Below are 56,309 nucleotides of genomic sequence, written 5' to 3'. Positions count from 1 at the left end.
CCGCGAACAGCAGCCAGCTGCCGATGGCCCACACCGACACCCACCAGCCGTCGCCGAAATGCTGGTGCAGACCCACCGGCAGCAGCGCGATCACCGCGGCCGTCGGCGCCGGCACGCCGACGAAGTAGTCCTTGGTGTACTGCGGTGCCGAATCGTCGTCGAGCAGGGTGTTGAATCGGGCCAGGCGGATGATGATCGCGGTGCAGTAGACCAGGACGAGGACCCAGCCGAAGTCCTGCGCGGAATCGCTCGCCGTGCCCCGGATGAGACTCCAGTAGAGGATCAGCGCGGGAGCGACGCCGAAGTTGACGGCGTCGGCCAGGGAGTCGATCTCCGCACCGATCCTGGTGGTCGCGTCCATCATGCGCGCCACGCGCCCGTCGAGACCGTCGAAGACCGCGGCGAGGACCAGCAGCCCCATCGCCATGTCGATCTGCCCGGCGTCGGCCGACCGGACCGCGGTGAGGCCTGCGCAGATCGCCAGGATCGTCAGCGTCGACGGGACGATCATCCGTCCCGCCCGCGCCGAGCGTCGCGCGGCGCTGTCGGGGCGGCGGCGCGGAGCCGGGGGCGCCAGCCGCCGCAACGACCGCGTGGTCGGATTGCGGTGCGGCCGGTTGCGCGCCATCAGGGGAGCCTCGCCAACACCGTCTCGGCACCGACGGCGCGCTGGCCGAGGGTCACGCGCACATCGCTGCCCGCAGGCAGGTAGAGGTCCACGCGGGACCCGAAGCGGATCAGGCCGTAGGTGTCCCCGAGCGACAACCGGTCGCCGACGACCGGGTCGGTCACGATGCGCCGGGCCAGCAGGCCCGCGATCTGGACCACGCCGATGCGCGGACCGGCTCCGTCGGCACCGGTGGCCAGCGTCATCGCCGTCCGCTCGTTCTCGCTGCTCGCCGCGGGCAGATCGGCCGACAGGAAGGCGCCGGGAGTGTGGGTCACCGACTCGACGCGGCCGGTGATCGGCACACGCTGAACATGGACGTCGAAGACCGACAGGAAGGTGGCGATCCGCTGCATCGGCTCATCGCCGAGACCGAGCTCGGGCAGCGGGACGGCCTCGTCGACGAGGGCGATGGTGCCGTCTGCCGGCGCGACGACGACGCCGTCGTCGGTCGGCGGGACGCGGGAGGGGTGCCGGAAGAACAGCGCCGATGCGCCGGCGAGCGCCCACGCGGGGCGGGCGATCCACGGGTGGCGCCTGCCGAGCAGTGCGGCGGCGGCGGGCGCCGCGACGAACGGGACCCCCGCCGGATGCAGCGGGGGCACCGTCTCGCGGATCAGATCGATGACGTGGCCGAGACCGGCACGGTCGTCGGGGCGGGCGGGACGTCGAGCCACCGGTTCTGCACTCCTAGATCACGCTCGTCCGCGCGCGCGGAGCCCGGACGAAGCTGTCGAATGACTACAGCTTAAACGCCCGACGTGCACGGTGATGACGGGCAGGGCTCAGGAGCCCTGCGCGGCCTGCTTGATCTTGCCGAGGGTCTCGCGGATGCCGACGGCCAGTTCGTCCTCGAAGTTCTTCTCGCCGCCCATGAACTTGTCGACGAGCGTCGAGGACACCTTGGTGGTGGCGCCGCCTGCGGCCGTGCGGCTCTCGGTGAGTCGGACGCCGGTGGCGGTCGGCTCGATCCGGAACGACCACACGGTGCGGTTCTCGGCGATGCGGAAGGCGATCTCGCGGTCGGGTTCGAAGGAGACGACCTTCGACCGCGTCGGCCACACCAGCGGTCCGCGCCGGTTGATGTTGAGAGTGCTGGTCCCGAGCTTCACGTCGCCGCCGAACACGATCATCTTCTTGCACTGCGGGCTCCACTCGCCCATGCGGCGCAGATCGCTGACGATCGCCCACACCTTCTCGGGTGTGGCATCGATCTCGATGGAGTCTTCGATCAGGGGTTCGGCCATGCCTGCTCCGTTCGCTCGCCGGCCGCCGGGGTGCGGCGCGTGTTGCCGGTCACCCTAGTACACGCCCGCGGCGCCGCCGAGGGCCGCGGCGGTGAACAGACCGATGGCGACGAAGACCACGGCGTTGAGCCACGCGGCCCGCGAGTGGTCGGTTTCGGCGTCGAGCAGGATCGCGCCGAGACGGCCCGGGGTCAGCCAGTCGATGAGGACGAACGAGAACACCTGAAGGGCGATGGTGACCACGCCGTAACCGGCGGTGAACAGCACTCCGCGCCACAGATCGAACGCCGTCGACGCGCCGATCGCGGCCGCGAGGGCGACGGTCAGTCCCGACGCCTGGGCCACCGCGAGGATCACCGCCGACCGGTTGTGCTCCACCCACGCCTTGGTCCGCAGACTGCCCGGCGTGATCGCGTCGAGGGCGGCGAAACCCGCGATCAGCACCGCCACGGACAGCAGGCCGTACGAGGTGATGTCGGCCAGGCCGTCACGGAACGTCTCGAGGGGATTCATGCGATCAGCCGACCGTCAGCATGTCGTGGTCGCCGACGACGTCCGCGAGTCGCCGCAGGTGCGCGTCCGCGCCGCCGAGCAGGTGGGTGATGGCCGTCAGCCGACTCAGATAGTGGCCGACCGGGTACTCGGCGGTCATGCCGATCCCGCCGTGCATCTGCACCGCCTCCTGTCCGATGTGCCTGCCCGAGCGGCAGATCTGCAGCGCCGTGCGTGACGCCTGCAGCGGGTCGACGCGCCCCTCGGCCAGCGCCGCGGTGAGGTACAGGCTCATGCTCGACGCGAGTTCGGCCGACACGTACATGTCGGCGGCCCGGTGCGTGAGCGCCTGGAACGTCGACAGCGTGACGCCGAACTGCCTGCGGGTGGTGAGATAGCCGGTGGTGAGGGAGAGCGCGGCCCGCATCGCGCCGACCGCCTCGGCGCACAGGGCGGCCTGCCAGATGACCTCCACCTCCGCGATCACGTCGCGGGCGTCGCCGGATCCGAGGCGCTCGGCGGGGGCGCCCTCGAACACGATCGTCGCACCGCGCCGCCGGTCGTGGGTGCGGTAGCCGGTCCGTGTGACGCCGTCGGCCGCCGCGTCCACCAGATACAGGCCGACCGTGCCCGCGGTGTCACGAGCCGAGACGATCAGAGTGTCGGCGCAGTCCCCGTGGCCGACGAGCGACTTGGTCCCGGTGAGAGTGCCGTCGGCGACGGTGGCCACGGCGTGCGACGGCCAGCGGTCGCCGTGCTCGTGGTGGGCGAACGCCGCCAGGCGCTCACCGGCGGCGAGCGCGCCGACGAGTTCGGCGCGCACGTCCGCGTCCGCGGCACGACTCACCAGCAGACCGGGGACGATCGCCGAGTCGAGGAGCGGTTCGGGGGCCAGCGTCGCGCCGACCTCGCCCATCACCGCGGCCAGCTCCTCGGGGCCCGCACCGGTCCCGCCGTCGGCCTCGTCGAACACCAGGCCGGTCACCCCGATCTCGGCCAGTGACCGCCAGACGTCGGTGCTCCACCCGCGCTCGGTGTCGGTCACCGCGCGGAGAGTCTCGATGTCGTAGGTCTTGCTCAGCAGGTCGCGCACGGTGTCGCGCAGCATGACCTGCTCGTCGGAGAGGGTGAGATCCATGGTGGTTCCTGTTCGCAGAGGGGCTGGTCTCAGGGGGCTGTTCTCAGGGGGACTGGTCGGGTGTCGTCGGCGCTACAGCCCGAGCACGGCCTTGTCGATGATCTGACGCTGCACTTCCGACGAGCCGCCGTAGATCGTGACCTTGCGGTAGTTGAGGTACTCGGGCACGGTGAGCTGCGCCCACTGCGGGCTCGGGACGTCCGCGGTCCCGTTGTCGCCGCCCGCCGACGGCGCGACGGGCAGCGAGTCGGCGCCGGCGATGTCGGCCAGCAGTTCGGTGGCCTGCTGCTGCAACTCCGATCCGCGGAGCTTGAGCAGCGACGACGCCGGGTTGGGGCGGCCGTCGGCCGACGCCGCCACCACCGACAGCTGGGTGACCTCCAGCGCCAGCAGATCGTTCTCGAGCTGCGCCAACCGTGCCGCGAACAGCGGGTCGTCGAGCAGGGTCCCGTCGGCCGTCGGCGTCTCGCGCGCCAGCCGTTTGGCGCGGGCCACCCGGGTCTTGGTCCAGCCGACCCGGGCGATGCCCGACCGCTCGTTGCCCAACAGGAACTTGGCGATCGTCCAACCGATGTTCTCCTCGCCGACCATGTTCTCGGCGGGGACGCGGACGTCGGAGAAGAACACCTCGTTGACCTCGTAGCCGCCGTCGATGAGCTGGATCGGTCGGATCTCGACGCCGGGGGTGTCCATCGGGAACAGCAGGAAGCTGATGCCGGCCTGCTTCTTCACGTCCGGATCGGTGCGCACCAGGGCGAAGATCCAGTCCGCGTACTGGCCGAGGGTCGTCCAGGTCTTCTGTCCGTTGACGATCCAGTGATCGCCGTCGCGGACGGCGCGTGTCTTGAGCGAGGCGAGATCCGAGCCGGCCTCCGGCTCCGAGAACCCCTGACACCACCAGATGTCGAGGTTCGCCGTGGCGGGCAGGAACCGCTCCTGCTGCTCGGGCGTCCCGAAGGCGGCGATCACCGGTCCCACCATGCCCGCGTTGAACGGCAGCAGGTCGGGCACGAAGTTGAGCGACATCTCCTCGCGCCAGATGTGATGCTGGATGGGCGTCCAGTCGCGACCGCCGTGCTCGGTCGGCCAGTGCGGGACGGCGTATCCGCCGCGGTTCAGGGCCCGCGTGGTCGTGACGATGTCGTCGGGGTAGCGCAGGGCCCCGGCCTCGGCGCGTTCGCGGACATCGGCGGGGACCTCGGTGGTGAAGTACGTGCGGAGCTCCCGACGGAACGCTTCCTCATCCTCGGTGAATCGCAGCTGCATACCCGTAGTCTTACCCGTTCGACGCGTGCGGCGTGATGCGAGCGCCGGATTCGACGTCTGGTGATGTCGGTTACGCTGGCCGAATGGAACGCGTACACGCATTCGGCGATGATCTGCTCGGCGACCTCGACGCGGTGGGGGTCGCCGACGCCATCGCGTCGGGCGACATCTCGGCGGCCGAGGCGATGGCCGCGGCGCTCGACCGGATCGACGCGGTGGAACCCCGGCTGGCGGCCGTGGCCTACGACGACCGGGAGCGGGCCGTGGCCCGCGCGGAGGCGGGCGACTTCGTCGGCGCCCTCGCCGGGGTGCCGTCGATCATCAAGAACAACACCGACTTCGCCGGCATCCCGACTCGCCACGGTTCGGCGGCGGCCCCCGACCTGCCCGCCTCGGCGAACGACCCGGTGGCCGTGGAGTTCGTCGGCACGGGAGTCAATGTGATGGGGGCGTCGTCGATGCCGCCGTTCGGGCTCACCGCCACCACCGAGTTCGTGGATCGACCGCCGACCCGCAATCCGTGGAACACCGACTACTCGTGCGGGGCGTCGTCGGGCGGGTCCGCGGCGCTCGTGGCCGCCGGGGCGTTGCCGATCGCCCACGCGAACGACGGCGGCGGGTCGATCCGCATCCCGGCGGCGGCGTGCGGACTCGTCGGACTCAAACCGACGCGCGGACGGGTGGCGAAGTCTCCGCAGATGAAGGGGCTGCCCATCGACCTCATCAGCAACGGCGTGGTGAGCCGGTCGGTTCGCGACACCGCGGTGTACTTCGCGGACCTGGAACGGCAGCGCGATGTGGCCGACCTGCCGCCGATCGGTCTCGTGGAGGGGCCGAGCGATCGGCGTCTGCACATCGCGCTGATCAACACGACTGTCACCGGACGGCTGCTCGACGACGACACCCAGCGCGAACTCATGGCCGCGGTCGAGCTGCTCGAGTCGCTGGGGCACCGGGTGAGCACGATCCCGATCCCCATCGAACGCAATTACATCGACCAGTTCACCGACTACTGGGCACTGCTCGCCTTCGGTCTCGACCACTTCGGGTCGCGGACGGTGGGGAAGGGCTTCGACTCCTCGCGACTGGATCCCTTCACCAAGGGGCTGTCGTCGTCGTTCCTCAAACACGCGTGGCGGGTGCCGTGGTCGATCCGGGGACTGCGTCGGGCGACCGCCTCGTTCCGCGCGGTGTTCGACCGGTACGACGCGGTGCTGTCGCCGACACTCGGTCACGCGGTGCCGGAGATCGGCTACCTGGCCCCCGACGGGGACTTCCGCGAGGTGCTGCACCGGCTGGTGGACTATGTGGCGTTCACCCCGGCCAACAACACGGCGGGCGGTCCGGCGATCACCCTGCCGCTGGGTCGCAGCGAGAACGGTCTGCCGCTGGGCATCCACTTCTCCACCGACCTCGGAGACGAGCGGACCCTGCTGGAGCTGGCCTTCGAACTGGAGGCCGCCGCCCCGTTCGCGCGGATCCAGGCATGACGAACCAGGCATGACGAACGTCCCCCTCAGGGTCAGCCGAGGACATGGTGTCCGCGGTGACCGCTGAGGGGGACGTTTCCCGTCGAGCAGGTCCTCGACCGCTGGGGTGAATCAGTGGGCGACGGCCTTCTCTGCGCCCACCCCGGTGAGCGACCGGACCTCCATCTCGGCGTTCTTCGGCGCATTGCCGGGGTCACGCGAGGTGAGCGTTCCGATGATGCCGAGGACGAACCCCAGCGGAATCGAGATGATGCCGGGGTTCGACAGCGGGAACCAGGAGAAGTCGGAACCGGGGATCATCGAGGTCGGCGAACCGGAGACGGCGGGCGAGAAGACGATGAGCACGATGGTCGAGGTGAGGCCGCCGTACATGCTCCACAGTGCGCCGCGGGTGTTGAACCGCCGCCAGTACAGCGAGTACACGATGGTCGGCAGGTTGGCCGAGGCGGCGACCGCGAAGGCCAGCGCCACCAGGAAGGCGATGTTCTGACCGTTGGCGAGGATGCCGAGCACGATGCTCACCACGCCGAGCACGACCACGGTGATGCGGGAGACTCGGACCTGGTCGGACTCGGAGCATCGGCCGCGCTTGATGACGCTGGCGTAGATGTCGTGCGCGAACGACGCCGATGCGGTGATCGCCAGACCGGCGACGACCGCGAGGATCGTCGCGAACGCGACCGCCGAGACGATGCCGAGCATCACCGTGCCGCCGAGCTCGAAGGCGAGCAGCGGTGCGGCGGCGTTCTCCTTGCCGGCGGCGCTCATGACGCGGTCGGGGCCGACCAGTGCGGCCGCGCCGTAGCCCAGGATCAGCGTGATCAGGTAGAAGCCGCCGATGAGGGCGATGGCCCAGACCACCGACCGGCGTGCCTCCTTGGCGGTGGGAACGGTGTAGAAACGCATCAGCACGTGCGGCAGACCCGCGGTGCCCAGCACCAGCGCCAGACCCAGTGACAGGAAGTTGAGCTGAGACTGGAACGACCCGCCGTACTGTGCGCCGGGTTTGAGGACATCGCGTCCGGCGCCGGTCTCCGAGCCGGAGATCATGCTCTGTGCGTCGCCGAGGATCGACGAGACGTTGAGGCCGAACTTCGCCAAGACCATGACGGTCATGATCGCGGCGCCCGCGATGAGCAGCACTGCCTTGATGATCTGCACCCAGGTGGTGCCCTTCATTCCGCCGATGAGGACGTAGACGATCATCAGGACGCCGACGACGGCGATCACGATCGACTGGCCGGTGCGGTCCTCGATGTCGAGCAGGAGTGCGACCAGGCCGCCCGCGCCGGCCATCTGCGCGAGCAGATAGAACAGGGAGACGACGAGCGTCGAGAGGGCGGCCGCCATGCGGACGGGCCGCTCCTTGAGGCGGAAGCTCAGGACGTCGGCCATCGTGAACTTCCCGGTGTTGCGCAGCAGTTCGGCGACGAGCAGGAGTGCGACGAGCCAGGCGACGAGGAATCCGATGGAGTACAGGAAGCCGTCGTAGCCGTAGACGGCGATCGCGCCGGCGATGCCGAGGAAGCTCGCCGCCGACAGGTAGTCGCCGGCGATGGCGATGCCGTTCTGCGGGCCGGAGAATCCGCCGCCCGCGGTGAAGAATTCGGATGCGGAGGCATTGCGTCGGCTCGCGCGGATGACGACGAAGAGTGTCACGCCGACGAAGGCGACGAAGATGCCGATGTTGACCAGGGGGCTGCCGACGGTCGAGGCGTCGGCCAGGACGCGGTTCATCGGGCGACCTCCTGTCCGGAGCGGTAGACGCCGGCGGTGAAGTTGTCGCGGATCTGCTGGGCCTGCGGATCGAGGTCGCGATTCGCGAACCGGACGTAGGCGAACGTGATGCCGAAGGTCGTCACGAACTGGGCGAGGCCGAGGATCAGGCCGATGTTGATGTTGCCCCAGACCGGGGTCCCCATGAAGTCGTGCGCGAACGCTCCGAGCAGGACGTAGACGGCGTACCAGATGAGGAAGAACGCGGTCATCGGGAACACGAACCGGCGCAGTGTGCGGCGGAGGTTCGCGTATTCGGGGCTCGCCTGGGCGGCGACGAATTCGTCGGGTGTCGGGGCGGCGGGGCCGGACGCGTCCGGTGCCGGGGCTTCGAGAGTCACGATCACTCCTCGGTGTGGGGCGGCTGGGGGTGTCGGGGCAGACGGGTGAGTCGGCGCAGACGGGGGAATCGGGGATGGGAGGGGACGTCTCGAGCATGGTCGAGATGCAGATCACAGTGAAGTGCAAGTGTGAGGTGAGCGACGAAGTCCGCGGCGTGTGCGACGAGCGGTCGGTGACGGTGGACGAACGGTGGGCGCCGGGGCGTCCTACGGGGTCCGTTCGACGCCGAGACCGAGCCGTTCGGGCACGTGCATCCGCGCGAAGATCGCGGCGATGCCGGGCGGTGTCTGCGATCGCGTGGCGAGGCTGACCAGGATCATGGTCGCGAACGTCAGCGGGACGGTCACCGCGGCGGGGTATCCGGTCAGAACCGACGGCCAGCCGCCGGCGGCGTCCTCGGGGATCAGACCGCTCACCGAGCACCCGACCGCGACCGCCGATCCGGCGGCGCCGACGGCGAGCCCGGCGACCGCTCCGGCGGCGGTGAGTCCACGCCACCAGATGCCGAGGACGAGCAGCGGACACAGTGTCGAGGCCGACACCGCGAACACCAGGCCGACCGATTTGGAGAGTTCGAGGGAGCCCGCACCGAGGGCGATGCCGACCGGGATGAGGCCGCCGATGACGGCGCAGATGCGGAAGCTGCGGACGCCGGCCGGCATGAGGTCGGTGGACATGACGCCGGCGATGCTGACCAGCAGGCCGGACGAGGTCGCGAGGAAGGCTGCCATCGCCCCGGCGGCGACCAGCGCGGACAGGGCCACGGCGAGGGCGCCCGAGGTGCCGGCGGCGGGCAGCAGCAGGACGGCGGCGTCGGCGGTCCCGGTGGCGAGGACCTGCGGTGCCCAGGCGCGGGCCAGCGCCCCGAGGATCGTGGGGAACAGGTAGAAGACGGCCAGAGCCGCGATCACGTTGAGGGCGGTGCGTCGCGCGGCCCGCCCGTCGGGGTTGGTGTAGAAGCGCACCAGGACGTGGGGCAGTCCCATCGCGCCGAGGAAGGTCGCGATGATGAGGGAGAGCACCTGGAACAGCGGGTGGCCGCCGCCGAGGCCGCCGCCGGACGCCATCCAGGCCTCGCCGGTCTGCGGTGCGTTGGCGACCACCGGGGTCGCGGCGCCCGCCGCGAGATCGATCTGCGCGCCGCGGTCGAGGCGGTGCGTCCCGACGGCCAGCGGGACGTCGTCGACGTCGGTCCCGTCGAGTGTTCCGGTGGCGCGGACCCCGGCGGGGTCGGTGACGACGACGTCGACGGGGGTGTCGATGCGCACCGTCGTCTCGGTGGTGACGCGCGGCGGCAGGGGGTCGCCGAGGTTCTGCGGGTTGTTGATGAACACCGCGGTCAGCACCAGGGCGGGGATCGCGACGGCGGTGAGTTTGAGCCAGTATTGGACGGCTTGGGCGAAGGTCACCGACCGCATTCCGGCGCCGACGACGGATCCGATGACGAGGAGGCCGGTGGCGGTGACACCGACCCACGGCGGAATGTGCAGGAGGATTCGGAGGGTCAGGCCCGCGCCCTGGAGCTGGGGGACGAGGTACAGCACGCAGATGACGATGACCACGAGCATCGCGGCCTGTCGGGCCCGCCGGGAGGAGAGTCGGAACTCGGCGAAGTCGGGCACCGTGTAGGCGCCGGAGCGGCGCAGGGGTGCGGCGACGAACAGCAGCAGCGACAGGTAGCCGGCGGTGAACCCGATCGGATACCAGAGGGCGTCGGCACCGTACTTCGCGACCAGTCCGGCCACGCCGAGGAAGCTGGCCGCCGACAGGTACTCGCCGGCGATCGCGGCGGCGTTCCAGCCGGCACCGATGCTGCGGGAGGCGACGAGGAAGTCGGAGGTGGAGCGCGAACCGCGGCCGCCGTAGGCGCCGACGGCGACGGTGCCGAACGCCGCCAGCAGCACCGCTGTGAGGGTGGCGGTGAACGGGCTCATCGGGCGCTGCCGTCTGTGGTGTCCCCGTCTGTGGTGTCCCTGTCTGTGGTGTCCCCGTCTGTGGTGTCAGGGGTGTCGCTGTCGACGAGTCGGATGAAGTCGTTCTCGGCCTGTTCGGCGAGCCGGATGTAGAGGCGACCGGCCAGGTACAGCAGCGGGAGCGGCGCAAGTCCCAGGATCACCCAGTTAAGCGGAAGCCCCGCGATCTCGGCGGTGGTGAAGGGGTCGACGGTGGCGCCGATGATCGGCACGGCCACGAAGACGGCGAGCACGGCGGCACCCAGCCGCAGCGACAGGGCGAGCTGGGCGCGGACCAGACCGCGTACCAGGTGTTCGCCGATGCCGGTCTGTTCGGCGACCTCCACGCGGGTGCGGACCATTCGCGCCCCGCGGCGTTGCGAGAGGACCACGCGTTCGCGCTGCGGGGCCCGTTCGCGGCCCGCGAGGGAGTCGTCACCGGGCACGGTTCACTCGTCTCCGTCGGGGCGTGCGGTGCGGAAGGTGCGCAGCGGGTCGCGGACCAACCGGTCCTTCAGGTCGCGGACCTGTCGGCGGCTGACGGGCAGTTCGACGGCGGGTGAGTCGCCGTTGGCGCGGACCCGGACCATCGTCGACGCCCCGGTCGATCGCAGGCCGACGACCATCGGCAGGGCGACCAGGTAGGAGCGATGCACGCGTGCGAAACCGGCACTGCCCCAGCGGTTCTCGAGTGTTGCGAGGGTCACGCGGACGAGGTGGGCACCGGTGTCGTTGTGGAGGCGGGCGTAGTCGCCGACCGCCTCGACCCACGAGATCGAGTCGCGGTGCACCAGGGACGTGACGCCGCCGAGCTCCACCGGTATGACGTCGTCGCCCCGGCCGCCGACCTCGGCGGGATCGTCTCGACCGGGTTCGTCGCCGCCCGACCCGGCGGTCGCCGCCGCGGCGACGATCCGACCGACGGCCTGGTCGAGACGGTCCGCGCGGAGCGGTTTGAGCAGATAGTCGACGGCGCCGACGTCGAACGCCTCGACGGCGCGGTCGTCGTGCGCGGTGACGAACACGATGATCGGCGGCGTCGTGTATTTGGCGAGCACCCCGGCCAGCTCCATGCCCGACAGACCGGGCATCGAGATGTCGAGGAAGACGGCGTCGACGTCGTGGTCGGCGAGTACGCGCAGCGCCTCGGTGGCGTCGGAGGCACGATGGACCGCTGCGACCGTGGGATTGCGATCCAGGAGGAACGACAGCTCGTCGAGCGCCGGGAACTCGTCGTCCACGGCCAGGACGGTCAGTCCCGTCATCGCTGCGCTCCCTCTCGCGGTGCGGTCGCGGCGTGGACGCCCGCGGCGAACTTGGGGATCCGCATGCTCACCTTGGTGCCCGCGCCGATCGCGGTCTCGACAACCAGACCGTAGTCGTTGCCGAACGCCGATCGCAGACGTTGATCCACATTGGTCAGGCCCACGTGGGCGCCGTCGGATTCGGCCGGGCCGGCGGGGGTGAGGGCGTCGATGGCGCCGGTCCGCAGGAGTTCGGGGTCCATGCCGACGCCGTCGTCCTCGACGCTGAGCAGGCAGTCCGGACCGTGGTTGCGGGCGACGATGGCGATGGTCCCGTCGCGGCGGCCGGCCAGTCCGTGGCGCACCGCGTTCTCCACGAGGGGCTGCAGCGACAGGAACGGCAGGACCACTCCGAGCACCTCCGGCGCCACCTGCAGTCGCACCTGGAGGCCGGGGCCGAAGCGGGCGCGTTCGAGGGTGAGGTAGCGCTCGATGTTCCGCAGTTCGTCGGCCAGAACCGTGTACTCGCCGGCAGCGCGGAACGAGTAGCGGGTGAAGTCGGCGAAGTCGAGGATCAGTTCGCGGGCGCGGTCGGGATCGGTCCGGACGAACGAGGCGATGGTGCCCAACGCGTTGTAGATGAAGTGGGGGCTGATCTGCGCTCGGAGCGCGAGCACCTCGGCGCGGTCGAGGCGGGCGCGGGAGGCGTCGAGCTCGGCGAGCTGAAGCTGGCCGGCCGCGTATCGAGCGACCTCCGTGATGGCGCCGACCCGACCCGGCCCCGGGGCGTCGAACGACGCAGCCACCAGGACGCCGGCGCTGATGTCGTCGGTGAGCAGCGGTGCGGCGATCAGATGGCACGACGGTCCCGTTCCGGGCGCGACGTGATCGGCGAAATGGCGCCGATCGGCGAGGGCGTCGGCGGCGCAGGTCGCCGCGGCGTCGCGGACCGGTGGCGTCCAGAGGTCGGCGCTGCCGTCGTGCGCCAGGAGCCGTCCGTCGGCGTCGTAGAGGGCCAGTCCGTCGACTCCGGTGAGGGTGCGCAGCGGTCGGACCGCCTCGGCGGCCGATTTCGCGGTGAGGCCGCCGCGCAGCGGGGTCGCGGCCTGTGCGGCGGTGTGGAGGGTGTCGTGGACGGCGCGCTCATGCGGGGTGCTCACCACGCGACGTGTGCGGAGTGCGACGACGATGAGCACCGTCGCCAGCGCCACGGCCAGGACGGTGATCGCGAGCAGTTCACCGGACACGGTGCATCACGGATGGAATCTAGCAAGGTCGGGCGGCGCACTCGGGGGATTCGGCGGGGTTCAGTCGTGCGCTGGGGGATCACTCGTGCGCTGGGGGTGCAGTCGTGCGCTGGGAGTTCATCTGCGGGCCGCCGCGGCGACCGCGGATCGTCACCGGGGGTCGGCATGTCGACGCCCGTCGTTCGCCGTCTCGATCGCGACGGTTCACCTGGGGGTGGTGGCATCTGTCACCATGACGATGAAACGACAGGGCAAGACGAGGATGCGCGCGGTCGGCGCTCTCGCGGCGGCGGCCGCGGTGGCGGTGACCGGTGGTCTGACGGCGTGCGGCTCCGACGATTCGGATGCCGGCGTCTCCGGTGACGACGCCGCGAAGGTGGACATCTCCCGCGCGGCCGACGGGGACCTCACGAAGCCCGGCGGCGCCCGCAGGCTCGCCGAGGACCAGACGCAGATGATCGCCGACTCGATCCAGAAGTCGGGGGCCAAGAACGTGATCCTGGTGATCGGCGACGGCACCGCCAACCAGGAGCTCACGCTGGCCCGCAACTACCAGTGGGGCGCCGCCGGACAGATTCCCGGCATCGATCAGCTTCCGCTCACCGGGGACTACACGACGTACTCGCTGAACAAGAAGACCCGCAAGCCCGAGTTCGTCACCGATTCGGCGGCGTCGGGCACCGCGTGGTCGACCGGCACGAAGACCTACAACGGTGCCGTCGGCGTCGACGTGGACGGCACGCCGCAGCGGTCGATCCTGGAGATCGCGCGGGCCAACGGGCTGCGGACCGGCAATGTGACGACGACCGAGCTGCAGGACGCGACGCCCGCGGTGCAGGTGGCGCACGTGACCGAGCGCAAGTGTTACGGCCCGCAGGAGACGAGTGAGAAGTGCCCGGAGAACGCGGTGGAGAACGGCGGCGCCGGGTCGATCACCGAGCAGCTCCTCGCGGCCCGCGCGGATGTGACGCTCGGCGGCGGATGGGAGACGTTCTCCCAGGTGGCGGCCGCGGGCGATTACCGCGGGAAGACGCTCGAGGCGCAGGCCAAGGAGCGTGGCTACCGGATCGTGCGCTCGGCCGACGAACTGACGAAGGTCACCTCGGCCGATCAGGACGAGCCGCTGCTGGGCGTGTTCGCCGACGGCAACATGCCCCGCATCTGGGATGAGGCGGTCGCGGTCCGCGACGGGATGCGCCGCCCGGCGACCCGCTGCGCGCCGAACCCGGAGTTCACGTCGTCGACCCCGAAGCTGGGCGATATGACGCGCAAGGCCATCGACCTTCTCAAGGGTGACGACGGGTTCTTCCTCCAGGTGGAGTCGGGGTCGGTGGACAAGGCCAACCACGAGGCCGATCCGTGCGGTCAGATCGGCGAGACGGTGCAGCTCTCGGACGCGGTGTCCGAGGCCCTCGAGTTCGCCAAGAAGGAGAAGGACACGCTGGTGATCGTCACCGGCGACCACGCGCACACCAGCCAGGTGATCGCGAACGATCCGGAGGTGGACGTGCCGGGGCTCACGAAGGTCCTCATGGGACGCGACGGTGAGCCGATCGCCGTCAGCTACGGGACGTCGCTGGAGCCCGGCGAGGAGCAGCACACCGGCGGTCAGGTGCGGATCGCCGCGTACGGTCCGGGGGCGGCGAACGTCGTCGGACTGACCGATCAGACGGATCCGTTCTTCTACATCACCGATCAGCTCGGGCTCGACCGCGAGAAGAAGTAGCGGTGACCTGCTTGTTCGCCGGAGAAGTGCGGATCGGGATCCCGCGTGATCCGACCTTGCACTCTCGGTGAGCGAGTGCTAAAAATGGAAGTTGGCACTCGCGGCGTGCGAGTGCCAGGTCGGAACGGTGAGATCGGTCCAACAGACACCCCGGTCGTCCGTCGCGGGCATCGAGTCCGGCCCGAAGACTTAGTGTCACCCCCTACCGGAGGATCACTTACCAATGGCAAAGCAGATTGCTTTCGACGAAGAGGCCCGTCGCGGCCTCGAGCGCGGCCTCAACAGCCTCGCTGACACCGTCAAGGTCACCCTGGGACCGAAGGGCCGCAACGTCGTCCTGGAGAAGAAGTGGGGCGCACCCACCATCACCAACGACGGCGTCTCCATCGCCAAGGAGATCGAGCTCGAGGACCCGTACGAGAAGATCGGTGCCGAGCTCGTCAAGGAGGTCGCCAAGAAGACCGACGACATCGCGGGCGACGGCACCACCACCGCCACCGTCCTGGCGCAGGCGCTGGTCCGCGAGGGCCTCCGCAACGTCGCCGCGGGCGCGAACCCGCTCGGCCTGAAGCGCGGCATCGAGCAGGCCGTCGCGGCCGTCACCGAGTCGCTCCTCAAGAGCGCCACCGAGATCGAGACCAAGGAGCAGATCGCTGCCACCGCGGGCATCTCGGCCGGTGACCAGACCATCGGCGACCTGATCGCCGAGGCCATGGACAAGGTCGGCAACGAGGGCGTCATCACGGTCGAGGAGGCGCAGACCTTCGGGCTGAGCCTGGAGCTCACCGAGGGCATGCGGTTCGACAAGGGCTACATCTCGGGCTACTTCGTCACCGACGCCGACCGCCAGGAGGCGGTCCTCGAGGATCCGTACATCCTGCTCGTCTCGGGCAAGATCTCGACCATCAAGGACCTCCTGCCGCTGCTGGAGAAGGTCATCCAGTCGGGCAAGCCGCTGGTCATCGTCGCCGAGGACGTCGAGGGCGAGGCCCTCTCGACCCTCATCGTCAACAAGCTCAAGGGCACCTTCAAGTCCGTCGCCGTCAAGGCGCCGGGCTTCGGCGACCGCCGCAAGGCCATGCTCGCCGACATCGCCATCCTCACCGGTGGCGAGGTCATCAGCGAAGAGGTCGGCCTGTCGCTGGAGAGCGCTGACCTCGAGCTGCTGGGCACCGCCCGCAAGGTCGTCGTCACCAAGGACGAGACCACCATCGTCGACGGTGCCGGCGACGCCGAGGCGATCTCGGGCCGCGTGGCACAGATCCGCGGCGAGATCGAGAACAGCGACAGCGACTACGACCGCGAGAAGCTGCAGGAGCGTCTGGCCAAGCTGGCCGGCGGCGTCGCCGTCATCAAGGCCGGCGCCGCCACCGAGGTGGAGCTCAAGGAGCGCAAGCACCGCATCGAGGACGCCGTCCGCAACGCGAAGGCCGCCGTCGAGGAGGGCATCGTCGCCGGTGGCGGCGTGGCTCTCGTGCAGTCGGAGTCGGCCATCGACGGTCTGTCGCTGAGCGACGACGAGGCCACCGGTGCGAGCATCGTTCGCGTCGCCCTCGAAGCGCCGGTCAAGCAGATCGCGGTCAACGCGGGGCTCGAGCCCGGTGTGGTCGCCGACAAGGTCCGCAACGCACCGCTGGGCACCGGCCTCAACGCCGCGACCGGCGGGTACGAGGACCTGATGGCCGCGGGCATCAACGACCCGGTGAAGGTCACCCGCTCGGCGCTGCAGAACGCGGCGTCGATCGCGGCGCTGTTCCTCACCACCGAGGCCGTCGTCGCCGACCAGCCCGAGAAGAACGCACCGGCCATGCCGGGCGCGGACGAGATGGGCGGCATGGGCTTCTGATCCGCGTCCGCGGATAGAACCCCTGCGACATCGCAGCATCGACCGGAGGCCGGTCACCCGAACGGGTGGCCGGCCTTCGGCGTGTCAGCGCTCGCGGCGGTCGAGGAGGCCGAGCATCGCGTACGACGCGACCTTCGCGCCGTACGGGATGGCGGCGAGATCGACGACGTAGTTCGGGTTGTGCGGTGTGAACGGGGCGTCCTCGCCGCGTGCCCGGGCCGCCGCGTACACCTGCTCGTCGGCGATGCCGACCAGGAGATAGTTGAACGGCATGTCGGGGTGCGGGCCCTTGAGGAGCTGGACGTCCTCGGACGCGGTGGCGGGCGGCAGGTCGGTGAGCATCCGGTCCGCGCCGATCACCGCGCCGATCGAGGCCGCCATCCGGGCGGCCAGCTCGGGATCGTTCACCAGCGGGCTGGATCCGCCCTTCATGATGATCTCGGGCATCCGGTCGTCGGGCATCCCGTACGTGCGGGCGACGCCCTCGGACACCGACCGCACGGCCTCGAGCATGGTCTCGCGGACCTCGGGGGTGTACCAGCGGAGGTTCGCCTTGACGACGGCGTGCGCGGGGATCACGTTGTTGTCGGTGCCTGCGTGCACTGCGCCGACAGTGAGCACCGCGGTCTGCTCGGGGTCGACGAGCCGCGAGACGATGGTCTGGAACTGGACGACGGCCATCGCGGCCATCAGCACCGGATCCCTGGTCTTCTGCGGCATCGATCCGTGACCGCCCACGCCGTGGAAGACGATGTCGATCTGGTCGGTCCCCGCCATCCGCGGTCCGGGGGAGGAGACGACGGTCCCGACGGGCCCGGGGGCGGTGTGCATGCCGATGAACACGTCGGGTTTCGGGATGAAGTTGTACAGACCGTCGTCGACCATCGCCTTGGCGCCCGTGATGGGCTCCTCGGCGGGCTGCCCGATGAGCACGAGCGTGCCCGACCACCGATCCTTCAGGGAGACCAGGACGTCGGCCATGCCGAGCATCCACGTGACGTGGGCGTCGTGGCCGCACATGTGGGCGACGGGCACCTCGGAGCCGTCGTCGAGGGCCACGCGCACGGTGCTGGCGTAGTCGAGGCCCGTCTCCTCTTCGACGGCGTTGGCGTCCATGTCGGCGCGGTACATCACGACCGGCCCCGGCCCGTTGTGGAAGACGGCGGCGACCCCGGTCCGACCGATGCCCGTCGTGATGCCGAATCCGAGGTTCTGCAGACCGAGTTCGATCAGCCGGGCCGTGCGGACCTCACCGAAAGCGAGCTCCGGATTGCGATGGATGTCCTTGAAGGTCTCGATGAGCCGCTCGGCGCCGGCGTCGACGATCCGATCGACGTCGGCGATCAGCTCGGCGGAAAGGGGGCGGGGCGAGGTGTCCGGCGTGCTCACGACGTCCATCGTAACGACCGGTGGCCGCACCGGTGCCGGTGTGCGAGGCGTCGGGTGCGCATAATGGCGGACATGAGTGCGCAGCGATCGGTGCCGGGTGCGGCCAGTCCCGTGCCCAGTCTGCCCAACCTCCGCGATCTGGGGGGATGGCCGACCGTCGACGGGCGCGCGGTGCGCCGCGGCGTGCTGTTCCGGTCCCAGGGGCTGCGCGGTTTCGGTCACGACGACGGGTTGTCGCCCGAGGTCCTCGGGGTGGCCGACGTGCTCGGCATCGGCACCGTCTACGACCTGCGATCCGACCAGGAGCGTGCGGCGGCGCCCGATCCCGAGTGGCCGGGGGTCGCCGCGGTGCACCTCGACGTGCTCGCCGACGACTCGGGGTCGGCGGTCACCGGCATGCGTGAGCTGGGCGGCGGCGACGATCCGATGGCCGCGCTGCGGGATGCGCTGGCCGACGGTTCCGCGGTGGATGCGATGACGGCGACGTACCGCGGGCTGGTGACCCTGCCGAGCGCACGCCGCGGGTACACCCGATTCGTGCGGGGGCTGCTCGGCGCCGACTCCGGTGGCTTCCTGTTCCACTGCACCGCGGGCAAGGACCGCACGGGGTGGGCGGCGGCGGCACTGCTCGTGCTCCTCGGCGTGTCGCGCGACGACGTGTACGACGAGTACCTGCTGACCAACGACCGACTGCTCCCGACCTTCGCGTCGGTGCTCGACGCCTTCGCCGAGGCCGGCGGCGACCCCGCGCAGCTGACCCGCGTGCTCGGCGTGCAGCCCGCGTACCTCGACGCGGCGTTCGACGAGATGGAGCGGGTGCACGGTGACGTCGCGGCGTACTTCGCCGACGGTCTGGGTGTGGACGCCGCCGCGCAGGATCGCCTGCGCGAGCTGTTCCTCACGAGGTAGGCCGCGGTGCCCGCCCGCTCCCGCGATTCGCGCCCACGTGACCGGACGTCGCCCCGCGCGGAGATGATCCGCGCCGCGGCCGACCTCATCGCCCGCGACGGGGTGGCCGGTACGACGATCGGCGACGTCTTGGCCGCGACCGGTGCGTCGCGCGGCTCGGTGTACTACTACTTTCCCGGCGGTCGGAGCGAGCTGATGACGGAGGGGCTGCGCTTCGGCGGCGAGGCGATCGGCGTCGACTTCAACGCCGCGCGCCGGCTGCCGCTCCCCGAGGCGATGCCCGCGCTGGTGGACGTGTGGCGGCGACGCGTGGTCGAGTCGGGATACACCCGGGGGTGCCCGGTCGCGGCGGGCGTGCAGGCGCGGGCCACCGATCCCGACGTCGCCGACGTCGCCGACGAGATCCTCCTGCAGTGGACGCGTCTCCTGGCGGCGCGGCTCCGCGAGGAGGGGGCCGACGACGATGCGGCCGCCGACGGTGCCGACGAGATCCTCACGGCGATCGAGGGGGCCGTGGTCGTGAGCCGATCGCGGTGCGACGCCGTCCCCTTCGATCGCGTCGCCCGGCGGCTCGGTGCGCGGTTCGCATCGCGGTCGAACGGGGCGGCCGAGGAGGGTCCCGCGGATTTGCGCGGTGCGGACGCCGCGCGTCCGCCGCTCGGGTAAGTTGTGCGCATGGCTGTCTCCGCATCGACCGAATTCGATCTCAACGCTCCGCTGTCGCTGGTGATGGAAGTCCTGCTGGACGTCGAGTCACTGCCCGACTGGTCGGGGCCGCACAAGTCCGCGGAGATCCTCTCCGAGGACTCCGAGGGGCGTCCCGGCCGCGTCAAGGTGGCCGTCAGCGCCGTCGGCATCACCGATGAGCAGACCCTCGACTACACGTGGACGGACACCACATGCACGTGGGATCTCGTCGAGAGCGGTCAGCTCAGCGAGCAGCACGGCGTGTACACGCTCACCGACAACGGCGACACGACCCACGTGAAGTTCGATCTGACCGTCGATCTCAAGATCAAGATGCCCGGACTGCTGATCAAGCGAGCCCAGAAGACCGCCGTCGACACCGCGCGAAAGGGACTCACCGACGAGGTCAAGCGGCGCAGCTGAGTCGGCTGCGTCGAGTCGGAAAGTCGAGTCGGGAAGCCGCGCCAGGATTCAGTACGGTCACGATCGGTTTCGACCCGTCGCCGCCCCCGATACGCGGCGGTAGGCTGGCGTCAGCCATCGCGCGGCCCCGGGGGGATCGCTCGAATCTGGTGACAAACAGCGTCTTGAGACAAGCAGCGTCTTCGGACACGCAGCGTCTTCGGACAAGCAGGGTCTTCGGACAAACAGGTCTTCGTGAGAGGGATTCATGCGTATCGGTTCGTGGGGTGTTCGACTTCTGTTCGTCGCGGTCACGGGTGCCGCGGCACTCGGCCTGATCGTCCTGTTCGGCGGTGGTGACGCCGCCGCGTCCACATCGTGCTCGGCGCAGAACAATCAGCGCGTCGAGCACGTCCGCGCCGGCAGCCACTGTGTCGCGAACGCCGGCCCCGGCAGTCGCGCCACCGCCGAGGACACCTCGAACAGCGGCGCCGCCCTTGCGGTGTCGACGACCGGCGGCAACGCCGTCGCCCAGAACAACGGCCCCTACTCCGCGGCCCTCGCGAGCGGTGTCCACCGCGGCAACGGGTACTCCTACACGGCGGGCGCCCACGGCACCTCGGTGGCGCAGGGCCGCAACGGCGGCACCGCCGTGGCGGTGGCCGGACCCGCGGGCGGGGCCTTCGCGACCACCGACGGCGTCGCCTGCCTCGGCAGCATGGCCGTCGCCTTCGACTCCACCTCCGGGCAGGGATGCCTGAAGTGGGGCGCCGTCGACCTGCGCTGACCGATGGCGGCCGCACGGATCGGATCGATCACGATCGACTGCGACGACCCGGTGGCCCGACGGCGATGTTCCGACACAGATGCACCTGGACCTCGTGGTCGACGACCTCGACGCCGGGGTCGCCGAGATGGTCGCACTCGGCGCCCGGCTCGCTCCGGTCCAGTACGCCCCGGAGAGGTGCCGCGTCCTCATCGACCCGGCCGGTCACCCGTTCTGCCTGTGCCCGCAGCGTCCGCCCTTCGTGTGACGAAGGCCGCCCGCCGCCGGGGCCTTCCGGCCCTGCCGGATGCGCGGCATCGCGATACCCTTCACGCCGTGGACCACTTCACCGGCGACGACACCGGCCCCGTCGGGCCCGACCTCAGCCTGATCTCGGGACGTGAGGCGCTGGCGCGGATCGTCGACCTCACCGACACGAAGGACCTGACGGTCGTCGACGACGATGACGACGACCCGATCCTGCTGACGCTGCCCGACCGCAATGTGGTCGACACGTGGCGTGAGGACTATCCGTACACCGAACGGATGAGTCGCCGCGAATACGAGGTCACCAAACGCAGACTGCAGATCGAACTGCTCAAGCTGCAGCGGTGGACCAAGCAGACCGGGCAGCGGCACCTGCTGGTGTTCGAGGGCCGCGACGCCGCAGGCAAGGGCGGCACCATCAAGCGGTTCAACGAACACCTCAACCCGCGCGGAGCGCGTACGGTCGCCCTGGAGAAGCCGACCGAGAGGGAGGCCACCGAGTGGTACTTCCAGCGGTACGTGCAGCATCTGCCCGCGGCGGGCGAGATGGTGTTCTTCGACCGCTCCTGGTACAATCGGGCCGGTGTGGAGCGGGTCATGGACTTCTGCACCCCCGCCCAGTACGAGCAGTTCATGCGGCAGGCGCCGGAGTTCGAGAAGATGCTCGTCGACGACGGCGTCCACCTCGTGAAGTTCTGGTTCTCGGTGACGCCGCTCGAGCAGCGGACCCGGTTCGCGATCCGACAGATCGACCCGGTGCGGCAGTGGAAGCTCTCTCCGATGGATCTGGCGTCCCTCGATCGGTGGGACGCCTACACCGATGCCAAGGAGACGATGTTCGCCGAGACCGACACCGATCACGCGCCGTGGACCGTGGTGAAGAGCAACGACAAGAAACGCGCCCGCATCAACGCGATGCGGTACGTGTTGAGCCTGCACGACTACGACGGCAAGGACGAGAATCTGGTGGGACGGCCCGATCCGCTGGTCGTCGGCCGGGCCCGCGACGTCGTCGGCGAGTGACGAGAGGTTCTGTGACGAGAGACTCTGGGGCGAGCCGGTAACCTCGATACGGTGCGAAGCGTTGTCTCCGGTCTGTTCACCGCCGTCGCGATCCTGTGCATGATCGTGGCGGTGCCCAGCCTCTGGTTCTCGATGCGGGTGGTCTCGACGGACGGTTTCGTCGCGTCGGCCTCCGATGCGGCGCGGACTTCGGCGGTTCAGGACTTCTTCGCCGAGAAGATCGCGGCGTCGGTACAGGATCGGGCCGGTTCGGCGGTGCCGGCGACGCTGGTGGAGCCGACGGCCCGGAACTACACGCGCAGCGACGGCTTCGTCGAGGACTTCGCCGAGGTGGCCCGACAGCAGCACGACTGGCTGTTCACCGAGCCGCCCGCCGACGCCGATCTGCACATCATGGACCTCGACATCACGCCGATGATCAATCGTGTCGTCCGGACGGCGCCCCTGCCCGTTCCGGTCCGGGTCGACCGGCCGGTCACGGTGTCGATCGACCAGAACAGTGTGGCCGCCGGTTCGATGGAGGACGCGGGCACACTCGTCGACTATCTCGCCTGGGGCACCGCGATCGGGGCGGTCGTGTCGGCGATCATCGCGCTGGTCGCCGCGCGTCGACGCACCACCGTGGTGGTCTGGCTGGGGATCGGCGGCATCGTCGCCGGTGTCGTGAGCGCCGCCCTGGCGGTGTTCGCGAAGGGGCGGGTGAACGAGCACCTGGCGAGCAGCGAGGACTCGGCGCGCACCGCGATCGAGGTGGTGACGAGCGGCATCCTCGACAATCTGGTCACGATCTCGACGTTCGTCGGCATCGGTGGGGTCGCCGTCGCACTCGTCGGGGTGGTGGCACGCATCGCGAGCCGCGGGCGCATGTGATTCCGGGGCGTCGCCCCTCCCCGCAGTGTCATCGCTGCAGTGTCATCGCTGCAGTGTCAACTCCGCGGTACCGAACCGAGCGGGGTGCAGTCGAAGGCCTGCTCGTGTGCCGACCAGGTGTCGTGAAAGCCGGAATCGGCGACGGTGGTGGTCGTGATCTGCTGCCAGGCGTCTCCCGAGTACCGGAAGGTGACCTCGGTGCGCGTGCCGCCGCCGGGGGTGCGCGTGCCGCCGCCGGGGGTGCGCGTGCCGCCGCCGGGGGTGCGCGTGCCGCCGCCGGGGGCCGGGGTCCGTGCGACGACGGCGATCTCTCCCGGGGTGCGGCACGCGACCGACTCCTGCACGCCGTGGGACGACTGCAGATACCAGACGCCGGGGGTCCCGGCCGCGGGTCGTCCCCGGTCGGGCTGCCCGAGGACCGTCGGGCGGTCGTCCTCCCAGCCGATGACGGCGAACTGGTCGGCGTCGCCCGCGCCCGGCACCAGGTGCACCACGATGTCGGCGCCCTGCGGTCGGCTCAGGGAGAACGCGCCGCGGAAGATGTCCGACGGCTCGGTGTAGGCGTTCGCCGACCGGGTCGCGGGGAGCTTCACGGACCGCACGCCGCCGTCGACGCCGACGTGCACGGTGACGATCTCGGCCGCCGACTCGGTCCCGGCCGCCGACTCGACGCCGACGGGGTCGGATCGGCCGTCGCCGGTCACATCGACGTCGAGGACGTGCATGCACGATCCCGAGGCGGTGGAGCACGGATCGACCGGTGCGGCGGCGGTGCGCGCCGCGGGGGAGGCGCTGCGCGAGCCGGCGTCCGGAGGCTTCGGAGCCGAGCACGCGGCCAGTGCGACGACCGCCGCGAGGGCGCCGCCCAGCCGGATCGCCGCCGAGCCCGGCGAGGGGAGTGTCCGTGATGTCGCCACGGGTGAACTCTGCCGTACCGCCGGGCGTCGCACAGCGATTCCCGCCGAAAAACCCGCGAACGGCGGACGGGGCCCGCCCTCGGCTCACGCGGTTCCGGCGCCCACCGTCTGCCAGAGGAATTCGTACGCCAACGCCGACTTGAACGCGGCCTGCGCGTTGTCGGCGGCACCGCCGTGCCCGCCCTCGATGTTCTCGTAGTAGTGGACGGGGTGGCCCAGCTCCGTCATGCGCGCGACGAACTTGCGCGCATGTCCGGGATGGACGCGGTCGTCGCGGGTGGAGGTGGTGACCAGCATCGCGGGCGGCTGCACCTCGGCGGTGAGGCGCTGGTAGGGGGAGTACTCCGAGATGAACGCCCACTGTTCGGGGTCGTCGGGGTCGCCGTACTCGGCCATCCATGACGCGCCGGCCAGCAGGAGATGGTAGCGACGCATGTCGAGCAGCGGGACCTGGCAGACGAGCGCGCCGAACAGCTCGGGGTAGCCGGTGGCCATCACCCCCATGAGGAGACCCCCGTTCGATCCGCCCTGTGCGGCGAGCCTGTCGGGTGTCGTCACCGCCCGGTCGACGAGGTCGCGGGCGACGGCCGCGAAGTCCTCGTGGACCAGGTGTCTGCCCTCCCGCTGCGCCTGCGTGTGCCACCGCGGTCCGTACTCTCCGCCGCCGCGGATGTTCGCGATCACGTAGACGCCGCCGCGAGCGATCCAGTTGCGACCGGCGATCCCCAGGTAACCGGGCGTCAGGGAGTTCTCGAAACCGCCGTACCCGTACAGCAGCGTCGGGCGCGGACCTCCGGAGTCGGTGCCTTCGGTGCCTTCGGGGCCGTCGGGGCCGTCGGAACTGCCGACCCGCCGGACCACGAAATAGGGGACCCGTGTCCCGTCGGCGGAGACCGCGAAATGCTGACTCGCACTGACCTGCGAGGCGTCGTAGTGCGCGGGAGACGACTTGATGACCGCGACGCCGTCGACGGTGGTGCCGTGCAGCAGATTCGGCGGATCGGTGAAGCTGCTCGACGACAGCCAGATCTCGTCGCTGTGATCGGGATCGGTGTCCAGGACGCCGATGGTCGCCAATTCGGGAAGCCCGTCGACCCTGACCGGTTCATCGGTGTCGATGTCCAGGAACACCAGGCGGGTCGCAACATCGCGCAGTGTCTCCAAGACCAGGTGCGAGCGCGTGTAGGTGAAGCCCTGAAGGCTGGTGTGCGCATCGGGGGCGAAGAGCACGCGGTGCGTGCGGTCGCCGGCGAGGTAGGACGGGTAGTCGAACGCCAGCAGAGTGCCCGCGGGGTGCGTCGTGCCGTCGACGGTCCACTCCGACCGCAGATGGATCGTCATCCGGTCGTGACGGACGCCGAAACCGGCGTCGGACGGGATGTCGATCGCCGTCAGCTCGCCGTCGCGCACCTCGTAGATCACCGAGTTGTAGAAGTCGACGGAGCGGGACACGAAGTGACGCTCGTAACCGGGCGTGGGGTCGCACATCGCGTGGACGGCGACGTCGGAGACCTCGCCGGTGAACACCGTCGGCGCCGCCGCGAGGTCCGTGCCGCGCGCCCACCGCCGGACGGTCCGCGGGTAGCCCGACGATGTGAACGATCCGTGCCCGTCCGGTTGGTCGCCGAAGTCGGCGCCCACGTAGACGGTGTCGCGGTCGATCCAGCCGACCGACGACTTCTGTTCGGGCAACGCGAAACCGTCGATCACCCAGGATCGCGCGGTGAGGTCGAATTCGCGGACCACGGTGGCGTCGGCCCCGCCGCGCGACAGGCTGATGAGGGCCCTGTCGTAGTCGGGGTAGTTCACCGACGCCCCCGCCCACACCCAGTTCTCGTCCTCGTCGGCGGCCAGGGCGTCGACGTCGATCAGGACGTCCCACGCGGGGCGGTCGCGCCGATACTCGTCCAGGGTGGTGCGCCGCCACAGTCCCTTCGGGTGCTCGGCGTCGCGCCAGAAGTTGTAGAGGTACTCGCCGCGTCGTCGGACGTAGGCGATGCGGTCGTCGGTGTCGAGGATCTCCCGCGCCGCCGCCTGCAGCTCGGCGAACCGGTCGGAGGCGGACAGGGCGGCGAGTGTCGGCTCATTGCGTTCCCGGACCCAGGCGAGCGCGTCGTCGCCCGTGACGTCCTCGAGCCAGAGATGCGGATCGTCGTTCATCACGGTGTCAACCGTACCGACGGGCGGACGGCCCCGACGCGCCGCTCACGCGATACGTCGGGGCCGGGAACTACGCGGTGACCGGGAACTACGCAGTGACCGGGTACTACGAGGCGGTGACCGGGTCGGACTCCTCGTCGTCGACGTCCTCGCCGGGGATCTCCGTGCCGGCGATCGAGACGCCCGCCGTCTCCTTGAGGAACAGCAGGGCGGCGCCGCCGATGACACAGGCGATCATCAGGTAGACGGCGGGGAACAGGTTCCATCCCGTACCTCCCACGACGGCGTCGTTCACCAGCGGCGCGGTGCCGCCGAAGGCCGCAGTCGACAGGTTGTACGCGATCGCGAAGCCCGCGTAGCGGACCTGGGTGGGGAACATCGCCGGGAACGTGGCCGAGATGGTCGCGAGCTGCGGAATGTACAGCGCGCCGAGCACCACGAAGCCGATGATCGCCCATACGACGCCCTGGCCCATGAGCCAGTACATCGGCACCGCGAAGATGAACAGACCCGCCAGGGAGACGGCCCACATCGGCTTGCGTCCGGTGGAGTCCGACCACATGCCGAACAGCGGGATCAGGCACATCATCACGACCTGCCCGATGAGGACGACGACCGATCCCGCCGTCTCGCCGAGGCCGATGGTCTCCTTGAGGTAGCCGGGCTGGTACGCCAGCAGCGTGTAGTTGGCGACGTTGAGCGCGACCACCATGCCGAACATGATGAGGATCGGACGCCAGTATCCGACGATCGTCTCGCGGAGTTGGCCGAGCAGGCTCTGCTTCTCGGGGATGTCGTCCTCGATGTCGGTGAACATCGGCGGATCGTCGAGCTGCGACCGCAGGTAGAGGCCGGCCAGACCCAGCGGCAGCGCGATGAGGAACGGGATGCGCCAGCCCCACGTCTGCATCTGGTCGTCGGACAGCCCGAGGTCGAGCAGCAGCACGATCGCCGTGCCCGAGGCGAAACCGGCCATGGTGCCGAACTCGAGGAAACTGCCGAAGCGTCCGCGCTTGCTCGCGGGGGCGTACTCGGCCATGAACGTCGCCGCACCGCCGTACTCGCCGCCGGTGGAGAAGCCCTGGACGACGCGCAGCGCGATCAGCAGGACGGGGGCCCACACGCCGGCGACGGCGTGTGTCGGAAGGACGCCGATGAGCGCGGTGGCCAGTGAGATCAGGAGGATCGTCAGGGCCAGCACGTGTTTGCGGCCGAGTCGGTCGCCGATCGGTCCCCAGATGAACCCGCCGAGGGGGCGCAGCACGAAGGAGACGGCGAAGCCGAGCATGGTGCCGATGGTCCCCAGTTCGCCGGGGAAGAATGCGTGCGTCAGATACGAGACCGTGGCGGCGTAGACGCCGTAGTCGTACCACTCGGTGGCGTTGCCGATCGCGGACGCGGCGATCGCCTTCCGAATGACGGGAGTGGGAACGGCCTCGGTGGCGGTGGAGCCGGTGTCAGTCATCAGACCTCCGGATGTCGATGGTCGAATTCTCGGGTCGAATTCTCGGGTCGTGTGATGGTGATCTGAACGGTGAGCGCAGTGCTGCACTCGCGACTATCACTTCCCCCAAAGCCCTGTCGGCTCATCGACTCCTCGGAGGGCCGTCCTCCGATGCGGATTCATCCTGCCTATCACGTTCATGTGTGCGATGCGAGCTAATCGGGCCTCCGCCGGCGTCGCGGCGCCGACATCATCGCAGGTCACGGGATCGGCCGTGCTCGCCCGACGGGATATCGGACGTTCGTGTCGAACGGATGTGCGAGGAGCGGTCGGGTCAGTCCGACGGCGACGCGAGGGGGTCGGGGACCTCGCCGGTCCGAATCGGGCAGCGGGTGCGCGAGTAGATCGTCGGCATGCAGAGATTGCAGTGGACGCACCGCGACCGCGTCGCGGGATCGGCGTGCAGGCGCGCGGGGAGATCGGGTTCGCGCAGGAGTGCGCGGCCCATCGCGACGAAGTCGAACCCCTCGTCCAACGCCGTCTGGATCGACTCGCGGTCGGTGATCCCGCCGAGGAGGATCAGCGGAAGGTCGACCGCCGACCGCAGTTCGCGGGCCAGGGGGAGGAGGTAGGCGTCCGTGTACGGGTAGTGCTTGAGGAACACCGGCCCGGCCAGCCGCAGTCCCGTGCGCATGACGCCGGAGAACGCGGCGGCGAACTCGGCGCGCGGCGGGGTCCCGTGGAACAGATACATCGGATTGAGCAACGAGCTTCCGGCCGTCGGTTCCAGCGCGTCGATGAAGCCGTCGCTCTCGAAGAGCTGCGCGGTCGCGCAGGCGTCGTCGACGTTGAATCCGCTCCACCGTCGGTGTCCGCGGCCGCGGCCGGGGGTGCCGACGCCGTCGAACATGCTGAGTTTCGCCCACACCGCGACGTCGTCGCCGACCGCGCCGCGGACCGCTTCGAGGACTTCGCGAGCCAGGCGGGAGCGGCCGTCGACCCCGCCGCCGTATCGGTCGCGGCGATGGTTGAGCAGCGGTGAGAGGAAGGAGCTGAGCAGGTAGTTGTGGCCGCAGTGCACCTCGATGGCGTCGAAACCGGAGTCGACCGCGAGCCGGGCGCCGTCCGCGAACTGCCGGACGAGGGCGGGGATGTCGTCGGTGTCGAGCCGGTCGGTCAGTCCCATGCCCATCGGGGCGGGGATTGCGCCCGGGCCGATCGCGGGTGCGCGGTTCGACGGTGCGTTGGCGACCGGGCCGGCGTGTCCGAGCTGGGCGGCGGCGAGCGCCCCCTCGTCGTGAATCGCCCCGGTGAGTCGGATCAGCCCGTCACCGGCCTCGGGGCGCAGCCAGATCTGGTGGCGGTCGGTGCGACCGCCGGGCGACACCGCGCAGTAGGCGACGGTGGAGATCGCCGCACCGCCGGCGGCGACCTCGCGGTGGAAGTCGACGAGGTCGTCGGTGACGAGCGCTTCGGGGGTGGCGCCCTCGAACGTGGCGCATTTGATGATCCGGTTGCGCAGCGTCAGCGGTCCCAGGCGGGCCGGCGCGAAGGGGTCGATCGGCGGGGAGGTCGGCGGGGTGGTCGGCGGCGGGGGTGTCATGGGGTCGGGCTCCCGTTCGGTGCGGCGGGTCCGGCCAGGCCCGCGGTGAGGAACTCGCGCAGGGCCGCGATGGCTGCGGCCGACACCGGGCGGGGTGCGGCGAGTTCGGCGATGAGGACGGTGAATGCGAAGCGCCAGCGTCGGCGGGCGGTGGCCGGGTCGAGTCCGGGGACCGTCGCGGTCAGCAGATCCACCCAGTTGTCGAATCGGAACCACGGCCGGGTCCAGGCGGTCGCCGGATGGGCCGCGGCGAACTGGGCGAGCAGTCGCAGTCCGGGGGCCGACGAGGCGTCGGCCTGCAGGGCCACGATCGGGTCGAGGATCGCGTCGACGATCTCGGCGACCCCGGTCGGCGTTGCGGCGAGCCCGTCCAACGACGCGGTCCAGGTGGCCGCGAATCGGTCCTCGAGCAGCGCGGCGACCAGTTTCTCCTTCGAACCGAAGTGGTAGTGGACGGCGGCCGGGTTGGCGCCGGCGGCCGCGCGGACGGCCCGCACGGAGACCTCGTCGTACGGTGCCGAGGTCAGCAGTTCGGCCGCCGCGTCGAGGAGGGCGTCGCGGGTGTCGGTGCTCACCGACCCATTCGAACACGGAACCCATCGCCGATTCAATCAGTGATTGAATTCGGAGCGGACCGGACGCCTGCGACGCTTCCGGCGGAGAAGTAGGCTGGAGCGCGTGGCTGAACATTTTCAAACAGTTGTCCTGGGAGCCGGTCCCGGCGGGTACGTGGCCGCGATCCGGTCCGCCCAGCTGGGCATGAAGACCGCCGTCATCGAAGAGAAGTGGTGGGGCGGTGTGTGTCTCAACGTCGGATGCATCCCGTCGAAGGCGTTGCTGCGCAACGCCGAGCTCGCCCACGTCTTCAATCACGAGGCGAAGACCTTCGGCATCAGCGGTGAGGTGAGCTTCGACTTCGGTGCCGCATTCGACCGGAGCCGGAAGGTCTCCGACGGGATCGTCAAGGGCGTTCACTTCCTCATGAAGAAGAACGGCATCACCGAGATCGACGGATACGGCGTGTTCCGCGATGCGAAGACCATCGTCGTCGGCGACCGCGAGATCACGTACGACAACGTCATCATCGACACCGGATCCACGGTCAAGCTGCTGCCGGGCGTGGAGTTGAGCGACAACGTCGTCACCTACGAGACGCAGATCCTCACCCGTGAGCTCCCGAAGTCGATCGTCATCGTCGGCGCAGGCGCCATCGGCATGGAGTTCGGGTACGTTCTGGCCAACTACGGGGTGGACGTCACCATCATCGAGTTCATGCCGCGAGTGCTGCCGAACGAGGACGCCGACGTCTCCAAGGAGATCGCGAAGGCCTACAAGAAGCTCGGGGTCACCATCCTCACCGGCACCGGTGTGCAGAGCGTCGACGACAACGGCGACGACGTCACCGTCACCTACAAGGACGCCAAGGGTGAGGACGGCAGCCTGACCGTCGACAAGGTGCTCATGTCGGTGGGCTTCGCGCCGCGCGTGGAGGGCTTCGGGCTGGAGAACACCGGAGTCGAGTTGACCGACCGCGGTGCCATCGCCGTCGACGACCGCATGCGGACCAATGTCCCGAGCATCTACGCGATCGGCGACGTCACCGCCAAACTGCAGCTGGCGCACGTCGCCGAGGCGCAGGGCGTGGTGGCCGCCGAGACCATGGCCGGTGCCGAGACGATGACGCTCGGCGACTACCGGATGATGCCGCGCGCCACGTTCTGCCAGCCGCAGGTCGCCTCCTTCGGTCTCACCGAGCAGCAGGCGGCCGACGAGGGCTACGAGATCACGGTCACGAAGTTCCCCTTCACGGCCAACGGCAAGGCGCAGGGCCTGGGCGCCCCGGCCGGTTTCGTCAAGCTGATCACCGATGCGCAGTCCGAGGAACTCCTCGGCGGGCATCTGGTGGGCGACAACGTCTCCGAGATGCTGCCCGAGCTGACGTTGGCGCAGAAGTGGGATCTGACGGCGCGCGAACTGGCCAGAAACGTCCACACGCATCCGACGATGAGCGAGGCGATGCAGGAGACCTTCCACGGCGCGCTCGGCCACATGATCAATTTGTGAGTCGCGGCGCTCCGACGGCGGTCAGGGTGAGCTGAAGCTCGCAGTCGCCGTCGGCGTCGGGCTTCGCGTGCACCCGGTAGGCGTCGGCCAGGGCGGCGGAGGAACTGGTCAGCGCCTGCTCCACCGCACCCCGGAGGACCCCGCGCACGACCGCCGGGTTCGAGGCGGCGAACGCGCGCAGCGGGCACGAGCACACGGTGATCGTGTGGTCGCCGAATGCGGATGTCACCGCGGTGATGCGGAAACCGAGTCGCGTGAGGATGGTCTCCACACTCACCACGGCGTCGGGGACGTCCGGCGGCGGAACCGATCGGGGCGGCAGGTGGGCGCGTGCCCACAGTCGGCCGGCCCGGGCTCCGGCGGCCTCCCTGACGGTCTCGTCGGTGCCGAGTTCGGCCAGCAGGAGACGCAGGAGCTCATCGCTCGGAGGTGAGGGCATCACCCGATAGATCACCCGCGGACGTCCCACGCCGTCCGGCGCAGACGACTCGGTGACGGCCGCGCCCTCACCCACCAGATTGTTGAGGTGGAACCGGGCCGTCGTCACGTGGACGCCGAGCGTCCCGGCGACGTCGTGCGCATCGAGTCCGTCGGGGTGCTGCGCCAGCAGTTCCCGCACCCGGTCGCGGGGTCGGACGGTCATGCCCGCCCGTGGACGACGATCAGCGTCACCGTTCCCGCCGTCGCCGCGGTGAGGGTGTGCGGGACGCGCGCCGCGACGCGGATCGCGCTGCCCGGCTCGAGCCGGAACGTCTCGCCGCCGACCTCGAAGTCGATCTCGCCGGTCTGGCCGAGGACCACGATCGGGTGGGCCGCCATGTGCTCGGGCATCACCTGGCCCTCGGCGAACGCAATCCTGACGATGGTCTCCGAATCGCTCCGATGTAACCGCTTGACCTGTGGTTTCGGCCCGTCCCAGCCGATGGCGGGCAGGTCGAGGCCGGTGATGAAGGTGTGGGTGGTGTCGTCCGGAGCGGTGGACGGTGTGCTCATGCGGGCTTCCTCGCAATCAGTTCGATGGCGGCGATCTCGTCGCGGTAGGTGGTGAACACGCGGCGCATCTGGAGGATCCGCGCACGGGCCGCCCGGTTCCTCAGGATGTTCAGTGTGATCCGCAGGGTCCCGAGGACGCCCTCGTCGGCGATGTTGCGCTTCACTTCCAACAGCGCCATCGGGGCGAAGCGGACGCGCTCGACCTCGAACCCGGACTTCTCCAGGAGGGCGCGCCACTCGGTCTCGGTCAGCGGGCGGGCGTTGACCTTGATCGATCGGGCCAGGGCGTGGCGGATCTCGGTCTTCTGCTCGTCCGAGAGCGTGTCCGGGTGCAGGGAGAGCTCGTGGATCGCGTAGCGGCCGCCGGGTCGCAGCACGCGGAACGCCTCGTCGATGATCTCGGACTTCCCGCGGTCGGTCTGCATGGTGAGCATGGCCTCGCCGACGACGGCGTCGGCGCTGGCGTCGTGAAGGCCGGTGCTGTCGGCGTCGGCATGTCGGACGCTGCCGGCCTCGGCGATCGCCTGGCGGGTGAGGTCCACGGCCTGTTCGTCGGCCTCGACACCGATGTAGCTGCGCGGCCGGTGATCCAGGATCGCACGGGCGGTCTTGCCGAGCCCGGGCGCCAACTCGACGACGTCCGCGTCGTGCAGATCGGCGTCGCGCAGGAGGTTCTCGGTCAGCTCGAGGCCGCCGGGGCGCAGCACGCGTTTGCCCATTCGCGCGAGCAGCCAGTGTCCGGGCATGTCGTCGTCCCTGCGTCCGGCGAGGGGGAGGGAGCCGTGGGAAACGGCGGAATCGGCCATGATGCCTCCTGGAGCCAAAGAACGGAGTCGATCTCCGTTAATTAGGCTAGCCTGCCTTCGGATGTTAGGCCAGGGCCTTACGGACGTGAATCCGGCTTGCGGGCATGAACGTACTGGCCGATCCCGGTGACCGTCTGCTCCACGTGCGTCATCCCCGCGGCGTCGAGCCGATCGAGGATCTCGCGCCGACCGAAGACCCGCAGGCCCGAGACGCCGGCGAGCAGATCGGCCCCGGGCACGGCCGCGATCGACGCACGGACGGTGGTGAACACGATCACCTCGCCGCCCGGCGCCGTCACGCGCGCCATCTCGTCGAGGACGGGCAGCGGATCGGGGATGAGATACAGCGCGGCCAGACACAGGACGGTGTGGAACGAATCGTCTGCGAACGGCAGCGCGTGCGCGTCGCCGCGCACATAGGAGATCCGGTCGCCGCGATGGTCCCGACGTGCCTGGGCAAGCATCGCCGACGAGAAGTCGACGCCGATGTACCGTCCATCGCCGCGCAGTCCCCGAGCGGCGTCGTCACTGTAGTTCCCGGGACCGCACGCCACGTCGAGGACGAAGCGGTCCCCGTCGCGCGCCAGATAGGAGCGCAACGCCCGGTCGTAGTCGACCGTCTGCGTCCCGCCGAGACTGAAACCGCGCGTGAACAACGGGCGCCAGGCCCGCTCGTAGACCTGCGAGAAGACGGGGTTGCCCATCAGGCGCTGCGCGATGGTGGCCACGACCACGTGCCCCCGGTCAGAAGTCGTCGCGCTGGATCCGCAGCGCCGTGATGGTGGTGGCCAGCATGTCGTACTGGCCGACCAGGAGGGTGAACGCGACGGCCTTGCGCTCGCTCAGATGTCGACGCAACGCGCTCCAGACCTCGTCGGACAGATCGTGCCGATCGATCAGCTCGTCGGCGGCCAGCAGGAGCGTTCGCTCCCGGTCGCCCCACGCGGCGTCCGGGCCGTCGAGGATCCGCGCGAACATCTCCTCGTCGATCCCGGCACGGGCGCCGAGGCGCCGGTGGTGGTCGAGTTCGTAGTCGCAGTCTCGCCGGTGCGCGACCCGGATGATGATCATCTCGGTCTCCCGGCGCGACAGCTCGCCGAACGGCATCATCCGCGACGAGAAGTGCAGCCATCCGCGGAACAGCCCCTTGGATCGACCGAGTGTCGCGAAGATGTGCGCGTTCCTGGTGCCCGACGCGGCCGACAGTGCCTGCACCACCAGCCAGTTGACCGGACCCAGGTCGCCGAAGGTGCCCGGCTGCACGCGGGGCTCGGTCGGGTGCGGAGTGTCCATGACGTCAACGTAGTGCACCCGGCGGCCCGTGTGGTGCAGAAGAACCCCGTGTGGTGCAGAAGACGCCGTGTGGTGCAGAAGGCCCCGTGGTCGAGACCGGAGGCGTGGTGGAGGGGCTCAGGACGTGGTGTAGGGGGAGATGGTGCTGCGGTGCTCGTCGAGGTGCAGCATCACGCCGAGGGGCGGGAAGGCGCGCTGCGGGCAGTTCTGTCGCTCGCAGACCCGGCAGCCGGCGCCGATGGGCGTGGCTCGCGCGTTGGTCCCCAGCTCCAGGCCGTCCGAGTAGATCAGGCGGTCGGCATGGCGCAGTTCGCATCCCATCCCGATCGCGAACGTCTTTCCGGGTTGGCCGTACCGGGTCGCCCGCCGTTCCACCGTCCGCGACACCCAGAAGTACTCGCGCCCGTCGGGCATCTCGGTGATCTGGGTGAGGATCTTTCCCGGCGACCCGAACGTCTCGTAGACGTTCCACAGCGGGCACGTCCCACCGGACGACGAGAAGTGGAAGCCCGTCGCCGACTGCCGTTTGGACATGTTGCCCGCACGATCGACGCGGACGAACGTCCACGGCACCCCGCGCATGCTCGGCCGCTGCAGCGTCGAGAGGCGATGGCAGATGGTCTCGTACGAGAGGGCGTAGAAGGCCGAGAGGCGTTCGATGTCGTAGCGGAAGTCCTCGGCGAGCCCGTGGAACTGGCTGTAGGGCAGCACCGCGGCGGCCGCGAAGTAGTTCGCCAGTCCGAGACGGGCGAGCGTGGCGGCGTCGGGGGTGGTGTAGTTCGCGGCGTCGACCAGTTCTTCGATGAGGTCGCCGTGCTCCAGGAGGCCGAGTTCGGCGGCGATCTTCATCGCCCGCTGCCCGGGCGACAGCGACGCCGAGAACTCGATGAGCTTCTCGTCGGGGTCGAAACGGTGCAGCACGTTGTCGCCGAGATCGACGCGGCGGACGATCCGGACCCCGTGCCGGTCCTCGAGTCGTGCGGCCAGACCGGCGCGCAGGTCGGCCGAGTGCATGCGCATGCGGGTCGTGAGGTCTTCGGCGGCCTCATCGAGTTCGTGGATGTAATTGCGGCGCTGGTAGAAGAAGTTCCGCACCTCCTCGTGCGGGGCGCTGATCGCGCCGCGCCCGTCCGTGTCATCGCGCCCGGACGTCACCGCGGCCAACTGTTCGGTCGCCACCCGGTAGTGGCGGTGCATGGCCGCCATCGCCTCGGCGATCGGCCGATGCGTCGCGACGAACGAGGCGACGCCGGCGGTGTCTCGTGCCACCGGCGCGATGTCGAGGTCCTCGTCGAGCAGCGCCTCGCGCAGTTCGGCCACCAGACGCACGTCGTCCTGCGGGTCGAAGAAGTCGATGTCGAGGCCGAACGCCTCGGTGATCTTCGCCAGCACCGGACCGGTGAGCGGACGGTTGTCGTGTTCGATCTGGTTGAGGTATGACGCCGAGATGCCCAGGACGGCGGCGAGGGCCTGCTGGGACAGTCCGCGTTCACCGCGCAGACTGCGGATCCGGCCGCCGACGTACATCTTGGGTCCGATGGGCGGTGTGCTCACGGCCGCTGGCCTCGTCGCATGTCGCCTCGTCGCATGTCGTCTCCCTCGGGGGCGCGGGCCGGGTAGCGTGACCGGCGTGCACGGTATCCGACCACCTCGATCGATCCTGTCTGCTCCCATTCTGTCCCGAACGGGGGTCGGGGCGCTGATCGCGGTGCTGGCTCTCGGTGTGTCGTCGTGCGGGTCGAGTGAGCCCGACGAGCGCAGCCTGCCCGATCTGCTGCTCACCTCCGACATGCTGCCGGCGCAGTTCACGCCGGCGCCGATGATGATCGGCGACCTGGTCGGGGCCAACCGTCGTGCGCTGGAGGGCGCGCGGTCGCTCGAGTTCTCGCCGCGCCAGTGTGCGCCGACCGCGGACGCCGAGTTCAACCCGCATGTCACCGAGGACAATTCGGCACTCGTGGTGGGACGGTCCGACGACGGGCGGGTCAGCGAACTGATCTCGACGGTGCCCTACGACGTCGACGCGGACCGGCGGGCCTCGCTGGGGCCGTGCGCCACCGTCACCGCGGTCGCGAAGGGCGGCGGGATCGTCGACGGGTCGAGGATCGTCACCACTGCGCGCGAGCTGCCCGCCGTCCGCGACGACGCGGTGACGCAGTCGTTCCTCGTTCGGACGCAGTCGATCACGACGTTCGTCGACGGCGGGCGTCGCGGACGCACCATGCTCAAGGCGACCCTCCTGGTGCAGCGTCCGGATCGGGACCCGATCACGGTGCAGCTCATCGTGTCCGGTGACAGCAGCGCCATCGATGAGGGGGCGGGTGCGCCGCCCGCCCCGGTGTCGGACGACGAGTTCTCCGATCTGGTCCGCGAGGCCGTTGCGCGGGCGTCCCGCTGACCGCGGGCTGTGAAGTCTCGCACAACGTCGTGCGATCCGGTCCGCGTGCGGGTCGCGTGAGCGTGTCGGATTCCGGCGCGCGGTTCCCGACGGGTTTTCCCAGTACGCACGTACTTTTTTATGGCGACGGTGGAGTGGGCCTTCCCGGTATCTTTACAAGATTTGCAAAATGGCGGCATCGGCTGGCCGCTATTTGCATCCAGTAAGGGCTGGACCTGCGTATTTGTTCTGTGGCACTCTAGCTGCAGGCATCGCCTGGGGGTGTCAACCGGTTCGCAAACCGCGCTGACCCTCACAACCTCAAAGCACTGCGATCACGCAGTTCTAACGAAAGCGAAGGCTATGAGCAACGTCGGACAGCCGCGCACCGCCGCGGAAATCCAGCAGGACTGGGACACCAACCCCCGCTGGAAGGGCATCAAGCGCGAGTACACCGCAGAGCAGGTCGCCGAGCTCCAGGGCAACGTCGTCGAGGAGCAGACCCTCGCCCGCCGTGGCGCCGAGATCCTGTGGGACGCCGTCTCCAAGGGCGACGACAGCTACATCAACGCGCTGGGCGCCCTCACCGGCAACCAGGCCGTGCAGCAGGTCCGCGCCGGCCTCAAGGCCATCTACCTCTCGGGCTGGCAGGTCGCCGGCGATGCGAACCTCTCGGGCCACACCTACCCGGACCAGTCGCTGTACCCGGCCAACTCGGTCCCGCAGGTCGTCCGCCGCATCAACAACGCGATGCTGCGCGCCGACGAGATCGCTCGCGTCGAGAACGACACCTCGGTCGACAACTGGGTCGTGCCGATCGTCGCCGACGGTGAGGCCGGCTTCGGCGGCGCCCTCAACGTCTACGAGCTGCAGAAGGCCATGATCGCCGCGGGCGTCGCCGGCTCGCACTGGGAGGACCAGCTCGCGTCGGAGAAGAAGTGCGGCCACCTCGGTGGCAAGGTGCTGATCCCGACCCAGCAGCACATCCGCACCCTGACCTCGGCCCGCCTGGCCGCCGACGTCGCCAACACCCCGACCGTCGTCATCGCCCGCACCGACGCCGAGGCCGCCACGCTGCTGACCTCCGACGTCGACGAGCGTGACCGCGAGTTCCTCGACGGCACCCGCACCTCCGAGGGCTTCTACGGCGTCAAGAACGGCATCGAGCCCTGCATCGCTCGCGCCAAGGCCTACGCGCCGTACGCCGACCTCATCTGGATGGAGACCGGTGTCCCGGACCTCGAGGTCGCCAAGAAGTTCGCCGAGTCGGTCAAGGCCGAGTTCCCGGACCAGCTGCTGGCCTACAACTGCAGCCCGTCCTTCAACTGGAAGGCCCACCTGGACGACGACACCATCGCCAAGTTCCAGAAGGAGCTCGGCGCGATGGGCTTCAAGTTCCAGTTCATCACCCTGGCCGGCTTCCACTCGCTCAACTACGGCATGTTCGACCTGGCTCACGGCTACGCCCGCAACGGCATGACCGCCTTCGTCGACCTGCAGGAGCGCGAGTTCAAGGCTGCCGAGGAGCGCGGCTTCACCGCGATCAAGCACCAGCGCGAGGTCGGTGCCGGCTACTTCGACCAGGTCGCCACCACCGTCGACCCGAACACCTCGACCGCGGCCCTGAAGGGCTCCACCGAGGAGGGCCAGTTCCACTAGGAGCTGATCGACTTCTCGACGAGAGGTTGACGACAACGTGATGATCCCGGGGCAAGCAGTGGATAACTCCCGCCTGCCCCGGGATCATTGCTAAACAGGAAGTACTCCGCCGTCCACCGGCGCGATGAGTCACACAACATTTCAGGAGCTTGAACATGGCAAGCGAGAAGATTTCGCGCGTCGGCATCATCGGCGCCGGTCAGATGGGTGCCGGCATCGCCGAGGTGTGCGCCCGGGCGAACACCGACGTGCTCGTCTACGAGACCACCCGCGAACTGGCGGCGGCGGGTCGCGCGCGCATCCTGCGGTCCCTCGACCGCGGTGTGAGCAGCGGAAAGCTCACCGAGCGTGAGCGCGAGCAGGCGTCGTGGCGTCTGCGATTCACCTCCGACCTCGGCGACTTCGCCGACCGCCAGCTGGTGGTCGAGGCGATCATCGAGGACGAAGAGGTCAAGACCGGGGTGTTCCGGGAGCTCGACAAGGTCGTCACCGACCCGAATGCGGTCCTCGCGTCGAACACCTCGTCGATCCCGATCATGAAGCTGGGGATGGCGACGGAGAACGCGAGCCGGGTGATCGGCATGCACTTCTTCAACCCGGTGCCGGTCCTGCCGCTCGTGGAGCTGGTCACCACGCTGATGACCAGCAGCGAGGTCTCGCAGCGTGCCGAGAACTTCGCCCACGACGTCCTCGGCAAGCAGGTGGTCCGGTCGTCGGACCGCTCCGGCTTCGTGGTGAACGCACTGCTGGTCCCGTACCTGCTGTCGGCGGTCCGGATGGTGGAGAGCGGCTTCGCGACCGTCGAGGACATCGACAAGGCGATGGTGCTGGGCTGCGCGCACCCGATGGGTCCGCTGAAGCTGACCGACCTCGTCGGCCTCGACACCGTCAAGGCGATCGCCGACAAGATGTACGAGGAGTTCAAGGAGCCCCTGTACTCGCCGCCGCCGCTGCTGCTGCGCATGGTGGAGGCCGGTCGTCTCGGCAAGAAGGCCGGCCGCGGCTTCTACCAGTACGGCGACGCCGCGAACTGACGGGCGCGCAGCGACGAGTTCTCGCCGCACAATCGACAGAGCGTCGTCGGCTGCACCGATCGGTGCAGCCGACGCGCGTCGGGTTTCTATCGTGGATAGGGTCTAGCTATGGCACGTGCTGATGGAATCGAGTATGGATCGTCGATCCTGGGGTACCCCCGGATCGGGGCCAGGCGGGAACTGAAATTCGCGCTGGAGAACTACTGGCACGGTGCGATCGACCGCGACGAGCTGGTCTCCACGGGTCGAGAGCTGGCCGAGTCGACGTGGCGTGAACTGGCGGCGACCGGTCTGGAGCAGGTGCCGGGCAACACCTTCTCGTACTACGACCACGTTCTGGACAACGCGCTCATGTTCGGCGCGGTCCCGAGCCGGTTCGCCCCGCTGGCCGAGGAGCTCGATCCGCTCGACTTCTACTTCGCCGTGGCGCGCGGAAAGCCGGAGTTCCCGCCGCTGGAGCTCATCAAGTACTTCGACACGAACTACTACTACCGCCAGCCGGTGATCGAGCCGGACATGGAGTTCTCCCTGGATCGCGTGCCGTGGCTCAGCGAGGACCTGCTCGACGAGCATCGCCGGGCCAAGGCCGCCGGGATCGAGCTCCGCCCGATCATGCTCGGGCCGGTGAGCCTGCTGTTGATGAGCAAGGCCGGCCCCGATGCGCCCGAGGGATTCTCTCCGCTCGACCGGCTCGACGATCTGATCGACGTCTACATCGAGCTCTTCGAGAAGCTCGCCAAGCAGAACACCAAGTGCGTTCAGCTCGACGAGCCCGCCTTCACCTCCGACCGGAGCGAGGCCGAACTCGAGGCGCTCGAGCACGCCTACGAGCGGCTCGGTGGCGCGGGACTCCGGCCCCGCATTCTGGTGACCGGAGAATACGGCGATCTGGGTCCGGCGCTCCCGATCCTCGCCGAGAGCAAGGTGGAGGCCATCGCGCTCGATCTGGTGACGGCGCGGATGACGGCCAGCCAGCTCTCGGAGATCGCCGGACTGCGGCGCAAGCGCCTGTATGCGGGCGTCATCGACGGCCGCAACGTGTGGAAGGCCGCGAAGGGCGGCAAACTCGACTACCTGCTCGAGATCAAGAAGGTGATCCCGGACATCGTGGTGTGCACGTCGTGCACCCTGATGCACGTTCCGATCGACAAGCTGATCGAGCCGGATCTGCCCGGCGAGGTGGCCGACCGGCTGTCGTTCGCCAAGCAGAAGGTCGGCGAGGTCGTCGCCCTGGCCAAGGCCGTCTCCGAGGGGGCGCCCGAACACTGGTACACCCGGCCGGCGACGGTCCACTTCAAGCTCAAGCACGACGTTCGCCAGCGCGTCGCGAACATCCGACCCGACCAGCGGGAGCGGGTCCCCTATGCGCAGCGGCGCGTGGCGCAGCAGGCGGCTCTCGGACTGCCTCCGGTGCCGACGTGCACGCTCGGCTCGTTCCCGCAGACCGATGAGGTGCGCCGCGCCCGGTACTACTACGGGCAGGGTCGCCTCACGTGGGACGAGTACGCCGATCGGCTCCGCGAGGAGATCAAACGGGTCATCGAGCTCCAGGAGGACATCGGCCTGGACGTCCTGGTGCACGGTGAGGCCGAGCGCAACGACATGGTGCAGTACTTCGCCGAGCTCATGGACGGGTACGCCTTCACCCACCAGGGGTGGGTGCAGGTGTACGGCTCACGCTGCGTGCGTCCGCCGATCCTCTACAGCGACATCAAGCGTCGCCATCCGATGACGGTCGAGTGGATCACCTATGCCCAATCGCTCACAGACAAGCCCGTCAAGGGCATTCTGACCGGACCGGTGACGATGCTCGCACGGTCGTTCGTGCGGCAGGATCAACCCCTGTACGAGACGGCCGAGCAGCTCGCGTTGGCGATCCGGGACGAGGTCGCCGATCTCGAGCGGGCCGGCATCAAGATCATCCAGGTCGACGAGCCGTCGATCCGGGAGCTGCTGCCGCTGCGCGAGCGGGGGCGCGAGGGATACCTGGACTGGGCCGTCTCGGCGTTCAAGCTGGCCGTCGGCGGGGCGAAGCCCGAGACGCAGATTCACACGCACCTCGGGTACTCGTCGATCGGCAAGGTCGTCGACGCCTTCAACAAGATGGACGCCGATGTGACGTCGATCGTGGCGACGCGGTCGATCGACTGGGTGCTCACCGAGTTGGTGGAGCGCGGGACCGCGCTCGAGCGCGAGGTGGGACCGGGTGTCTACGAGAGTCGCAGTGCGGTGATTCCCGACATCGACACGATCGACGAGCGGCTGACCCTGGCGACCAGGGCGGTCGCCCCGGATCGGTTGTGGGCCAACCCGGACGGCGGTCTCAAGACGCGGCACTACTGGCAGCTGGAGCCTGCGTTGCGCAACATGGTCGCCGCCGCTCGACGGCAGCGGAGGCGGTTGGCCGCCGATCGTGCCGACGGTGACGAGACGGGCCGCTGACGATAACCTTCTGCTAGCGGAAGTCTCGGTGGCTGACGACGACGAATCCGGTGGGCATCGCGAGAAATAGCGCGGTGAACACCGGATTCGTTGTTTCTGCAACCATTCGATTGGTGGTGACATCGGCCACTATGCCTGCAGTAGCGCTAGCATTTGTTAGCACTTTTCGGGATACTCGTTGGTGTTAGCAGATGACCTCGAACGATCTGACACCACCCCGAGGAGACGCCATGAGCACCGCAGAACGTACTTTCCCCACCCCCGTCTACGCCGTCGTCGGCGCCGGCGACGTCGCCGTCCAGGAAGTCAAGGACGCGTTCGCCGAGCTGCGCACCCGCGTCGAGACCTCGCGTGAGCGCGCCGAGGCCCGTGCCGAGGAGACCCGCACCTGGTTCGGCGAGCTGCCCACCGAGCTGCCCAGCATCGATGAGCTCCGCAGCAAGCTGACGCAGGACGAGCTGACGAAGTTCGCCGGCCCGTACATCGAGGCCGCGACCGGTCTGTACTCCTCGCTCGCCGAGCGCGGCGAGACGGCCGTCGAGCGTCTGCGCTCCACCCCGGCCGTCGAGGAGAGCCTGGCTCGCGTGGAGAAGGTCTACAGCGAGGCCGTCGACCTCACCGAGGACGCCCTGGGCGCCGTCTCGACGCAGACCCGCGCCGTCGGCGAGCGCGCCGCCGCGCTGGCCGGTCGCACCGCCGAGCGCGTCGAGGACACCGCCGTCGCCGTCGAGCAGGCCGGCACCAAGGCGAAGGCCGACGCCGACGCCGCCGCCGACAAGGTCTCGGCCGACGCCGCGGAGCTGAAGAAGACCGCTCAGTCGCGCAAGCCCGCCGCCAAGAAGGCCGCCCCGGCCAAGAAGGCCGCTGCGAAGAGCACCACTGCGAAGAGCACCACTGCGAAGAGCACTGCTGCGAAGAGCTCGGCCAAGTAGCCGACGCCCGACGCGCACTCGGCCCGGCACGCATCGCGTGCCGGGCCGAGTGGCATCTGGCTCATCAGGGCATCTCGGCGACCCGGCGCCGCTGCTCGTCGACGTCGAACGAGGCCTTCGGCCAGGTGAGGTCCAGCGCCTCGAGGGTGTCGAGGAGCAGACGCGCCACCGCCAACCGGGCGAACCACTTGCGGTCGGCCGGCACCACGAACCACGGCGCCGCATCGGTGTCGGTGCGGTCGAAGACCTCCTGGTAGGCCTCCATGTAGGAGTCCCAGTACGCGCGCTCGTCGACGTCGCTCGGGTCGAACTTCCAGTGCTTGTCGGGCCGCTCGAGACGAGCGGCGAGCCGATCGCGCTGCTCGGATCTCGACACCGCCAACATCACCTTGACGATCGTGGTGCCCTCGGCGACCAGCTCCGACTCGAAATCGGTGATCTGCGCGTACCGCGCCCGCCACACCGACTCCGGCACCAACTCGTGCACTCGGACCGGCAGAACGTCCTCATAGTGGGACCGGTCGAACATCCCGATGCGGCCGGCCGCGGGCAGGGCCCGCCGGATCCGCCACAGGAAGTCGTGGTCCAACTCCTCCTCGGTGGGACGGCCGAAGCCGGTGACGGCGACGCCCTGCGGATCCATGAGACCGCCGACGTGCCGGACGATGCCGCCCTTGCCCGCGGTGTCCATCCCCTGCAGCACGAGCAGGACCGATCGCCGGTCGCCCGACCGGCCCCGGGCGTACAGCATCTCCTGCAGGCGCGACAGCTCATCGCCGTAGCGGGAGAGGAGTGCCTTGCCGTCGGACTTGCGTCCCGTGAATCCGGGAGTCGCGGAGGCGTCGACCCGGGCGACGGGCCCCGCGTCACGGGCGCGCAGCCGCTCGGCGGGCGGATGTGTCCACAGCTTCTCGGGCGACGTGCCCATCGATTCTCCTTCGGTGTTCCTGCTCTGGGGTGCCTGCTCAGGGGGAGAGGCCTCAGTGCGGGGGGAAGAGCGGGCCGCCGCCGAACGCGTCGCGGTGCGAGATCGGTGCGGTCGCACCGTCATTGTTGACCAGCCCGTATCGGGCGCCGGCCTCGGCGGTCACGAGCGTGTGCCCGCTGTACGCGGCGAGCGCCTCGTCGCGAGCGAGGGCGTCGATGACCCGTCCGACGTATTCGGGGTCCTCGGCCACATCGAGCGGAAAGCCCGCGAACTCGGTCAGCCCGCTCGCCAACAGGCGCTCGGTGCGGATCAGGCCGAGCCACAGCGACACCGCCGCGACGCCGGTGCCGCGGAGTTCGGCCGCCATGTCGTACATCATCTTGTCGATCGCGGTCTTGCTCATCCCGTAGAGCACCGAGTGCAGCGGGCCCCGCGACCCGAACGACGAGATCGAGGTGATCAGTCCAGAGCCCTGCGGCACCATGATCCGCGCGGCGAGCGTCGAGGCGACGTAGTGGGCGCGGAGCCCGACGGTGATGAGCGTGTCCCAATCGGAGACCGGCCGTTCGTAGAACTTCTCGGTGAAGCCGGCGAAGCCCCTGGGCGCCGCCCAGACGTTGTTGACCAGCAGATCGAGCCGACCGGTCTCCTCGTGGATCCGGGTCAGCACCGCGGCGATCGCGTCGTCGTCGGTGTGATCGCACGCGACCGCGACCGTCCCGTCGGGTCCGGTGCCGCGCCGCGACGTGACGTACACGAGCCATCCGGCGTCGCGCAGGGCGGCCGCCACACCGTGACCGACGCCGCGGCTGCCGCCGGTCACCAGAGCCACCCGGCGGGCCGGGTCCGCCGCGGTCACGGCGACTCGACCGGTGGGATCCGGGGCGGATCGGCGACGAACGTCGCCGGGTCGCCGTCGGCGCGGACGACGCCGACGACGCCGCCCCACACGAGCATGGTCAGCTCCTCGGCCATGTCGTCGGCGGGCCGCACCGGATGGGTGATCCAGTCGTCGACCGCCCGCGTGATCGCCCCGATCATCGCCAGCGACCACGTCCGCGCACCGTCGGGGGAGGTGCCGCGCGCCGCCAGGCGTTCGCGCAACGTCGATTCGAGCGCGGCGCCGAACAGCTTCTCGGCGTCCGCGGTCACCGGCAGGCTCGCGCCGGGACGCGCCATCGTGAAGCGGTACACGTTGGGGTCGGAGGACACCGTCCGCACGTACACGCCGATCACCGTGCGAACCAGCTCGAAATCGTCCATCTCGGCGGTCAGGGCCTCGGTGAGGCGCGGCATCACGGTCGACTCCACGTACCAGAACGTGACGGCCGCCGCGAGATCGTTCTTGTCGGTGAAGTAGCGGTAGAGGACCGTCTTCGAGACGCCGATGTGGCCGGCGATGTCGTCCATGCCGGCGTCGGCGCCGAGTGCGCGCACGGCGTCGACGGTGCCGCTCGTCAGTTCTTCGCGGCGGGCCTGCTTGTGCTTCTCCCAGCGCTGTTTGCGGCCGTCGGAGGCCACGGCCTCCACGGCGGGTGTCAGGACCCGCTGCTCCAGCTCGCGGGTGAGCGTCGCGGCGGCGTTGACGGCGGCGCGCGTGGCGCTCGGCGGTTTCGGTGGGTTCGGCATCACCTGGAAACACTAGTAGCTCTTCGGGAAGACTGGACGGGTGTCGTCAACCTCAGTGGATTCCCCGGCGCCGATCACCGATGCGCGTCGGGCCCGCGACCTGCGGCGGATGAAGGCGGTGGCGACCGGGCTGCTGGTCGCCGCGGCACTGGTCTACTTCACGATGCGGTGGATGGAGAACCGCGACGGCGCGCAGGTGGCGGCCTGGGTCGGTTACGTCCGCGCGGCGGCGGAGGCCGGGATGGTCGGTGCTCTCGCGGACTGGTTCGCGGTGACCGCGCTCTTCCGGCAGCCGCTCGGGCTCCCGATCCCGCACACCGCGTTGATCCCGCGCAAGAAGGACCAGATTGGCGATCAGCTCGGCGGCTTCGTCCAGGAGAACTTCATGACCCCGGTGGTCGTCGAGGAGCGCGTGGGGTCGCTGGCGCTGCCGCGGCGCGTCTCGACGTGGCTCGCCGATCCCGCCAACGCCTCGCGCGTCAACGACGAGGTGTCGCGGGCGTTCACCCTCTGGGCCGAGATGCTGCGCGACGAGGACGTCGAGAAGTTCATCCAGGCCGTCATGCGGTGGGCCGCCGAACCCGTGTGGGGGCCACCGATGGGGCGGATCCTCGAGCAGCTCGTCGACGAGGACCGACTCGAACCGGTGATCCAGGTGCTGTGCGAGCGGGCGCACGAATGGGCGCTCGAGAGCCAGCCGCTGGTCGACCGCGTGGTCGATCGTGACGGGCCGGCGTGGACCCCGAAGTTCGTCAACCACCTGGTCGGCGACAAGATCTACCGGGAACTCACCGAGTTCACGTACAAGGTCCGCGAGGATCCGCAGCACGATCTGCGGCGCGCCCTGCACGACGTGATCGCCGACTTCGCGTGGGAACTGCAGCACGACGACGCGACGATCGCGAAGGTCGAGAACCTCAAGGACGACTTCCTCGGGCGCGACGAGGTCGCCGGCGCCGCATCGACCGCCTGGCAGGCGGGCCGGGCCGTGATCGAGCAGATGCTCGAGGACCCGTCCTCGACCCTCCGCACATCATTGGCCGACGCCGTCGTGCAGCTCGCCGAGCGGATCCGCGACGATCAGTCGTTGCAGTCGAAGATGAACGGTTGGACGGTGCGTGCGGCCCGTCACGTCGCCGACAACTACTCGGCCGAGATCCTGTCGGTCATCACCGAGACCGTGCGCGGATGGGACGCGGAGGAGACCAGCCGGAAGATCGAACTCCAGGTGGGCCGCGACCTGCAGTTCATTCGGATCAACGGCACCGTGGTCGGCTCGTTGGCGGGGCTGACGATCTACACGGTCTCGGAACTTCTCTTCGGATGACCTTCCGGAACCGGCCGTCCGACCTGCAGCGCTTGCACCTGTTAGCGCGGGTGTCGAATACTGGGCCGCGGGAGGGCAGAGATCAGTGACATCTGACGAACATGATCGCGACGGCCAGCAGGACAGCGGGACCGTCGAGGCGATGGCCAACGCGGCGCAGGACATCGGTGAGTTCATCCGTTCCCAGCGGATGGCGGCCAAGGTGTCGCTGCGGCAGCTCGCCGAACGTGCGGGCGTGAGCAACCCGTACCTCTCGCAGATCGAGCGCGGCCTGCGGAAACCGTCGGCCGATGTGCTCTCGCAGATCGCGAAGGGCCTGCGGGTGTCGGCGGAGGTGCTGTACGTGCGGGCGGGGATCCTCGAGGCGCGTCCCGCGAGTCCGGTGCGTGACGCGCTCCTGGCCGACGAGGAGATCAGCGAACGGCAGAAGCAGATGCTGCTGGAGATCTACGACTCGTTCCGTCGAGAGAACGCGTCATCCGAGAGCGATGCGTCGACCGGCGCCGTCGGGGGCGGCGGCGCGCCCGTACCGCGCGACTAAGGTGAACCCGTGACCGTACAGACCATCGTCTTGACCGTGCAGCAGACCATCCTGCTGGTGATCACCTATGCGTGCGGGGTGACCTCGCTCGTCGCCTTCGTCCACGCTGCCGTCACCCGGCCGGACGCGTTCACGGCGGTCGACGCGCAGTCCAAGACGTTCTGGGTGGCGCTCCTGGGCGGTTCGACGCTGCTCATCTGGCTGTTCGGTGCCGCGGCCCTCAGCGTCTGGTTCCTGTTCCTGATCGGTGTCGTGGCCATGCTCGTCTACGTGGTCGACGTGCGGAGACGGGTCGACGAGATCCTCGGCCGCTCCTGGTTCCGGAAGACCCGGTAGGCGGGGGACGCGATCCTGTGAGCGAATATCGCATCAACGACCTCGCGCAGGTCTCCGGAGTCAGTGTCCGCAACATCCGCGTCTACCAGGATCGCGGACTGCTGCCGCCGCCGACGATCCGCGGGCGCACCGGCTGGTACTCCGAGGAGCACCTCGTCCGGCTCAACCTGATCTCCCGGATGCTCGAACGCGGGTACACCTTCGCGACGATCAGCGAGCTCCTGCAGGCCGCGCATTACGGCATGAAGGTGGAGCACGTCCTTCGGGGGGCCCCGAAGGGGAGCCGTTTTCGGACCTTCAAGCGGGCGGCGACCATCACGTTCACGGAGCTCAAGAAGACGCTCGGGGCGAGTGAGCGGTCGATCACGCTCAGCCAGAAGCTGGGTCTGCTCACCAAGGACGGGACGCACTACGCGATCCGGAACCCGGAGGTGCTCGAGGGGGCGGAGGCCCTCGTGAAGGGCGGCATCGACATCGACGTCCTCCTCGACCGCTGGGTCCGCGTCGAGTCCGACCTCGCCGACGTCGCCCGCAGCTTCGTCTCGATCATCACGGACGCCTATTTCGATGAGAACCTGCCCAATCTGGGGGAGGCGAAGCTCGCGAAGATCGCCGAGCTGATCCAGACGGTCCGGCCGATGGCGCACGAGATCGTCGAGACCACGTTCAGCAGCGCCCTCGACGCCGAGATCTCCCGGGCCATCGGCGATGCGAGCGCCTACTTCGACGACGCCGCACATCCGACCGACCCTGCACATCCGACCGACCCTGCACATCCGACCGCCGGGGACGACGAGCCCGCCGGTGGCGATCCGACACGAGAGGCCGATGAATGACCGGAAGCACCCAGCGGGATCACCGCACGTGGAAGCGCCTCGCACGGTGGACGACGGTCGGCGCGCTGGGCGTCGCCGGCGTCGTCGGCGCCGAACTCGCCTTGATCGGCGGCGGGCTGCTCCGCGCCGCGCTGAAGTTCCCGGAGCCGATCGACGACGGCCCCGACCCGCTGCTCGCCCCGCCCTCGCACACGATGCGGTCCTCGGTGGTCGGCACGCCCGACGGGACGCTGCTGCACGTGACGGCCTCCGGCGACCTCGACGACTCCGACGAGGTCGTCGTCCTCATCCACGGGTGGACCTGCAACACGTCGTTCTGGAACGCCCAGCTCAACCACTGGGCGGGTCGTCGACCCGTGGTGGCCTACGACCATCGCGGCCACGGTCTGTCGGAGCTCGGTCGCACCAGGCCGACGGTCGAGATGCTGGGACAGGATCTGCAGGCGGTGCTCGAGGCGATGGTGCCCGAGGGTAAACGTGCGGTCCTGGTGGGCCACAGCATGGGCGGCATGACGATCATGTCGTGGGCGCAGCAGTACGGCGCGGGCATGGAGGACCGAGTGTCCGGGATCGTGCTCGTCTCGACGGCGGCGCGGGACGTGATCCAGCGTCAGCAGCTGACCCCGTCGTCGCTGCCGGCGATCACCGAACCGGTCAAACCGCTCGTCGCCCGGCTCTTCACCTCGGCGCCCACGCCGTTGCCGAGCAATGAGCTGACCTCGCGGCTGTCGCACTACGTCGCCGTCGGTCCCGTGGCGCGCAAGGCGCACGTCGACTTCTGCGACGAGATGATCTCGGCGTGCTCGCCGAAGGCCCGCGCGGCCTGGGGTGCGGCGATGTACCACCTCGACGTGCTGTCCGGGCTCGACAAGGTGACCGTCCCCACCGCGGTCGTCGTCGGGACGGCGGATCTGCTGACGGCGCCCGATCACGCCGACGAGATGGCGCGTGCGCTGAGCAGTCGCGGCTTCCTGCACTCGTACACGCGGTACGAGGGCGCCGGGCACATGGTGCCGTTCGAGCGGGGAGCCGAACTCAACGCCCTGCTCGACGAGGTCCTCGCCGACGTCAGCGAGGCAACCGGCAGTTGACGAGGACGGGTTCGGGCACCAGGTGCACGCCGAATGCGTCCCGTACCCCGTCGCGGACCCGTCCCGCGAGAGCGAGCAGATCGGCCGTGGTCGCCGTCCCCCGGTTCGTGAGGGCGAGGGTGTGTTTGGTCGACAGCCTCGCCGGAGCTTCGTCGCCGGGGAAGCCCCGGGTGAATCCCGCGCGCTCGATGAGCCATCCAGCGGAGAGCTTCACGCCGCCGGTCGCCGGGTAGCGGGGGATCGTCACGTCGCCGCCGACGCGGTCGGCGATGCGGGCCAGGACGGCGTCGGCGTCGTCCTCCGCGATGATCGGGTTGGTGAAGAACGATCCGGCGCTCCACGTGTCGTGATCGGCGGCGTCGAGCACCATGCCCTTGCCCGCGCGTAACGCCAACACGTGATCGCGGACCTCGTCGGCCCGCGCGGTGCCGCCCTCGTGGGTGCGCAGTGCGCGAGCCAGTTCGCGGTAGCGGATCGGGGCCGACGTCCCGTCGGGGCGGAGCCAGAAGGACACGGCGACCACCAGGTGGCGGTCGTGTCCCTTGAGGACGCTGGTCCGGTAGCCGAGGGCGAGGGAGTCGGGCGTCACCCACGAGACCTCGCCGGTGTGGCGGTCGACGAGGCGCACCGACCGCAGCATGTCGGCCACCTCGACGCCGTAGGCGCCCACGTTCTGCACCGGTGTGGTGCCTGCGGCGCCGGGGATCCCCGATAGGCATTCGAGGCCGCCGAAGCCGGCGTCGACGGTCTCGGCGACGAGTGCGTCCCAGTCGGTCCCGGCGAGCGCCGTGACGTACGGGCGCCCGTCCTGCTCGCCGTACTCGACGCCGGTCGTCGCGATCACCACGGCGGTCCCGTCGAAGCCGGCGTCGCCGATCACCAGGTTGGATCCGCCGGCGATCACCAGCACCGGTTCGCCGCGTGCATCGAGGTCGGCGACGGCGCCGAGGAGGTCGTCGGTGGTGCGGCACTCGACCACCGCGCGCGCCGGTCCGCCGAGACGCAGTGTCGTCAGCCGCGCCAAACCGCGGTCGGAACCCGATGCTCCTGAACTGTGCTGTGTGCCCGTCACGTCAGTAACGGTAACCTGACTGCCATGTCGAGCACCTTCGAGCATTCGGTCAGCTACCCGTTCTCCGCCGCGGCGCTCTGGAACCTCATCAGCACCGAGCAGTACTGGCGGGATCTGCTGCAGGCGACCAACGCCGGCCACGGCTCGTTGGAGTCGTTCTCCCTCGACGCCGGTGAGGTCACGGTCGTCACCGTGCAGGGCGTGGCCGCCGAGAACCTGCCGTCGGCGGTCACCGCCGTCCGGCCGGGTGATCTGCAGATCCCGCGCACCAGTGTCTTCCGCCTCGCCGGCGACGCGATCACCGGAACCATGGAGGCCTCGGTGACCGGTGCGCCGGCCACGATCCGCGGCGACATCGTGATCAGCGGGGAGCCGGCCGCGGCCGTCTACACGGGGACGGCCGACGTGTCGATCCCGTTCGTCGGCGGCAAGATCGAGCGCGCCGTGATCGAGCAGGTGGGCCATCTGCTGGACGCCGAACGGGACGCGACCGTCGAATTTCAACAGGACTGAATCTGCAGTTACGCTGTTCCACATGGCACGACGGCTCAGCTATTCCGCCCGGTATCCCCATCCGCCGGAGACGATCTACCAGGCGCTCTCGCAGCGGAAGTACTGGGAGGATCTCATGGAGGGTTTCCGCGAGCTGACGCCGATCTCCTCGGTCGAGGAGTTCGAGTCCGGCCCCGACGGCGTCCGCGTGGTCCTGTCGCAGACGATCACCCGCGACATGCTTCCGCCCATCGCGCAGACCGTGATGGTCAAGGACATGATGATCACGCGCATCGAGACCTACGACCGCTTCGATCCGACCTCGACCGGCGGCACGTACACCGCGTCGATCCCCGCCGGACCCGGATCGTTGACCGGTGAGCAGGAACTGTTCCCCACCGAGACGGGCTGCACCATCCGCAAGACCACCGAGGTGAAGGTGTATCTGCCCTTCATCAACGGGAAGCTGGAGCAGCTGATGCTCGTCAACCTCGTCGACCTGTTTCGCGGCGAGGCAGAGTTCACCTCCACCTGGGTCGAGGACAACATCAGCTGACGCGGGTCGGTCCGGCGGCGTGTCGTCCGTTCGGATGTGATCGGCGCATCGCCTCGGCCACAGCGGCTCGATTGTCGTCGGCCGCCGATAAGCTGATGTCCATGTCATCCACAGGGCCGTCGACCGGGTCGTCCGCCGGGTCATCCGCCGAGTCCGGCGAACCCGTCGATCAGTTCGCGGAGACGACTGCGCGGCAGCTCCCGAACGGGACCGCGCAGTTCACCGATCCGCACGCCGTCTATGCCGCCGATCACGCCGTCGACCACGGTGCCGCGGCGCCGGCGGGGTATCCCTACGGCGCGTATCCCCCACCCCCGATGACCCCACCCCCGATGGCCCCGCCCCCGCCGCCGTCCGGTGGAGGGGCCGGGCGGGCCGTCCTGATCGGTCTCGCGCTCGGCTGCATCGTGGCGCTCGCCGCCGCAGCCGTGGTGATCGCGATCAAGCTCGCGTCCTCCGACGACGACGCGACGGTCGCCGACCGACCCGGGACGAATCAACCCGAGGACGGGGCGAGCGAGGCGCCAGGCGCGGCCGAGGCGTCGGTGTCGACGCCGCCGACCGACACGGAGGACGCGGCCGCCGCTCGGATCGCCCAGCAGATCGGCCAGGACTCGGTCGCGTTGCGCGGCGATCTGAACAACACGTGGGCCGCGCAGCTCAGTGCCAAGCGGCCGGGGCTCGAGGCCGAGGGTCGACGCTGGGACAACCGGTCGATCTGGGCCGAGTTCGTCGACTTCCGATCCCGATATCCGCAGGTCAAGATGCTCGACAGTTCTCAGTGGCCGGTGTTCTCCGAGTCGGGATGGCTGGTGTCGGTCAGCGCTCAGCGGTTCCCGACGCCGCAGAGCGCCATCGCCTGGTGCCGCAGCAACGGGCTCGACGCGGACCACTGCTTCGCCAAATTGATCAGCACCTCGCGCTCGGCGGACGGGTCCACCGTCTACAAGTGACGCTATACAGTCGTGGGCGCCTACAGTCGTGGGCGCACCCGGTGGTGACGAGAGACGCGAGAGCAGGAGGGACCCATGCGGCTGGCGATGGCGCAGATCAGTTCCACCGCGGACCCCGAGGAGAACCTGGCGACGGTGGTCGACCGGACCCGGTTCGCCGCGGCCCGGGGCGCCGACCTGGTCGTCTTCCCCGAGGCGACGATGTGCCGTTTCGGGGTCCCGCTCGGCGAGGTCGCGCAACCCCTCGACGGGCCGTGGGCCTCCCGGGTCGCGGCGTTGGCCGACGAGGAGCAGATCGCGGTGATCGCCGGCATGTTCACGCCCGCCCCCGACGGCCGCATCGCCAACACCGTTCTCGTCGCGCGTCCCGGTCGGGCGCCGGAGGGTTACGACAAGATCCATCTCTTCGACGCTTTCGGCTTCCGGGAGTCCGCGACGATCGCCCCCGGCGGCGAACCGTTCGTGACCGAGATCGCCGGGCACTCGGTGGGCGTGGCGACCTGCTACGACATCCGTTTCCCCGCGCTGTTCACCGAACTCGCGCACCGCGGCGCGCAGGTGATCGCGGTGCCGACCTCATGGGGGGCGGGGCCCGGGAAGATCGATCAGTGGCAGACCCTCGCGACGGCCCGCGCGCTGGACTCGACGTGTTTCGTCGCCGCGGTGGGACAGGCGTTGCCGGACGATCCGGGGATCAGGGGATCCTCGGCGCCGACGGGGATAGGGCACAGTCGCCTCTCAGATCCGTTCGGTAGCGTGATCGCCGACTACGACTCCGCGGCCCGGACCGACGTCCACGACATCGACCCGGCACTGACAGACAAGGCGCGCTCGGCGTTGGCGGTCCTCGCCAACGAGCGGGAGTTCCGCCGCCTGGATCGGACACGACACTCATGACCGACGACTCCACGCGACCCTCGGAGCCGACCGACGACGATCGGGACGACGCACGTCCGGCGGAGGCCCAGGCCGATGGTGAAGCCCGGTCCGATGGTGAAGCCCGGTCCGATGGTGAGGCCCGGTCCGACGGGGATGCGCCGACCGGCGAGGTGGTGACCGGGCCGATCGACCCGGAACGCATCGCGCGGTCGCAGGCGCCGACGGGCGAGAAGCCGTCGACGCGCCGACTCGACCTCGACGCGGAGTTCACACCGATCGACGAGCCCGGTGTCCCGCCGCCCCCGCCGGTGACGCGCGACGCGCCGATGAGACGCGGCGGCGACTCCGCACGCTCCGGTCCCAAGCACCGGGGCCGGACCATCGCGCTGATCGTGACGGCGATCGTGCTGGTCCTGGTGATCGCGGGTGTCGGGACCGACCTGTATCTCCGCAACAAGGTGGAGGACTGCCTGCAGAGCTCGTTCGACAATCTGACGGGCACCGACACGTCGGTCTCCGTGTCGCGTCGTCCGATGCTGCTGACGATGTTCGGTTCGGATGTGCCGTGGGTGCAGGTCGACACCACCGGTGACGACGATGCCGCCACCATGCGGCTGCACGCGCGGGCCGAGGGGATCAGCACCGACGGCGGCAGCGCCGACCACATCGAGGGCAACGGGTACCTGCCGTTCGATCGGATCGCCTCGCTCTCCACGGAGCAGGAGTCCGACGGGCCGGAGATTCAGAAGGTGACGGGCAATCCGTCGGCGAAGACGATCACCGTCGACACGGAGGTCCGGGTGTTCCTCCTGTCGGTCCCGGCGACCGTCACCCTGAAGCCGACGCTCGGAAAGGACGGGTCGGTCTCGTTCGACGTGACCGACGCGGCGGTCCTCGGGTCCGTGAAGGTGCCGAACGACTTCGTCCAACCGATCGTCGAGGATGTGACGGCCGGGACGTTGGGTCCGATGTTCAAGCAGGTCAAGGTGTCGAAGTTCGACATCGATCAGAAAGGCATCACGTTCGCCTTCGACGGATCGGACGTCAACCTGAAGGAGGCCGCCCAATCGACGGGTGACATGTCCTCCACCTGCTCGATCTGACCGCTGCTCGATCTGGTCGGCGGGCCGAGGTCAGTCGGGGAGACTATCGAGGACGGCGCGGGTGCCCGACAGGCCGAGCCGATCGGCGCCCGCCGCGATCAGCTCGGCCGCGAACTCGGCGGTCCGGATGCCGCCGCTGGCCTTGACGCGGACGCTCGCGGGCACTGCCGCGCGCATCACCTCGACGGCTCGGACGCTCGCGCCGCCGGACGGGTGAAATCCGGTGGAGGTCTTCACGAAGTCGGCACCGGCCTCCGCTGCGCGGCGGGACACGTTCGCCAGGCCGTCGTCGCCGATCGTGTCGAGCAGCACCGCCGCCTCCACGATCACCTTGAGCACGACCTCCCGGCCGACGGCCTCCCGCACGGTCAGGACGTCGGCGAACACCTCGTCGTAGTGGCCGGCCACGGCCGCCCCCACATCGATCACCATGTCGATCTCGTCGGCGCCCGAGTCGACGGCGAACCGCGCTTCGGCGGCCTTGACCAGCGAATGGTGCTTGCCCGACGGGAATCCGGCGACCACGCAGGTGGCCGCCGAGCCGGTGTCGACGGGCAGCATCGACGGGGACAGGCAGATCGCGTGGACACCCAGGTCGAGCCCCTCGGACACCGCGGCCTCGGCGTCGGCGCGGGTGGCTTCGGGCTTGAGGAGGGTGTGGTCGACCATCGCCGCGACGGTCGCTCGGGTCAGGTTGGTGTTCGTCACGGATTCGAGCTTGGCACACTTGGTCGGGTGAGCAACTCCCAGACCCCTGACCGGCAGACCCCTGACCGGCAGACCCCCGACCGGCAGACCCCCGACCGGCAGGTGTCGGCCGGTGACGACCGTCGTTTCGTGTTGACCCTCGGCTGCCCCGACCGCACGGGCATCGTGGCGGCCCTCTCCGGATTCCTGACCGGCGTCGGCGGCTGGATCACCGAGGCCGCCTACCACTCCGACGAGGTGACGGGCTGGTTCTTCACCCGTCAGGCGGTCCGCGCGGATTCGGTGGGGATGACGATCGACGATTTCCGCACCCGCTTCGCCGATGTGGCGGCGATGTTCGGTCCCGAGGTGGAGTGGCAGGTGAGCGATTCGGGTGCACCGAAGTCGGCGGTCCTGCTGGTCAGCAGGGACAGTCACTGTCTGACGGATCTGTTGGCACGGGCCGAGCGGGGCGACTTCCCCGCAGCGATCAGCGCGGTGGTCGGCAACCATCGCGATCTGGAGGAGATCACCACCCGGTTCGGGGTCCCGTTCCATCACGTCCCGTTCCCGGCCGACGGCAAGGAGGAGGCGTTCGCGCAGGTGCGGCGGATCGTCGACGGGTATCGTCCCGACGCGATCGTGTTGGCCCGGTTCATGCAGATCCTGCCCGCGGAGCTGTGCGAGGCGTGGGCGGGGCGCGCCATCAACATCCACCACAGCTTCCTGCCGAGCTTCATCGGCGCCCGCCCGTACCATCAGGCGTTCCAGCGCGGCGTGAAGTTGATCGGCGCCACCTGCCATTACGTGACCGCCGATCTGGACGCCGGCCCGATCATCGAGCAGGACGTCAGCCGGATCACCCACGAGTACTCGGCGGCGGACATGGTCCGTCAGGGCCGCGACATCGAGACCCTGGTGTTGGCGCGCGGCGTGCGCTGGCATCTGGAGCACCGCGTTCTCGTGCACGACCGCAAGACCGTCGTATTCCAGTGACGGGGTGTTCCAGTGACGGGGTGTTCCAGATACGGGGTCAGCCGGTCTTGATGTTTCGGCGGGAGGTCGCCTGGTCGCGGGGGCGGACGACGATCTGGTCGATGTCGACGCGTGAGGGCCGCGATGCGGTGAACGAGATGATGTCGGCGATGTCGTCGGCGACGAGAGGCTCGAGCCCCTCGTAGACGGCGTCGGCCTTTGCGGTGTCGCCGTCGAAGCGGACCAGCGAGAACTCCGTCTCGACCATGCCGGGGCAGATCTCGGTGAGCCGGATCGGCGTGCCGATCAGCTCCAGTCGCAGGGTGCGGTGCAGAACTCCCTGGGCGTGCTTGGCGGAGGTGTATCCGGCGCCGTTGTCGTAGGCCTCCAGGGCGGCGGTGGAGGTGACGGTGATGATGAGGCCGTCACCGGAG

At 69.4% G+C, this 56,309-nt stretch carries 56 protein-coding genes and 1 pseudogene (2 of these 57 only partly in view); 27 read left to right on the top strand and 30 right to left on the bottom strand.

Annotation, left to right across the window (positions count from 1 at the left end):
* From G528_RS0111625 to G528_RS0111600, 6 genes are all read right to left on the bottom strand, one after another.
* Positions 1–628, bottom strand: partial view of a CDP-alcohol phosphatidyltransferase family protein gene (locus G528_RS0111625; RefSeq protein WP_026919120.1) — the 5' portion only. Its footprint begins 365 nt before the window's first position; the window shows 628 of its 993 coding nt (coding positions 1–628); it begins with the start codon at positions 626–628; its stop codon lies off the left edge, out of view.
* Positions 628–1,344, bottom strand: a complete 717-nt coding sequence (locus G528_RS0111620) for a phosphatidylserine decarboxylase (protein ID WP_026919119.1) — start codon at positions 1,342–1,344, stop codon at positions 628–630. The genes G528_RS0111625 and G528_RS0111620 overlap by 1 nt, the downstream gene beginning before the upstream one ends.
* Before the next feature lie 108 nt (positions 1,345–1,452).
* Positions 1,453–1,914 (bottom strand): SRPBCC family protein, encoded by a 462-nt coding sequence (locus G528_RS0111615; RefSeq protein ID WP_026919118.1) that lies wholly within the window; start codon positions 1,912–1,914, stop codon positions 1,453–1,455.
* A gap of 54 nt (positions 1,915–1,968) precedes the next feature.
* Positions 1,969–2,427, bottom strand: coding sequence for a DUF350 domain-containing protein (locus G528_RS0111610; protein ID WP_026919117.1), 459 nt, complete (start codon positions 2,425–2,427; stop codon positions 1,969–1,971).
* 4 nt (positions 2,428–2,431) lie between these two features.
* Complete coding sequence (locus tag G528_RS0111605; RefSeq protein ID WP_026919116.1) at positions 2,432–3,544, bottom strand: acyl-CoA dehydrogenase family protein; 1,113 nt, start codon at positions 3,542–3,544, stop codon at positions 2,432–2,434.
* A gap of 72 nt (positions 3,545–3,616) precedes the next feature.
* Entirely contained in the window at positions 3,617–4,810 is a 1,194-nt protein-coding gene (locus G528_RS0111600) for an acyl-CoA dehydrogenase family protein (RefSeq protein ID WP_026919115.1), read from the bottom strand.
* An 83-nt stretch (positions 4,811–4,893) separates the two neighbouring features.
* On the opposite strand from G528_RS0111600, the gene G528_RS0111595 reads away from it, so the two are divergent.
* Positions 4,894–6,300, top strand: a complete 1,407-nt coding sequence (locus G528_RS0111595) for an amidase (RefSeq protein ID WP_026919114.1) — start codon at positions 4,894–4,896, stop codon at positions 6,298–6,300.
* A gap of 111 nt (positions 6,301–6,411) precedes the next feature.
* Here G528_RS0111595 and G528_RS0111590 read toward each other — a convergent pair whose 3' ends face one another.
* The 6 genes from G528_RS0111590 to G528_RS0111565 form a co-directional block, all read right to left on the bottom strand.
* Positions 6,412–8,037, bottom strand: a complete 1,626-nt coding sequence (locus G528_RS0111590; RefSeq protein ID WP_026919113.1) for a solute symporter family protein — start codon at positions 8,035–8,037, stop codon at positions 6,412–6,414.
* Entirely contained in the window at positions 8,034–8,420 is a 387-nt protein-coding gene (locus G528_RS0111585) for a DUF485 domain-containing protein (RefSeq protein ID WP_051198741.1), read from the bottom strand. The genes G528_RS0111590 and G528_RS0111585 overlap by 4 nt, the downstream gene beginning before the upstream one ends.
* Before the next feature lie 204 nt (positions 8,421–8,624).
* Positions 8,625–10,352: a sodium/solute symporter gene (locus G528_RS0111580; protein ID WP_026919111.1), complete on the bottom strand. Its 1,728-nt coding sequence runs from the start codon at positions 10,350–10,352 to the stop codon at positions 8,625–8,627.
* Entirely contained in the window at positions 10,349–10,732 is a 384-nt protein-coding gene (locus tag G528_RS17325) for a hypothetical protein (protein ID WP_245569752.1), read from the bottom strand. The genes G528_RS0111580 and G528_RS17325 overlap by 4 nt, the downstream gene beginning before the upstream one ends.
* 87 nt (positions 10,733–10,819) lie before the next feature.
* On the bottom strand, positions 10,820–11,635 hold the full coding sequence (locus G528_RS0111570; protein WP_026919110.1) for a LytR/AlgR family response regulator transcription factor: 816 nt from the start codon (positions 11,633–11,635) through the stop codon (positions 10,820–10,822).
* The gene (locus tag G528_RS0111565) at positions 11,632–12,861 is read right to left on the bottom strand and encodes a sensor histidine kinase (RefSeq protein WP_026919109.1); all 1,230 of its coding nucleotides are present in this window, start codon (positions 12,859–12,861) and stop codon (positions 11,632–11,634) included. Before G528_RS0111565 ends, G528_RS0111570 begins: the two co-directional genes overlap by 4 nt.
* 262 nt (positions 12,862–13,123) lie before the next feature.
* On the opposite strand from G528_RS0111565, the gene phoA reads away from it, so the two are divergent.
* Positions 13,124–14,587: an alkaline phosphatase gene (gene phoA / locus G528_RS0111560; protein ID WP_425402233.1), complete on the top strand. Its 1,464-nt coding sequence runs from the start codon at positions 13,124–13,126 to the stop codon at positions 14,585–14,587.
* Positions 14,588–14,810: 223 nt separating this feature from the next.
* Complete coding sequence (gene groL, locus G528_RS0111555; protein ID WP_026919107.1) at positions 14,811–16,433, top strand: chaperonin GroEL; 1,623 nt, start codon at positions 14,811–14,813, stop codon at positions 16,431–16,433.
* A gap of 84 nt (positions 16,434–16,517) precedes the next feature.
* On the opposite strand, the gene G528_RS0111550 is transcribed toward groL, so the two are convergent.
* Complete coding sequence (locus G528_RS0111550; RefSeq protein ID WP_051198725.1) at positions 16,518–17,831, bottom strand: amidohydrolase; 1,314 nt, start codon at positions 17,829–17,831, stop codon at positions 16,518–16,520.
* A 63-nt stretch (positions 17,832–17,894) separates the two neighbouring features.
* On the opposite strand from G528_RS0111550, the gene G528_RS0111545 reads away from it, so the two are divergent.
* The 7 genes and pseudogenes from G528_RS0111545 (at position 17,895) to G528_RS0111515 (ending at position 22,746) form a co-directional block, all read left to right on the top strand.
* On the top strand, positions 17,895–18,731 hold the full coding sequence (locus G528_RS0111545) for a tyrosine-protein phosphatase (protein ID WP_035719850.1): 837 nt from the start codon (positions 17,895–17,897) through the stop codon (positions 18,729–18,731).
* A 6-nt stretch (positions 18,732–18,737) separates the two neighbouring features.
* Positions 18,738–19,397, top strand: coding sequence for a TetR/AcrR family transcriptional regulator (locus G528_RS17320; RefSeq protein WP_245569750.1), 660 nt, complete (start codon positions 18,738–18,740; stop codon positions 19,395–19,397).
* Between the two features lie 9 nt (positions 19,398–19,406).
* On the top strand, positions 19,407–19,841 hold the full coding sequence (locus tag G528_RS0111535; protein ID WP_026919104.1) for an SRPBCC family protein: 435 nt from the start codon (positions 19,407–19,409) through the stop codon (positions 19,839–19,841).
* A 247-nt stretch (positions 19,842–20,088) separates the two neighbouring features.
* Complete coding sequence (locus G528_RS0111530; protein WP_026919103.1) at positions 20,089–20,607, top strand: DUF6764 family protein; 519 nt, start codon at positions 20,089–20,091, stop codon at positions 20,605–20,607.
* Positions 20,608–20,617: 10 nt separating this feature from the next.
* A pseudogene (locus tag G528_RS17315) lies at positions 20,618–20,854 on the top strand (VOC family protein); the annotation flags it as partial.
* Between the two features lie 68 nt (positions 20,855–20,922).
* On the top strand, positions 20,923–21,876 hold the full coding sequence (gene ppk2, locus G528_RS0111520) for a polyphosphate kinase 2 (RefSeq protein WP_026919102.1): 954 nt from the start codon (positions 20,923–20,925) through the stop codon (positions 21,874–21,876).
* Between the two features lie 51 nt (positions 21,877–21,927).
* On the top strand, positions 21,928–22,746 hold the full coding sequence (locus G528_RS0111515) for a hypothetical protein (RefSeq protein ID WP_026919101.1): 819 nt from the start codon (positions 21,928–21,930) through the stop codon (positions 22,744–22,746).
* Between the two features lie 56 nt (positions 22,747–22,802).
* Here G528_RS0111515 and G528_RS18720 read toward each other — a convergent pair whose 3' ends face one another.
* From G528_RS18720 to G528_RS0111490, 5 genes are all read right to left on the bottom strand, one after another.
* Entirely contained in the window at positions 22,803–23,663 is an 861-nt protein-coding gene (locus G528_RS18720) for a hypothetical protein (RefSeq protein WP_026919100.1), read from the bottom strand.
* 84 nt (positions 23,664–23,747) lie between these two features.
* Positions 23,748–25,823 (bottom strand): prolyl oligopeptidase family serine peptidase, encoded by a 2,076-nt coding sequence (locus G528_RS0111505; RefSeq protein ID WP_035719797.1) that lies wholly within the window; start codon positions 25,821–25,823, stop codon positions 23,748–23,750.
* A 106-nt stretch (positions 25,824–25,929) separates the two neighbouring features.
* Entirely contained in the window at positions 25,930–27,288 is a 1,359-nt protein-coding gene (locus G528_RS0111500; protein ID WP_026919098.1) for an MFS transporter, read from the bottom strand.
* A gap of 313 nt (positions 27,289–27,601) precedes the next feature.
* Positions 27,602–28,870 carry an NADH:flavin oxidoreductase gene (locus G528_RS0111495; RefSeq protein WP_026919097.1) on the bottom strand — a complete coding sequence of 423 codons (1,269 nt, stop codon included), beginning with the start codon at positions 28,868–28,870 and terminating at the stop codon, positions 27,602–27,604.
* Positions 28,867–29,445 carry a TetR family transcriptional regulator gene (locus tag G528_RS0111490; protein ID WP_035719795.1) on the bottom strand — a complete coding sequence of 193 codons (579 nt, stop codon included), beginning with the start codon at positions 29,443–29,445 and terminating at the stop codon, positions 28,867–28,869. Before G528_RS0111490 ends, G528_RS0111495 begins: the two co-directional genes overlap by 4 nt.
* 103 nt (positions 29,446–29,548) lie before the next feature.
* On the opposite strand from G528_RS0111490, the gene lpdA reads away from it, so the two are divergent.
* Complete coding sequence (lpdA, locus tag G528_RS0111485) at positions 29,549–30,934, top strand: dihydrolipoyl dehydrogenase (protein ID WP_026919095.1); 1,386 nt, start codon at positions 29,549–29,551, stop codon at positions 30,932–30,934.
* On the opposite strand, the gene G528_RS0111480 is transcribed toward lpdA, so the two are convergent.
* From G528_RS0111480 to ramB, 6 genes are all read right to left on the bottom strand, one after another.
* Entirely contained in the window at positions 30,924–31,577 is a 654-nt protein-coding gene (locus G528_RS0111480) for a helix-turn-helix domain-containing protein (protein ID WP_026919094.1), read from the bottom strand. The two genes, lpdA and G528_RS0111480, sit on opposite strands and share 11 nt — an antisense overlap.
* Positions 31,574–31,927, bottom strand: a complete 354-nt coding sequence (locus G528_RS0111475; protein ID WP_026919093.1) for a cupin domain-containing protein — start codon at positions 31,925–31,927, stop codon at positions 31,574–31,576. Before G528_RS0111475 ends, G528_RS0111480 begins: the two co-directional genes overlap by 4 nt.
* The gene (locus tag G528_RS0111470) at positions 31,924–32,733 is read right to left on the bottom strand and encodes a class I SAM-dependent methyltransferase (RefSeq protein ID WP_026919092.1); all 810 of its coding nucleotides are present in this window, start codon (positions 32,731–32,733) and stop codon (positions 31,924–31,926) included. The genes G528_RS0111475 and G528_RS0111470 overlap by 4 nt, the downstream gene beginning before the upstream one ends.
* A 77-nt stretch (positions 32,734–32,810) precedes the next feature.
* On the bottom strand, positions 32,811–33,461 hold the full coding sequence (locus G528_RS0111465) for a class I SAM-dependent methyltransferase (protein WP_026919091.1): 651 nt from the start codon (positions 33,459–33,461) through the stop codon (positions 32,811–32,813).
* A 16-nt stretch (positions 33,462–33,477) separates the two neighbouring features.
* Positions 33,478–34,026, bottom strand: a complete 549-nt coding sequence (locus tag G528_RS0111460) for a carboxymuconolactone decarboxylase family protein (protein ID WP_026919090.1) — start codon at positions 34,024–34,026, stop codon at positions 33,478–33,480.
* Positions 34,027–34,143: 117 nt separating this feature from the next.
* Complete coding sequence (gene ramB / locus G528_RS0111455) at positions 34,144–35,553, bottom strand: acetate metabolism transcriptional regulator RamB (protein WP_035719842.1); 1,410 nt, start codon at positions 35,551–35,553, stop codon at positions 34,144–34,146.
* 103 nt (positions 35,554–35,656) lie between these two features.
* On the opposite strand from ramB, the gene G528_RS0111450 reads away from it, so the two are divergent.
* The 5 genes from G528_RS0111450 (at position 35,657) to G528_RS0111430 (ending at position 42,470) form a co-directional block, all read left to right on the top strand.
* Positions 35,657–36,424 carry a hypothetical protein gene (locus G528_RS0111450; protein WP_156890429.1) on the top strand — a complete coding sequence of 256 codons (768 nt, stop codon included), beginning with the start codon at positions 35,657–35,659 and terminating at the stop codon, positions 36,422–36,424.
* A gap of 342 nt (positions 36,425–36,766) precedes the next feature.
* A complete protein-coding gene (aceA, locus tag G528_RS0111445; RefSeq protein WP_026919087.1) occupies positions 36,767–38,062 on the top strand; it encodes an isocitrate lyase in 1,296 nt (431 codons plus the stop codon).
* Positions 38,063–38,217: 155 nt separating this feature from the next.
* Complete coding sequence (locus tag G528_RS0111440) at positions 38,218–39,096, top strand: 3-hydroxybutyryl-CoA dehydrogenase (RefSeq protein WP_026919086.1); 879 nt, start codon at positions 38,218–38,220, stop codon at positions 39,094–39,096.
* 108 nt (positions 39,097–39,204) lie between these two features.
* Entirely contained in the window at positions 39,205–41,538 is a 2,334-nt protein-coding gene (gene metE / locus G528_RS0111435) for a 5-methyltetrahydropteroyltriglutamate--homocysteine S-methyltransferase (RefSeq protein ID WP_026919085.1), read from the top strand.
* Positions 41,539–41,768: 230 nt separating this feature from the next.
* Entirely contained in the window at positions 41,769–42,470 is a 702-nt protein-coding gene (locus G528_RS0111430; protein ID WP_026919084.1) for a hypothetical protein, read from the top strand.
* 64 nt (positions 42,471–42,534) lie between these two features.
* Here G528_RS0111430 and G528_RS0111425 read toward each other — a convergent pair whose 3' ends face one another.
* The 3 genes from G528_RS0111425 to G528_RS0111415 are packed head-to-tail and all read right to left on the bottom strand — an operon-like array spanning position 42,535 to position 45,027.
* Positions 42,535–43,398 (bottom strand): polyphosphate kinase 2 family protein, encoded by an 864-nt coding sequence (locus G528_RS0111425; protein WP_026919083.1) that lies wholly within the window; start codon positions 43,396–43,398, stop codon positions 42,535–42,537.
* 52 nt (positions 43,399–43,450) lie between these two features.
* A complete protein-coding gene (locus G528_RS0111420) occupies positions 43,451–44,257 on the bottom strand; it encodes an SDR family NAD(P)-dependent oxidoreductase (RefSeq protein WP_026919082.1) in 807 nt (268 codons plus the stop codon).
* Positions 44,254–45,027, bottom strand: coding sequence for a TetR/AcrR family transcriptional regulator (locus G528_RS0111415; RefSeq protein WP_084638169.1), 774 nt, complete (start codon positions 45,025–45,027; stop codon positions 44,254–44,256). Before G528_RS0111415 ends, G528_RS0111420 begins: the two co-directional genes overlap by 4 nt.
* Before the next feature lie 109 nt (positions 45,028–45,136).
* Here G528_RS0111415 and G528_RS0111410 point away from each other — a divergent pair, with 109 nt between their 5' ends.
* The 5 genes from G528_RS0111410 (at position 45,137) to G528_RS0111390 (ending at position 49,158) form a co-directional block, all read left to right on the top strand.
* A complete protein-coding gene (locus G528_RS0111410) occupies positions 45,137–46,354 on the top strand; it encodes a DUF445 domain-containing protein (protein WP_084638175.1) in 1,218 nt (405 codons plus the stop codon).
* Between the two features lie 142 nt (positions 46,355–46,496).
* Positions 46,497–46,895 carry a helix-turn-helix domain-containing protein gene (locus G528_RS17310; RefSeq protein ID WP_084638174.1) on the top strand — a complete coding sequence of 133 codons (399 nt, stop codon included), beginning with the start codon at positions 46,497–46,499 and terminating at the stop codon, positions 46,893–46,895.
* Positions 46,896–46,904: 9 nt separating this feature from the next.
* Positions 46,905–47,231 (top strand): DUF2516 family protein, encoded by a 327-nt coding sequence (locus tag G528_RS0111400; protein ID WP_035719792.1) that lies wholly within the window; start codon positions 46,905–46,907, stop codon positions 47,229–47,231.
* Between the two features lie 17 nt (positions 47,232–47,248).
* Positions 47,249–48,067, top strand: a complete 819-nt coding sequence (locus G528_RS17305) for a MerR family transcriptional regulator (RefSeq protein WP_084638168.1) — start codon at positions 47,249–47,251, stop codon at positions 48,065–48,067.
* Positions 48,064–49,158 (top strand): alpha/beta fold hydrolase, encoded by a 1,095-nt coding sequence (locus tag G528_RS0111390; RefSeq protein ID WP_084638167.1) that lies wholly within the window; start codon positions 48,064–48,066, stop codon positions 49,156–49,158. The genes G528_RS17305 and G528_RS0111390 overlap by 4 nt, the downstream gene beginning before the upstream one ends.
* Here G528_RS0111390 and G528_RS0111385 read toward each other — a convergent pair.
* A complete protein-coding gene (locus G528_RS0111385; RefSeq protein WP_245569749.1) occupies positions 49,136–50,230 on the bottom strand; it encodes a UDP-N-acetylmuramate dehydrogenase in 1,095 nt (364 codons plus the stop codon). The two genes, G528_RS0111390 and G528_RS0111385, sit on opposite strands and share 23 nt — an antisense overlap.
* Before the next feature lie 24 nt (positions 50,231–50,254).
* On the opposite strand from G528_RS0111385, the gene G528_RS0111380 reads away from it, so the two are divergent.
* The 5 genes from G528_RS0111380 to G528_RS0111360 all read left to right on the top strand — a co-directional run bounded on the left by G528_RS0111380 (position 50,255) and on the right by G528_RS0111360 (position 54,213).
* Positions 50,255–50,743 (top strand): DUF2505 domain-containing protein, encoded by a 489-nt coding sequence (locus G528_RS0111380; protein WP_026919076.1) that lies wholly within the window; start codon positions 50,255–50,257, stop codon positions 50,741–50,743.
* 22 nt (positions 50,744–50,765) lie between these two features.
* Complete coding sequence (locus G528_RS0111375; protein WP_026919075.1) at positions 50,766–51,278, top strand: DUF2505 domain-containing protein; 513 nt, start codon at positions 50,766–50,768, stop codon at positions 51,276–51,278.
* 101 nt (positions 51,279–51,379) lie between these two features.
* Complete coding sequence (locus tag G528_RS0111370) at positions 51,380–52,231, top strand: hypothetical protein (RefSeq protein WP_051198717.1); 852 nt, start codon at positions 51,380–51,382, stop codon at positions 52,229–52,231.
* Between the two features lie 75 nt (positions 52,232–52,306).
* Positions 52,307–53,128 carry a carbon-nitrogen hydrolase family protein gene (locus G528_RS0111365; protein ID WP_026919073.1) on the top strand — a complete coding sequence of 274 codons (822 nt, stop codon included), beginning with the start codon at positions 52,307–52,309 and terminating at the stop codon, positions 53,126–53,128.
* On the top strand, positions 53,125–54,213 hold the full coding sequence (locus tag G528_RS0111360; protein WP_026919072.1) for an LmeA family phospholipid-binding protein: 1,089 nt from the start codon (positions 53,125–53,127) through the stop codon (positions 54,211–54,213). Before G528_RS0111365 ends, G528_RS0111360 begins: the two co-directional genes overlap by 4 nt.
* Before the next feature lie 30 nt (positions 54,214–54,243).
* Here G528_RS0111360 and deoC read toward each other — a convergent pair whose 3' ends face one another.
* The gene (gene deoC, locus G528_RS0111355) at positions 54,244–54,921 is read right to left on the bottom strand and encodes a deoxyribose-phosphate aldolase (RefSeq protein ID WP_026919071.1); all 678 of its coding nucleotides are present in this window, start codon (positions 54,919–54,921) and stop codon (positions 54,244–54,246) included.
* A 102-nt stretch (positions 54,922–55,023) separates the two neighbouring features.
* Here deoC and purU point away from each other — a divergent pair, with 102 nt between their 5' ends.
* Entirely contained in the window at positions 55,024–55,896 is an 873-nt protein-coding gene (purU, locus tag G528_RS0111350) for a formyltetrahydrofolate deformylase (protein ID WP_026919070.1), read from the top strand.
* A 37-nt stretch (positions 55,897–55,933) separates the two neighbouring features.
* On the opposite strand, the gene G528_RS0111345 is transcribed toward purU, so the two are convergent.
* Positions 55,934–56,309: the 3' end of an SDR family oxidoreductase gene (locus tag G528_RS0111345; protein ID WP_026919069.1), read on the bottom strand. It continues 377 nt past the right edge of the window; the window shows 376 of its 753 coding nt (coding positions 378–753); its start codon lies off the right edge, out of view; its stop codon occupies positions 55,934–55,936.

Source organism: Gordonia shandongensis DSM 45094 (assembly GCF_000423025.1).
Classification (GTDB): domain Bacteria; phylum Actinomycetota; class Actinomycetes; order Mycobacteriales; family Mycobacteriaceae; genus Gordonia; species Gordonia shandongensis.
The sequence above is the reverse complement of the archived record's forward strand: the minus strand, read 5'-3'. Positions and strand labels throughout refer to the sequence as shown.

Excerpts from the sequence above, each read along its gene's own strand:
- groL (WP_026919107.1), top strand. The coding sequence starts at position 14,811 with ATGGCAAAGCAGATTGCTTTCGACGAAGAGGCCCGTCGCGGCCTCGAG.
- phoA (WP_425402233.1), top strand. The coding sequence starts at position 13,124 with ATGCGCGCGGTCGGCGCTCTCGCGGCGGCGGCCGCGGTGGCGGTGACC.
- G528_RS0111545 (WP_035719850.1), top strand. The coding sequence starts at position 17,895 with ATGAGTGCGCAGCGATCGGTGCCGGGTGCGGCCAGTCCCGTGCCCAGT.
- G528_RS0111595 (WP_026919114.1), top strand. The coding sequence starts at position 4,894 with ATGGAACGCGTACACGCATTCGGCGATGATCTGCTCGGCGACCTCGAC.
- G528_RS0111550 (WP_051198725.1), bottom strand. The coding sequence starts at position 17,831 with ATGGACGTCGTGAGCACGCCGGACACCTCGCCCCGCCCCCTTTCCGCC.
- G528_RS17310 (WP_084638174.1), top strand. The coding sequence starts at position 46,497 with ATGGCCAACGCGGCGCAGGACATCGGTGAGTTCATCCGTTCCCAGCGG.
- G528_RS0111415 (WP_084638169.1), bottom strand. The coding sequence starts at position 45,027 with ATGCCGAACCCACCGAAACCGCCGAGCGCCACGCGCGCCGCCGTCAAC.
- G528_RS0111425 (WP_026919083.1), bottom strand. The coding sequence starts at position 43,398 with ATGGGCACGTCGCCCGAGAAGCTGTGGACACATCCGCCCGCCGAGCGG.
- G528_RS0111570 (WP_026919110.1), bottom strand. The coding sequence starts at position 11,635 with ATGACGGGACTGACCGTCCTGGCCGTGGACGACGAGTTCCCGGCGCTC.
- G528_RS0111535 (WP_026919104.1), top strand. The coding sequence starts at position 19,407 with ATGGCTGTCTCCGCATCGACCGAATTCGATCTCAACGCTCCGCTGTCG.
- G528_RS0111460 (WP_026919090.1), bottom strand. The coding sequence starts at position 34,026 with ATGGACACTCCGCACCCGACCGAGCCCCGCGTGCAGCCGGGCACCTTC.
- G528_RS0111440 (WP_026919086.1), top strand. The coding sequence starts at position 38,218 with ATGGCAAGCGAGAAGATTTCGCGCGTCGGCATCATCGGCGCCGGTCAG.
- G528_RS0111505 (WP_035719797.1), bottom strand. The coding sequence starts at position 25,823 with ATGAACGACGATCCGCATCTCTGGCTCGAGGACGTCACGGGCGACGAC.
- G528_RS0111480 (WP_026919094.1), bottom strand. The coding sequence starts at position 31,577 with ATGACCGTCCGACCCCGCGACCGGGTGCGGGAACTGCTGGCGCAGCAC.
- G528_RS0111610 (WP_026919117.1), bottom strand. The coding sequence starts at position 2,427 with ATGAATCCCCTCGAGACGTTCCGTGACGGCCTGGCCGACATCACCTCG.
- G528_RS0111360 (WP_026919072.1), top strand. The coding sequence starts at position 53,125 with ATGACCGACGACTCCACGCGACCCTCGGAGCCGACCGACGACGATCGG.
- G528_RS0111580 (WP_026919111.1), bottom strand. The coding sequence starts at position 10,352 with ATGAGCCCGTTCACCGCCACCCTCACAGCGGTGCTGCTGGCGGCGTTC.
- G528_RS0111495 (WP_026919097.1), bottom strand. The coding sequence starts at position 28,870 with ATGACACCCCCGCCGCCGACCACCCCGCCGACCTCCCCGCCGATCGAC.
- aceA (WP_026919087.1), top strand. The coding sequence starts at position 36,767 with ATGAGCAACGTCGGACAGCCGCGCACCGCCGCGGAAATCCAGCAGGAC.
- G528_RS0111470 (WP_026919092.1), bottom strand. The coding sequence starts at position 32,733 with ATGGCCGATTCCGCCGTTTCCCACGGCTCCCTCCCCCTCGCCGGACGC.
- G528_RS0111590 (WP_026919113.1), bottom strand. The coding sequence starts at position 8,037 with ATGAACCGCGTCCTGGCCGACGCCTCGACCGTCGGCAGCCCCCTGGTC.
- G528_RS0111380 (WP_026919076.1), top strand. The coding sequence starts at position 50,255 with ATGTCGAGCACCTTCGAGCATTCGGTCAGCTACCCGTTCTCCGCCGCG.
- G528_RS0111390 (WP_084638167.1), top strand. The coding sequence starts at position 48,064 with ATGACCGGAAGCACCCAGCGGGATCACCGCACGTGGAAGCGCCTCGCA.
- G528_RS0111365 (WP_026919073.1), top strand. The coding sequence starts at position 52,307 with ATGCGGCTGGCGATGGCGCAGATCAGTTCCACCGCGGACCCCGAGGAG.
- G528_RS0111605 (WP_026919116.1), bottom strand. The coding sequence starts at position 3,544 with ATGGATCTCACCCTCTCCGACGAGCAGGTCATGCTGCGCGACACCGTG.
- G528_RS0111410 (WP_084638175.1), top strand. The coding sequence starts at position 45,137 with ATGAAGGCGGTGGCGACCGGGCTGCTGGTCGCCGCGGCACTGGTCTAC.
- G528_RS0111500 (WP_026919098.1), bottom strand. The coding sequence starts at position 27,288 with ATGACTGACACCGGCTCCACCGCCACCGAGGCCGTTCCCACTCCCGTC.
- G528_RS0111530 (WP_026919103.1), top strand. The coding sequence starts at position 20,089 with ATGCGTATCGGTTCGTGGGGTGTTCGACTTCTGTTCGTCGCGGTCACG.
- G528_RS0111430 (WP_026919084.1), top strand. The coding sequence starts at position 41,769 with ATGAGCACCGCAGAACGTACTTTCCCCACCCCCGTCTACGCCGTCGTC.
- G528_RS0111375 (WP_026919075.1), top strand. The coding sequence starts at position 50,766 with ATGGCACGACGGCTCAGCTATTCCGCCCGGTATCCCCATCCGCCGGAG.
- G528_RS0111615 (WP_026919118.1), bottom strand. The coding sequence starts at position 1,914 with ATGGCCGAACCCCTGATCGAAGACTCCATCGAGATCGATGCCACACCC.
- G528_RS0111475 (WP_026919093.1), bottom strand. The coding sequence starts at position 31,927 with ATGAGCACACCGTCCACCGCTCCGGACGACACCACCCACACCTTCATC.
- G528_RS0111600 (WP_026919115.1), bottom strand. The coding sequence starts at position 4,810 with ATGCAGCTGCGATTCACCGAGGATGAGGAAGCGTTCCGTCGGGAGCTC.
- G528_RS17325 (WP_245569752.1), bottom strand. The coding sequence starts at position 10,732 with ATGGTCCGCACCCGCGTGGAGGTCGCCGAACAGACCGGCATCGGCGAA.
- ramB (WP_035719842.1), bottom strand. The coding sequence starts at position 35,553 with ATGTACGTCGGCGGCCGGATCCGCAGTCTGCGCGGTGAACGCGGACTG.
- metE (WP_026919085.1), top strand. The coding sequence starts at position 39,205 with ATGGCACGTGCTGATGGAATCGAGTATGGATCGTCGATCCTGGGGTAC.
- G528_RS0111370 (WP_051198717.1), top strand. The coding sequence starts at position 51,380 with ATGTCATCCACAGGGCCGTCGACCGGGTCGTCCGCCGGGTCATCCGCC.